Origin of the sequence: Gaetbulibacter sp. PBL-D1, from assembly GCF_050509525.1 — a bacterium.
GTDB lineage: Bacteria > Bacteroidota > Bacteroidia > Flavobacteriales > Flavobacteriaceae > Gaetbulibacter_B > Gaetbulibacter_B jejuensis.
The window spans coordinates 57,672-115,342 of the sequence record NZ_JBNWKB010000009.1; the positions used below are offsets into that span (position 1 = coordinate 57,672).

A 57,671-nucleotide genomic window follows, 5' to 3' on the forward strand; every position below is an offset into this window, starting at 1 on the left:
TTTTATTTATCGCTATTATTTTTTCTGCTGGAATTGGTGCTTTTTTGGGCTTAAAATTTGCTCAATTAAAAAGCAAAGGAAATACTAGCACGCTTGAAGAACGCAATGCCAACTTAAGCAAACAGCTTGAAGATTTAAAATTAAATACCGAATCTGAAAACCAAAAACAAAACGCACTTTTTAATCAGCAATTACAAGATTTAAAAGACACTATTTCTAAAATTGAAACAGAACGCGAAACCATTAGAAAAGAAAAAGACCTTTTAAACACCGAACTTTCCAGAAGAAATACAGAGCTTGAAAACCTTCAAGAACAAAACCTTAAACGCGACGAAGAGCTTGCTAAACAACAAGAGCAACTGCGTAAAGATTTTGAGTTAATGGCAAGTAAAATTCTTGATGAAAAAAGTGAAAAATTCACCATTCAGAATAAAGAAAACATTAAACAAATTCTAAATCCGCTTCAAGAAAAAATCCAGACGTTTGAAAAGAAAGTTGAAGATTCTCAAAAGGAAAGTATCAGCATGCATTCGGCTTTAAAAGAGCAACTTTTAGGTCTTAAAGATCTTAATCAAAAAATGACCATAGAAGCCAATAACCTAACCAAAGCTTTAAAAGGCGACAGCAAAATGCAAGGTAATTGGGGCGAATTGGTTTTAGAGCGTGTTTTAGAAAAATCTGGACTGGAAAAAGACCGCGAATATTTTGTTCAACAAAACTTTAATCGTGAAGATGGTTCGCGTGTTATGCCTGATGTTGTCCTACATTTACCAGATGGCAAGCGCATGATTATAGATAGTAAAGTATCACTTACCGATTACGAACGTTTTGCAAATGCTGAAGATGACGAAAAAGCAATGCATTTAAAAGCGCACGTTAACTCTATAAACAAACACGTTAATCAGCTTTCAGAAAAGAAATACGAGGATTTATACGATATGGAATCGCCAGATTTTGTATTGATGTTTATTCCTATTGAACCTGCTTTTGCCATTGCTATAAACGAAGACAATACGCTTTATAACAAAGCCTTTGAGAAGAATATTGTAATCGTTACGCCTTCTACCCTTTTAGCAACATTGCGCACTGTTGACACGATGTGGAGCAACGAAAAGCAACAACGTAATGCCTTGGAAATCGCAAAACAAGCAGGTGCACTTTATGATAAATTTGAAGGTTTAGTTTCTGATTTAACAGGTGTTGGCAAAAAAATAGATGCTGCCAAAAGTGATTATTCAGCAGCGATGAATAAACTGGTTGAAGGTAAAGGAAACATTATTGGTCGTGTAGAAAAACTTAAAAAAATGGGTGCCAAAGCAAAAAAATCACTACCAGAACCAATTTTAAAACGCGCTATAAACGATGACGATGAGTAAACATAATTTCAAACCCGTTGATTCTTCTAGAGTTTCTATCTCACAACTCATGCAACCTTCGCACTCTAATTTTGGTGGAAAAATTCATGGTGGTTATATTTTAAGTTTAATGGATCAAATTGCTTTTGCTTGTGCCTCAAAGCATTCTGAAGCTTATTGTGTAACAGCATCGGTTGATACGGTTGATTTTTTAAACCCTATTGAAATTGGTGAGTTAGTTACCATGAAAGCCTCGGTAAATTATGTTGGTCGCACATCCATGGTTGTTGGTATTAGTGTGGAATCTGAAAACATTCAAACCGGAACTGTAAAGCATTGTAATTCATCTTACTTTACTATGGTTGCTAAAGATGATAATGGAAAAACTGTTGATGTTCCTGGTTTAATTTTAAACGATAAAACCGAAGTAAAACGGTTTTTAAAAGCCATAAAACGTAAAGACACTAAAATACATCGTCAACAAGAGTTTAGTAGTGATTCCTTTGCACTTGACAATTATATTGAAGACTTAAAAGGCTACAAGATTAAGATAGAATTACCTGAAAGCTAATAGTATTACTGCTTTACAAATCGTCTGGTTTGTGTAAAGTTATTAGCAGATACTTTTACTAAATAAACACCTGTATTCCATTTAGAAACATCAATTGAAGCTGTTAGTGAGTTAAGTTCCTTAGAATACACCCTTTTTCCTAGCACATCATACACATTTACAACAGCATTTTGTTGTCCTTGTGGTAAACGAATATTTAACTTAGTCGTAGCAGGATTAGGTGAGATTGTGAATTCTTGATTTGCTTGAGAAACCTCTTCATCCCCTAATGTGAACGATTGCATAGTAACACCTTTATTTTCTCCATGATAGCCTATAGTATAACTAAACCCAAAAGACCAAACTAATTCAATTGAAGTATCAGATGTAGAAAACACATAATCATTTGTTTCTCCTGTATCTAAAGCTCTAGTAGCTACTATTGTTCTTTGCTCTCCATCTAATGTGTTGGATGTTATTGTCCAATTTTGATTGGCATCAACAGAAGGTTCAATTCCAATAGCATCAGAACCATCTGGTTGCCCTGGAAAACCAAAATATCTATCAGAAATAGAGGTTCCGTCATATATAATAACATCATCACCTGCAATCATACTTGATGTTCCAAATCCTAAACCTAAAAACCGATTATCTGGACCATCTAATGTTAAAGTTACTAAGGTTGAAGTGACATCAATTTGCGCAGAGTAATACAACTCTCCATCATCTAATAATACAATCTCTCCTGTAGAATAAGTTTGACAGAAAGCGAATGATGTCATTAAAAATGCAACTAAAAAAAGCGTAATTTTTTTCATAAATAGGTTTATTTACAGCTAATATAATAAATTATGTGATTGATAGATAAGTTTTTATTTAATCAAAAAAGCCATTGACTAAAATCAATGGCTTAAATTTATTTAACTGACTATCAACCTACTGCTTCACAAAGCGCTTAGTAGAGATATTATTTTTTGTAGCTAACCTCACTAAATACACACCACTATTCCATTTTGAAATATCAATAGTAGTCGATAATTGATTAAGCTCTTTAGTGTATATTTTTTTACCTAATACATCAAACACTTCCATTTTTACAACACCATCCATTCTAGGCACAGATATATTAAATCTTGATTTAGCTGGATTTGGAGCTATTGAAAACTCTGTTGCAACAACCTCTTCATTACTTAAAGTAAAAGATTGCATTGTGATTCCTCTATTAGAAAATCCATGATAGTCTAAAACAAAACTTGATTCAAACCCTCTTGCCCAAACCAAATTTATAGATGACGCAGATGTTGTAAACACATAATCATTAACATTTCCGGTATCTCTATCTCTTGTTGCAACTAATGTTCTTACTCCTGAAGTAACATTATTAGACATAATTGTCCAATCTTGTCTTTCATCTAAAGTTGGCGTAAAACCTATTGCAGGTTCATCATTAGGCTGACCAGGATACCCAAAATGTCTATCAGTAAGGTCAGTACCATCAAAAATAACAACATCTCTACCAGAAGTCATACTTACTGCATCAAAGCCTAAACCTAACCATCTATCACTTGGTCCAATTAACGTTAATGTTACTTCATCGGTTGTAACATCAATCTGCGCTGAATATTCTAATCCTGGTGTGGTAGACAATTCCATCATACCTGTAGAATAGGTTTGGCTAAAAGCACATAATGTTAAACTTAAAAAAGCTATTAAAGCCAAAGTAATTTTTTTCATATTTATATTATTTTACAATAAGATTAATAATTTCCACATCTTGAGTCATATTTGCATAATCTATTGCTGTATTTCCTCTATTATCTTTAGTACTCGTGTCAGCATTCGCCTCAACCAATTGTTTAATTATGGTTTTGTTTCTCATTATAATAGCATAATGCAAAGGAGATGTTCCATTAGCATCTGCTAAATTTGGGTCTGCACCATGTTCTAAAAGTACTTTAACAACTGCTTCTCTGTTTTTATAAACTGCAGCCATTAATGGTGTTCCGTATTTACTTTCGCCATCAATATCCTCAACTTTTGATGCTAAAAATATAGCGACCTCATCATTTCCTCTGTAACATGCCAATGTTAATGGAGAATATCCTGAAGCATCGACCACATTAATAGTATCTGGGTTTTTAGCAATTAATTCTTTTACATCATCAATTGTACCAAAACGTGCTGCATCAAAAATATTTTGCTGGGAAAAAGCAAAACCTGATACTAGTACACTAACTATTAACAAAAAGCCTTTTAGCTTCATTCTATACTACTTGAGTTACACAAGGCTAAAGTAGTAATTTTTAGGAGATTGTATTAACCGTTTATCGATTTTTACTGCTATTTGCTCAAATACATTTTACGTCTTGAGTACAAGTTGTAAAATTCATCGTCTTTTAGACTATCAATAAACAAGATGCTTTCTCCTGTACTCTTCATTTCTGGTCCTAACTTTTTATTTACGTTTGGAAACTTATTAAATGAGAATACTGGTTGCTTTATAGCATAACCTTCAAGCTTAGGATTAAAGTCAAAATCGGTTACTTTTTTATCGCCTAACATGATTTTAGTAGCATAGTTTACATAAGGTTCGCCATACGCTTTTGCTATAAAAGGTACAGTACGTGACGCTCTAGGGTTAGCTTCTATTATGTAAACTTTATCATCTTTAATAGCAAACTGGATATTGATTAACCCAACAGTATTTAAAGCTAATGCAATCTTTTTGGTGTGATCTTTTATTTGTTCTAATACTAGATCTCCAAGGTTAAAAGGAGGTAATGTTGCATTACTATCACCTGAGTGGATTCCGCAAGGTTCAATATGCTCCATTATACCAATAATGTACACGTTTTCTCCATCACAAATAGCATCTGCTTCTGCTTCAATAGCACCATCTAAATAATGGTCTAATAAGAGTTTGTTATTTGGTATTTTACGAAGTAAGTCAACGACATGCTCTTCTAGTTCCTTCTTGTTAATTACAATTTTCATGCCTTGACCTCCTAATACATAAGATGGTCTTACCAAGATTGGGAAATCTAACTTATCAGCTACAGCTAAGGCTTCATCAGCAGTTTCGGCAGTATCAAATTCTGGATAAGGAATGTTATTCTCTTTAAGTAAGGTAGAGAAGCTTCCTCTATCTTCAGCTAAATCTAAAGATTGGTAAGTAGTTCCGATTATTTTTATTCCGTAACGGTCTAATTTTTCAGCAAGTTTAAGTGCTGTTTGACCACCAAGTTGAACGATGACACCTTCTGGCTTTTCATGACGAATGATATCGTAAATATGTTCCCAGAATACTGGTTCAAAGTACAGTTTATCAGCGATGTCAAAATCCGTTGAAACGGTTTCAGGGTTACAGTTAATCATTATAGTTTCGTAACCACATTCAGCACTCGCCAATACTCCATGCACACAGCAATAATCAAATTCAATTCCTTGCCCAATTCTGTTTGGTCCAGAACCTAAAACAATTATTTTTTTCTTATCTGAAACTACACTTTCATTAGCTGAATATAGTTTGCCATCAGCTGTTTCTAATTCGTTTTCAAATGTAGAATAGTAATATGGTGTTTGTGCTTTAAACTCAGCAGCACATGTATCTACAAGTTTATAAACACGATTAATTTTTAACTCATCACGCTTGTTATAGACTTCACTTTCTAAACAGTTTAGCATGTGCGCAATTTGACGATCTCCATACCCTTTTTGTTTAGCTTCTAGCAACAAGTCTCTGTCTATAGTATCTATCGTGAATGTTGAAATTTCTTTTTCCAACATATACAATTCTTCGTATTGCTTTAAGAACCACATATCAATTTTTGTGATTTCATGAATTCTGCTTAATGGAATTCCCATTTGAATAGCATCATAAATCACAAATACACGATCCCAACTTGCATAAGTAAGTTTCTCAATTATTTGGTCATAATCTTTATACCCTTTACCATCTGCACCAAGACCATTTCGCTTTATTTCTAATGATTGTGTTGCTTTGTGAAGTGCTTCTTGGAATGAACGACCAATTGCCATCACCTCTCCAACAGCTTTCATTTGAAGTCCTAATGTTCTATCAGAACCTTCAAACTTATCAAAGTTCCAACGAGGTATTTTTACGATTACGTAGTCTAAAGTTGGCTCAAACAATGCCGAAGTAGACTTGGTAATTTGATTTTCTAATTCATCTAAATGATACCCAATAGCCAACTTAGCAGCAATTTTTGCAATAGGATAACCTGTTGCTTTACTCGCTAATGCTGAAGAACGCGATACACGAGGATTAATTTCAATAGCGATAATTTCTTCTTCCTCATCTGGACTTACCGCAAACTGTACGTTACATCCTCCTGCAAAATCACCTATACTACGCATCATAAGTATAGCCATATCACGCATTTTCTGGAATGTACTATCTGAAAGTGTCATTGCAGGCGCCACAGTAATAGAGTCTCCTGTATGAATTCCCATTGGATCCATATTTTCAATAGTACAAATAATTACTACGTTATCATTCTTATCGCGTAATAACTCCAACTCATACTCTTTCCAACCCATCATCGCTTTATCAATCATCACCTCATGAATTGGTGAGATTTCTAAACCTCTGGTTAAGGCTTCATCAAACTCTTCTTCATTGTAAACAATTGAAGCTCCTGCTCCACCTAAGGTAAACGATGCTCTAATACATAATGGAAAACCAAACTCTTGAGCTATTTCTTTACCTTTTAAAAACGAAGTTGCTGTGGCTTGTGGTGCCATTCCAACTCCAATTTTTAACATTAACTCTCTAAACTTTTCTCTGTCTTCGGTAATGTTAATTGCATCAATATTTACACCAATAATTTTTACACCAAAGTCTTCCCAAATCCCTTTTTCATCTGCTTCAATACAAAGGTTTAAAGCAGTTTGTCCTCCCATTGTTGGTAAAACAGCATCGATTTGCGGATGCTCTTTTAATATTTTAACAATAGATTTTGTAGTAAGCGGCAACAAATACACATGATCTGCCATTTTTGGGTCAGTCATGATTGTTGCAGGATTAGAATTAATTAAAATGGTTTCGATTCCTTCTTCTCTTAACGATCGTAGTGCTTGAGATCCTGAGTAGTCAAACTCGCATGCTTGACCAATAATGATAGGTCCTGATCCAATAATTAATACAGAGCTTATGTTTTTATTCTTTGGCATTGTGTTGTGTTTTTTTGGTTTACAAAAATAGGTATCTATTGGGTACAAAAAAAGGTGCTACACCTAAGTAACACCTCAAAATATTAACAATTGTTAATCATTATTTCTTATGTCTTGATTCTGAAGACACAGACAATTTCTTTCTTCCCTTAGCTCTTCTACGAGCAAGTACTTTTCTACCGTTAGCAGTAGCCATTCTTTCTCTAAAACCGTGTTTGTTTCTTCTCTTTCTTTTTGACGGTTGAAACGTTCTTTTACTCATTGTCTTATATCTTTAAAAAAATAATCTTAGTTTCCGTTAATTACTTTTGAAGTTTGTTTCAAAATTGGCTGCAAATATACAAAGACTTTTTACTTTGACAAATCAAAAGTTAAAAATATTTCCAATTGTTTTTACTAACTTTGCACACTCAAAAATTTAATAGAAAATATGTACAATAAAAATATAAAGTTAGTAATTGCTGTTTTAATTATTGGTTATGCCGTTTATCAATTTACCGAAGGCTACATTGGTAATGGTATTATGTTGATTTTACTTTCACTTATTTTTGTATTCCTTTATTTTAAAAACGAATTTATTCTTCTAGCCTTTTTAAAACTTCGTAAGCAAGATTTTGATGGTGCAAAAAAATGGCTTAATAAAATTAAAAACCCTTCAGCTGCTTTAGTGAAAAAACAAGAAGGCTACTACAACTACTTACATGGTATTATGGTTTCTCAAACTAATATGAACGAAGCTGAAAAATACTTTAAAAAAGCGGTTAGCCTAGGTTTATCTATGGATCATGATTTGGCAATGGCTAAATTAAACTTAGCAGGAATTGCTTTTTCTAAACGCAGAAAACAAGAGGCTCAAATGTTATTAAAAGAGGCTGAAACTCTTGATAAAAGAGGAATGTTGACCGACCAAATTAAAATGTTTAAGCAACAAATGAAAAAAACTGCTATTCCTAAACAGCAGTATGGTCAACCTACTTCGGCTAGACAAAACAGACGTAGCAGAAGATAACTTTTACAATAAAGGAGCCCAAAGCCTACAAAAAGATTCTTTAAGCCTACTTAATCTAGGTCTTTTTTGCCAGCTTTGTAAAGTTAATTGCTCGCTATCTTTAATATCATCATTAAAAAACTTTTTAAGCGCCTTACTTTGTGTTTCGTCATAGATTAAAGCATTTATTTCAAAATTGATATTAAAGCTTCTATAATCCATATTAGAAGTTCCTACAGTACAAAAAATGTCATCAACAACTAATGTTTTAGCATGAACAAATCCTTTTTTGTATCGATAAATTTCCACTCCTGCTTCTAATAATGACTCCAAATAAGAGTTTGTAGCGTGTTCAGCAGTCCAAGAGTCAGAATGTTTTGGAATTAATAATTTTACCTCTACACCGCTTTTTGCAGCTACTTGCATTGCAGTAATAACTTCATCATTAGGAATAAAATAAGGCGTGGTTATGTACACATATTTTTGCGCAGTAACTATAGCTGTAAAAATAGTCTCCATAATATTTGCCCAATCAGTATCTGGACCACTAGCTGCAATCTGTACTGGCACTTCTTCAGTAACTTCTATTTCAGGAAAAAAGGTTTTAGAAATTGACAAATCAATATTAGATACAAAATTCCAAGTGGTTAAAAAGTTTATCTGCAACGGTTTTACTGCTTCACCTTCAATTCTCAGGTGTGTATCTCTCCAATATGAGTTATCAGTTTCATGGTTTACATAAGTATCAGAAATGTTTATACCTCCTAAATAACCAATACGTCCATCAATAACCACAATTTTTCTATGGTTTCTGTAGTTCATCTTTCCTGTGAATTTTGGAAACAACACAGGCATAAAAGGCGCAAACTCTACTCCACTTTCTTTAAGTTTCTTTTTTATTGCTTTTGAAAGCTTGCTTCCAACATCGTCAAAAGTTAATCTTACGTTCACTCCTTCTATCGCTTTCTCACACAATATATCCAAAACTTGTGTTCCTATTTTATCATCCTTTAGGATATAGTATTCCATGTGGATGTGAGATTGGGCTTGCTCTAAGTCTTTAAGTAATAGTTTAAATTTTTCTTCTCCGTTTTTAATCAGTTTAACTTTGTTATTAAGTGTTAAAGGCGACTGTTCGCTATTGTAAAGCAACTTTACAAGCTTTACTTTTTCGTCAAGAGTTTGCTTAATTTCTCTCTTTTCTTTGTTATTAAGCTGTAACTCTTTATTGATGTTTTTTACAACTCTTTTATTTAGAATATGTTTGCGGTTGAATATTTTGTTCTTTCGATATTCTTGCCCAAAGAAATAGTAAACTAACAACCCTAAAAAAGGAAAAAAAACCAAAACCATTATATAAGAAATGGTTTTGGTTGGGTTAATGTTTTTTAGAAGAATAGTTATTGCAGCAGAAATTGCCACAACATAATTAAGAACAATTAAAATGTTCCAAAAATTGTGCTTAACAAAATCAATCATTAAGGCGTTGTAGGATAATATCCTTCTTTAGGTATTTCAATAAAATACTGCTTTCTAGAAGCGTTGTTAAGATGATCTTCACGCAACCAAGGATTATGGATTTTCAATATTTTGTAATTGATACCAAATTGTTTTGCAAATCTTGAAAAATCAGTCACCACAGTATCTACTGACACTTTATAGGTTGGTATATTTTTATACAAATCGTTTTCTTTAAAATTGAATCCGTATTTTTTAGGATTGCTTAAAATTTCTTTAAGCGCCACAATTCTAAACAGGTAACGTCCTGTTTCTTCACCTAAAAGTAAATCGTAGTAATCCGTTACATCTTGTTCTTTTAATCTTCTAGAAACGCCAGCGTTTCCTGCATTGTAAGCAGCAGCAGCCAATGTCCAAGATCCTAATCGTTCTTTAGAGTCTAAAAGGTATTTACAAGCTACTTCAGTAGCTTTTTCTAAATTATAACGTTCATCAACATTATTATTTACCTCAAGTCCATTCTCTCTTCCTGTTGCTTTCATAATTTGCCATACACCTCTTGCTCCAGCAGGAGATACAGCATTTGTTAATCCGCTTTCAATAACTGCTAAATATTTAAAATCGTCTGGAACACCATGTTTTTTCAAAATAGGCTCAATTACAGGAAAATACTTTTCAGCTCTCTTAAACATTAACAATCCGTTAGATTGCCAATACGTATTTACTAAAAGCTCTCTATCCATACGCTCTAAAACATCTGGATCTTCTAAAGGAACAGCTTCACCTGCAAACTCCAGATGATCTGGAACTGCTAAAGCATACACATTATAATCGTTGATTAATTTTTTCTGTTCTTCTTGTATTGTATTATCAGAAGGTGATTTTTGGGCTGCAAAAATAAAAAGCCCAGACAACGCAATTAAACCTACAGCAGCTAATATATTTTTTAAAGTTTTCATAAGTAACACTTATTTGTTTGACGTTTTTATGGTGGAAAGTTCATTTTTTTCAGCATTTACAACGCTTCGACACAATGAATATTTCACAAATTTGTTTTTATAAATGTAGAGAAATCTACAATGCTTTCAAAATTAGTTTAATATAAGATTTGGTAAATTTTCGTTAAACCATTTATACTTATTTATAATCATGATATGCGTTCCTCCTTCAATAACTATACAGTCTCCAGAGCACGAATGGTTAAAAACCATGTCTTTATTTCCATGAATATAAATAGCGTTTGGATGTGGTTTTTCTTGTTTCCAGGTAATCACTTGCTCAATTGCCCAATCCAAGTACTTTTTATCATTTACTGAAAGGTATTTTTTATACAGTTCCACTCTTTTCTTTACTGTATTACCAAGAGCGTATTTTGCTAACAGCTCTACATTACTCATTAGTTGTGTAGGCAACAATTTATAAGCCTTAGTAAACTTTGCCACCTTCATACGTTTTGGCAACTCGTGTTTTGACTTTACACTTGAAACTACTATTACTTTTTTGCAGTCTATAAATTTGCTCATTTCCTGAACCAAAATACCACCAAAAGACACTCCAAGAAGCACTATGTTTTCATGTTCAATCTTTTTTACCATACGTTTCGCATAGCCTTCCAAAGTTTCATTATCTAGAGGTAACACCCACTCTAACCAGTGCATTTCAAATTGGTCTTCAGGAAGCTTAATATACTCAAAAATTGATGGGTTAGCTGCCATACCAGGCATAAAGTAAACATGTATGATATCTTGTTTCATTTTAGAGCTATTGTAGTTTTAAAAATCTTAATAGTTTATTCCATAAGCATTTAACCATCACTATACTTTAATATGTGCGATATTTTTTATAAATTTGCATTGCAAAACTATACAAATTGTAGTTTTTATCCTTACCGACCTTAGATTAAAATTAATTTATTATGATTGATGCAGCTGAACTAATAGACAATGACTTTTTACGTCAATTTGAGCTAAAAATTGATGACCAATTAGCAAAAATTGAATATTCACTCCAAGATCGAAAGATTTTTTTAACAAAACTAATAATTCCAGAATGTATTAACTCTGAAGGGTTTGAAGAGGATTTTTTAAAACTTGTTTTTGAAAACATACAAGAAAGAAATATAAGCGTAGTTCCTACAAGTCCTGAAATTGCAAAATTTATCAGAAGAAATAGACGCTACAAAAAAATGCTACCAGTTGGCATTAGAATATAACTCACAAAAAAACCGAAGCTTTACTTCGGTTTTTTTATTATACGATTTTAAGCTTCTAAAAAGTCACATCAAAATTACCACTCTCTACAGTAATCGTTTCGTAACCGACTCCTTCTATATACTTTGACAAAACACCAGATAATGTTCCTTTGAATGTATTTGAAGTATTAATTTCAATATCACTTGAAATTGTCGCAGGATTATCGACTGTATATTTATCATAACGATAAGTACCATCAACAGTAAGATAGCTAACACTTGCAACAGCTTCATTTCCTACTTCATCTCTCTCTAATGTTATAATAAAATATTTAGAATCATCAGATGAATTTGAAAATGACATTACACGAAAAGATTGTATGTTTTGTACTGCAACATCAAAATCCATTAAAGTATTATCAATTGATATACTAGCATTTTCAATGTTAATACTTCCATCATCATCACTTGAGCATGATGTTAAGGTCAGTACTCCTAAAGTCAAAATACATAAAATAATTTTTTTCATAATCTATAGTTTTTAATTTCACTTGAAATATAGAACACGAAAATCAGCAAAACAATTTGATTAACACACTTTTAATATTAATACTATAAAAAAACCGAAGCAAAGCTTCGGTTTTTTTATATTTCTCAAGTTGTTACTTAGTGTAAACTTTTATTAAATCTTTGGTTTCAATCACTTCTGTGAAGTCTTCGTTATAAACTTTAACTGCATTTGCATAAACTAAGGTTAGCTGGTTACCTTCAATATACGATTCGTACTCGGTAAACTCTTCTTCAGTAAGCACATTAATAGAACTTATATAACCATCTCTACATTCAACATTTACTAAATAGGAATCATCAACCTTAGATACTTTTACTTCATGATGAAAAGAATCGCTAGAAGTCATAGATTTATTAGTTTCAAACTCTAGTGTTTCATTAACACTACAAACTATTTCATTTAAAATATTTTTGTGTTCTACTCCATCTTTATCCACATCAGTAGAAACACCAATATCATAGTTAGTTAATTTCCATATACCAACAAGATTTGAATCGTTATTGCTGTCTTTAGAACAAGAAAATAGTGTAGTAAACGAAATGCAAAGTACTGCAAGTGAGAGTAGGCTTTTCATATGGGACCAATTAATTTGCAGTAAATATATAACCTCTAACAAGTTAGCTGTTATAATTTAGATGAAACGCTAAAAATATAAGATTAACAGTATTTAAACCGCTTCCTGATTTATCAAATCAAAACGTACAATACCATCGTCATCAATTTTGGTAAGCTCCACATCGTGAATCGTATTTACTAAATGTGGATTCCAAGGCGATTTTACTTTTACGTAGTTTTCGGTAAACCCATGAATGTAACCTTCTTTATTTTCGCTTTCAAATAACACTTGTCGTTGTGTTCCAATTTGGCTTTCATAAAATGCTCTACGCTTTTTTACCGATAAACCTCGTAACATTTTACTACGTTTTGACCTTACATTTTTAGGAACAACGCCATCCATTTTTGAAGCTTCGGTATTATCTCTTTCAGAATATGTAAACACATGAAGATAAGAGATATCTAAATCGGACAGAAAATTATACGTTTCTAAAAAACGCTCATCAGTTTCACCAGGAAAACCAACAATAACATCAACACCTATACAAGCATTGGGCATTATTTCTCGTATTTTGGCAACTCTATCCACATAAAGTTCTCGCATATAGCGACGCTTCATTTTTTTAAGAATATCGTTACTTCCACTTTGTAATGGAATATGAAAATGAGGCACAAAAGCTCTAGACTGCGAAACCAACTCAATAGTTTCATTCTTTAAAAGATTAGGCTCTATTGAAGAAATACGTAAACGCTCAATACCTTCTACCTTATCGAGTTCGGTTACTAAATCTAAAAACGTATGTTCATGACGCTTGTTACCAAATTCACCCTTACCATAATCGCCAATATTAACACCAGTAAGTACAATTTCTTTAATGTCTTTTTCAGAGATTTCTTTAGCATTTTTAATAACATTATCCATGGTATCGCTCCGCGAAATACCTCTAGCTAATGGTATTGTACAGTAAGTACATTTATAGTCGCAGCCATCTTGTACTTTTAAAAATGCTCTTGTTCTATCTCCTATAGAATAGGAACCAACATAAAAATCGGCATCGTCAATATCGCAAGAATGCACTTCTCCAAAGTCATTTTTGCTCAGGTCATTAATGTAGTCGGTAATTTTGAATTTTTCGGTAGCACCTAGCACAAGATCAACACCATCAACATCTGCCAACTCCTGAGGTTTTAATTGCGCATAACAACCTACTGCTGCAACAAAAGCTTCTGGATTAGATTTTTGAGCTTGTTTAACTATAGTTTTAAATCGTTTATCAGCATTTTCGGTAACAGAACATGTATTGATAACATATATATCTGCTGTTTCAGAAAAATCAACACGATCAAAGCCTTCATCCTTAAAACCTCTTGCTATAGTAGAAGTTTCAGAAAAATTAAGCTTACAACCCAAAGTGTAAAATGCTACTTTTTTTCTTCCGTTCATTCTTGTACTTTTACCAAGTTGCAAATTTACAACTAATAAATAAAATGGTAAAACGCTTTTTTCTTAGTAGCTCAAAACTACCACACTACATATCAATATGTTGTGCAATTTTTATTCTAATCTCATGTGAAAGCAACAATCAAAGCAATTCAAATTCAGTTTTTAGATACAATGAACATAAAAACATTGGTTCATTAGATCCTGCGTTTTCAAAAGACAATGCCGATATTTGGGCAACCAACCAATTGTTTAACGGTTTAGTACAAATGGATGACAGCCTTAACGTAATACCTTGTATTGCTAAAAACTGGACTGTTACAGACAGCGCAACAACTTACACGTTTAACTTACGAAATGACGTTTATTTTCACAAGCACAAGTTGTTTGGAAAAGACTCTACAAGAACTGTTACTGCTCAAGATTTTGAGTACAGTTTAAACCGATTACAAGACAAACAAGTTGCCTCTCCAGGAAGTTGGGTATTAAACAAAGTTGCCAATTTTAAAGCGGTTAACGATACTATCTTCCGAATACAGTTAAAACAACCTTTTCCTGCTTTTTTAGGATTGCTTACTATGAAATATTGTTCGGTTGTTCCTAAAGAAATTGTAGCGCATTACGGTTCTGATTTTAGAAGTAATCCTATTGGAACAGGCCCTTTTAAATTTAAACGTTGGGAAGAGAATATTAAACTCGTATTCAGGAAAAATAATTTGTATTTTGAAATGGATACAAACGGAAATCAACTTCCGTATTTAGAAGCAGTTGCTATTACATTTTTACCAGACAAACAAAGTGAATTTTTACAATTTGCTCAAGGAAATATTGATTATGTATCTGGTTTAGATGCTTCTTATAAAGATGAAATTTTAACCTCAAAAGGAGAACTTAGAGATCAATACAAAACAGACGTTGACATCATTAGAGGTCCTTATCTTAATACTGAATATTTAGCGTTTTATTTAGATTCTGAAGTTAGCGAAATTCAATCCAAACTATTACGACAAGCAGTAAATTATGGGTTCGATAGACATAAAATGATGACTTACTTGCGAAATGGTATTGGTATTCCTGCCAATGGTGGATTTATCCCAAAGGGATTACCTGGTTACAACGAACAGACAGGTTACAGTTATCAACCTGAAAAAGCCAAACAACTTATTGATGATTTTAAAGCTGAAACAGGAATTACCCAACCAAGCATTACCATTACAACAACTAGTAATTATTTGAGTTTTTGCGAATATATACAACGTGAACTTCAAAAAGTTGGCCTACAAGTAAATGTAGATGTTATTCCTGCTGCTACTTTAAAAGACGCTAAGGCAAATGGTAAATTAGATATGTTTCGTGCAAGTTGGGTTGCCGATTATCCTGATGCTGAAAACTACCTATCTCTTTACTACAGCAAAAATTTTGCTCCTAATGGTCCAAACTACACACATTTTAAAAATGAATTATTTGACACTTGGTACGAACAAGCTTTTACTGAAACCAATACTAAAACACGTGAAGCACTTTACACCAAAATGGATAGTTTAATCATGCAAGACGCTCCTGTTGTGGTTATGTTTTACGATGAAGTCGTTCGTTTTACAAGAAAAAATGTAAACGGACTAGGGATTAACCCTATTAATTTATTGGAATTAAAAAAGGTGAGAAAAACTACTCTTCAATAGATTTTCCTATAGTTTCAATCTCATCAACTGGTTTGATGGTAGTTTTTTCCCAATGTCGCTTTAACAAAAAGTGAAACAAATACACCATTGCCACTCCAAATGGTAAAGCCAAAAGACCAAGTATTAAGCTATTGTCCCAATCCATTCCAATGTTGAAAATTCCATCTAGAACACCTAAAATTATTCCACCAACAAAGGTCCCAACATAATAACTTAAAACACCAATAATGGCAAACAACCATTTGTTTTTATTGTATTCTTCGGCTAACCTATAAAAGTAACGACCTATAAAGTAGATGAGTACTATTCCTAACATATATATTTAATTTATTTAGTTCTATATTTTTGGGTGATTTCAAACACATGCTCTAAAATATCGGCATCTTGTTGTGTAAATTCAATTGACCTACGTTGCATAACTACCTTTGCAACCTCAAATGCTTTTTTAGTTAAATACGTTGTAAATCCGCTATTTCCTCCCCAACTAAAACTTGGCACAAAATTTCTTGGAAATCCACTACCAAAAATATTTGAACTTACACCAACTACTGTTCCTGTATTAAACATAGTGTTAATACCACATTTGCTATGATCTCCCATCATTAAGCCACAAAACTGCAAGCCTGTTCTTGCAAAACCTTCGGTTTCATAACTCCACAGTCTTACTTCAGCATAATTATTTTTAAGGTTGGAATTATTGGTGTCTGCACCAAGATTACACCATTCTCCTAAAACTGAATTCCCTAAAAACCCATCGTGTCCTTTGTTTGAATATCCAAAAATCACCGAGTTATTTACCTCTCCTCCAACCTTACTATGTGGACCAACCGTTGTAGGACCATAAATTTTGGCTCCTAATTTTACAGTAGCATAATCACATAACGCAAAAGGGCCTCTTATAATACTACCTTCCATTATTTCGGCATCTTTACCTATGTAAATTGGACCATTGGTAGCATTTAAAGTTACAAAATCAAGTTTTGCGCCTTCTTCTATAAAAATATTGCTTGCTTCAATGGTATTGTTACTTGCAGGTATTGGTTGCGATTTTCGACCTTTTGTTAAAAGCTCAAAATCTTCAGCTATAGCATTACCGTTTTTTGAGAAAATATCCCAAGTGTGTTCAATCTTTATAACTTCAGCATTAAACTCAATCGCTTCGTAGGTGTCAAAATCCACATCATCTTGTGTGTCTTTAGCAAAAAATGCGATAACGTCTTCATCCTTAAAAATCGCCTGATTTTCCTCAAGGCTTTTCACCATTTCTGCAAGCTCAAAGTTTGGCACATACGATGCATTAATCATTACATTCTCATCCATTTCAACCATTGGGTATTTATTGGATAAGTAATCTTCGGTTAAAGTTGTGGTAGTATAACCAAGGTACATTTCCCATTTTTCTCTAATGGTTAAAATCCCTACACGTATATCGGCTACTGGTCTTGTATAGGTAAATGGCAACAAACTGTTACGACAAGGACCATCAAAAAGAATATAATTCATAATAAAAGTTTAAAGTTTAAAGTTTAGAGTTGTCTTTTAAAACCTAAACTTTCATTTATCCAAAAGTAACTTAATTGCCTAAAATAAAAAAGCCTTTCAATAGTTGAAAGGCTTTAATAAATATATTTTCGAGAAATTTATTTCTTGAATTTCGCGTATTTGTTTTTAAACTTGTCAATACGTCCTGCTGTATCAACTAATTTAGATTTACCAGTGTAGTATGGGTGAGATGTTCTAGAAATCTCTAATTTTACTAACGGATACTCTACACCATCTACTTCTAAAGTTTCTGTAGTATCTGCAGTTGACTTCGTTAAAAATACATCATCATTAGACATATCTTTGAATGCTACAAGTCTATAATTTTCTGGATGTATACCTTTTTTCATCTCTAATGCTTTATTATCGTTTCGTTTTTTTCGAGGTGCAAATTTAAGCAAATTTTATTATTGTACAATCTTTTTATTGTTTTTTATTTTTAAATTTATTGTAACAAATTTCAATACGAATATACTAATTAGAATATATTAACTAACAAAAACAATCATTTTATGGATATTCAAAAACCTTCGATTAAACCAATTGCCTACACTTACGGTCTATACCTAGCACTTTTATCTATTCTAGGTCTAGTAATTCTTTATGTTCTAAACATAGAAAAAAGCTGGATAATGAGTGGAATTTCATTTGTTCTCACAATAATTATCTATGTTTATGGCATTGGAACATTTAAAAAGCAAAATGGAAATTCACTTTCTATTAAAGATGCTTTAAAGGTAGGTTTAGCCATGGCTGTTGTAAGCGGAATAATCGCTGCTATTTATACAGTTATTCATTACGAATTCATTCAACCAGAATTTATTGAAAACATAAGAGAAAACGCCTATTTGGAAATGACTAAACAAAATCCAAATATGACGGAAGATCAATTAGCAACTGCAACAAAAATGACAAATATGTTTACTTCTAAATTTTTCATGGCAACAATGTACTTGGTAGCTAGTTTGTTTTTTGGATTTTTAATCTCATTAGTTGCTGGAGCTATAATGAAAAAAGAATAATACTCAGCTTAAATAATTTCTTTATTTTTGAACGATAGAATTTAGAAATCATTTACATGAACATATCAGTAGTCATACCACTACTTAACGAGAGCGACTCTTTAACAGAATTACATGATTGGATTGCAAATGTTATGCAATCCAATCATTTTTCTTATGAAATTCTATTTATTGACGATGGTAGTACTGATGGCTCTTGGGAGACCATTACATCGTTATCTAATAAAAATCCAAACGTAAAAGGCATTAGGTTTCTTAAAAACTTTGGAAAATCGCAAGCACTACACGCTGGTTTTGAAAAAGCAAAAGGTGACGTAGTAATTACTATGGATGCCGATTTACAAGACAATCCTGACGAAATCCCTGAGCTTTACAATATGATTGTTAAAGAGGGTTACGATTTGGTTTCTGGCTGGAAAAAGAAACGTTTCGACTCCGTAATTTCTAAAAATCTACCTTCCAAACTTTTTAATTGGGCTGCACGAAAAACATCAGGCGTAAAATTGCACGATTTTAATTGCGGTTTAAAATCATACAATAATAAAGTAGTAAAAAACATTGATGTTAATGGTGAAATGCACAGATACATTCCTGTGCTTGCCAAAAATGCTGGTTTTACTAAAATTGGTGAAAAAGTGGTGCAACATCAAGCCAGAAAATATGGCGAAACCAAATTTGGAATGGAACGTTTTATTAATGGTTTTCTAGACCTTATCACCATTTGGTTTTTATCGCGTTTTGGTAAACGTCCTATGCATCTTTTTGGCGCTCTTGGAGTGATTATGTTTGCCATTGGTTTTGGGTTTGCGCTATACTTAGGAATAGATAAACTCTTTTTAAACCCAACAGGTCGACTCATAACCCAACGACCACAATTTTACATCTCACTAGCCACAATGATTATTGGAACACAGTTTTTTGTTGCTGGGTTTTTAGGTGAGATTATTTTAAGAAGTAAGCAGGACAAAAAACGCTATTTGGTTAAGGATGAACTAAATTTATAATCCTTTTCTTATAAATTAACGCCTAATTAAACTTTAACATTTACCTAATTGTTTATTTTTGTTATATACAATTTCAGATAACTTATGATTTATATTGAACCAGAATTATTAGAGAGAGTGAACACTTGGTTAACACCAACTTTTGACGATAACACTCAAGAACAGATAAAACATTTAATTGCAACCAACCCAAAAGAGCTTAAAGAATGCTTTTACAAGGACCTTGAGTTTGGTACTGGAGGAATGAGAGGTATTATGGGACTTGGCACTAACCGAATTAACAAATACACGCTAGGAAAAAACACACAAGGACTAAGCAATTACTTAAAACAAGTATTTTCTGGAGAAACTATAAAAGTTGCCATTGCTTATGATTGTAGACACAACAGTAACTCTTTTGGTAAAGTTGTAGCAGATGTATTTTCGGCAAACGGAATTCAAGTGTATTTATTTGAAGATTTAAGAGCTACTCCTGAACTTTCATTTACGCTAAAACATTTAGGTTGTCACTGCGGAATTGTACTTACTGCTTCACACAATCCACCAGAATACAATGGATACAAAGTATATTGGCAAGATGGCGGACAATTAGTACCACCACAAGATGCTGAAATTATTGCTGAAATAAACAAGTTGGATTATTCTGAAATTAAATTTGAAGCAAATACAGATTTAATCGAATACATAGGTGAAGCTATTGATAATGTGTTTATTGATAACTCAGTAAAAAACGGAAGTTTTAACACCTCAGCAGAAGCTAGAGAAAACTTAAATATTGTATTTACCTCTTTACACGGAACCTCAATTACTGCTGTTCCTGAAACTCTAAAAAGAGCTGGCTATACCAATGTAAATATAGTAGAAGAACAGCGTCAACCTAATGGCGATTTCCCTACTGTGGCATCACCAAATCCTGAAGAACCCGAAGCTTTAAAAATGGCTATGGAACTTGCTGAAAAAGTAAATGGAGATATTGTAATTGGCACTGATCCTGATTGTGACCGCTTGGGTGTTGCTGTAAGAAACCTAGATAATGAATTGGTGATTTTAAATGGTAATCAAACCATGATTTTAATGACTGATTTCTTATTAAAACAATGGAAAAACTCTGGTAAAATCAATGGTAATCAATTTGTAGGCTCTACAATTGTATCTACACCTATGATGTCGGTTTTAGCAAATGCTTATGATGTAGAATGCAAAATTGGTTTAACTGGTTTTAAATGGATTGCTAAAATGATTAAAGACTTCCCTAATATGGATTTTATTGGTGGTGGTGAAGAAAGTTTTGGATTTATGGTTGGTGATTTCGTAAGAGACAAAGATGCTGTAACCTCTACCCTTTTAGCTTGTGAAATTGCTGCTCAAGCAAAAGCTGAAGGTAAAACACTATATGAAGCATTAATTGATTTATACGCTGAACATGGATTGTATAAAGAGCGTTTAATATCATTAACCAAAAAAGGAATTGAAGGCGCTCAAGAAATTAAGCAAATGATGATTGATGCTAGAGAAAATCCGTTAAAAGAAGTTAATGGCTCAAAAGTAGTTAGAATTGAAGACTACCAATTATCTATTGCAAAAGATGTAAAAAACAATACTGAAGAAGCCATTGATATTCCAAAATCTAACGTATTGATTTACTATACCGAAGATGGTAGTAAAATAGCACTTAGACCAAGTGGTACCGAACCAAAAATTAAGTTTTACATCAGCGTAAATACTACATTAGACAATGTGTCAGACTTTAAAACAGTGGAACAAAAATTGGAATCGAAAATTGACGCCATTGTTGACGACATGAAAATAAATTAATGAATTACTTTAAGCAAATACTTCGCTTTGCGAAACCTTATAAAAGTTATGCTGTACTTAATATAATAAGCAATGTTTTTTATGCATTGTTTGGTACTTTAGCTATGGTTTCACTATTTCCAATGCTTAATGTGTTATTTGACAAAACCAAACAAATAAACACTAAGCCAACTTGGGAAGGCATTTCTAAAATTAAAGATTATTTAGAAAGCTATTTAAATTACTTTGTTACTCAAAAAGCTAATGAAGGACATGACGATGTCCTTATTTTTATGGTAGTTTTGGTAGTAAGTATGTTTTTACTAAAAAACCTATTTAGCTATTTAGCAATGTACTTTATCACCTTTTTAAGAAACGGTGTTTTAAAAGACATAAGAAATGAATTGTATGACAAAGTGGTAGATTTACCTATCGCTTACTTTTCTGAAAAACGAAAAGGAGATACTATTGCTAGAATAACAACCGATGTTCAAGAAATACAAACTTCATTCTTGTCGATACTAGAGCTTATTGTTAGAGAACCGTTAATGATACTGTTTACAATCGTTACCATGTTTCTCATTAGTGCTAAACTCACGTTGTTTGTTTTTATTTTTATTCCTGTTTCTGGTTTTATTATTTCCAGAATTGGAAAAAGTTTAAAAAAGCGCTCTGATAGAGTTCAAAGTGAGCAAGGTCAACTACTATCTATCATTGAAGAAACTCTTGGTGGACTTAAAGTGATTAAAGGTTTTAACTCTCAAAAAATATTTGGCGAAAAGTTTAAAGAATCTACAACACGATTCAACAAGTTTTCAAACAACCTACTTAACCGTCAAAATTTAGCATCGCCAACTAGTGAGTTTTTAGGTATTTTGGTTATTTCCATTCTACTGTGGTATGGAGGTCAAATGGTTTTAATTGATGGTAGCTTAGAGGCTGGTTTATTTATTGTTTATATGGGGTTAGCATACAATATCTTAACACCTGCAAAGGCAATAAGCAAAGCAAGCTATAGTGTAAAAAAAGGAAATGCTGCTGCCGAACGAGTACTGGAAATTCTAAACACACCTTCTCCACTTGAAGATAAACCTAACGCCAAAAACAAATCGGATTTTAATTCTGAAATAGCGATAAACGATGTGTCTTTTAAATATGAAGACGATCTAGTACTTAAAAACTTTTCCATTAAAGTACCTAAAGGTAAAACTATTGCTTTAGTTGGGCAATCAGGTAGCGGAAAATCTACAATTGCTAATCTTGTAACTCGTTTTTATGACGTTACTAAAGGTAGCATTGAAATTGATGGTGAAAACATTAAAGACCTTACTAAAAAATCGTTGAGAAACCTTATGGGATTGGTTACTCAAGATTCAATATTATTCAACGAGTCTGTAAAAAACAATATTCTTCTTGGTAAAAAAGACGCTACTGATGAAGAAATTATTGAAGCCTTAAAGGTAGCCAATGCTTGGGAGTTTGTTAAAGATTTACCTAACGGAATAGACACCAACATTGGCGACTCTGGAGGAAAATTATCTGGTGGTCAAAAACAACGTTTAAGCATTGCAAGAGCAGTCTTAAAAAATCCACCTATCATGATTTTAGACGAAGCAACTTCTGCCCTTGATACAGAAAGCGAACGCTTAGTACAAGTTGCACTAGAAAACATGATGAAAAACAGAACGTCAATTGTTATAGCGCATAGGCTGTCTACCATTCAAAATGCCGATGAAATTATAGTAATGCAAAAAGGTGAAATTGCCGAACAAGGCAAACACAACGAACTTATTGCTTTAAATGGTGTTTACAAAAAACTTGTAGACATGCAAAGTTTTGAATAAGCTACTATTTCACTTAAAATAAATAAGTAAATATAAAAGGGATACATCCTAAATAGGATGTATCCCTTTCTTTATATTACCAGATTTGGGGACACTGGCAATAAGCTAGTAGGTTAGGTGATGTAAACATAAAACAAAAATTCTTACAAAGCAAGAAAAAAATGCATTTCGTCGTAATAAAACTACACTTAATCGATAAAAATTACATTAACATATTGTAAATCAGTATTTTAAATTTTAAAATAAAAATCCACTTTTTTTAATTAAACTTTTCATATTTTCAAAAGTCTAAATAATAAACTTATAAGTGACTGACGAAAAAGAGCTATTACTTAGATTAAGAACCGAAAACACCAAAGAACAAGCCTTTAAAGAATTACTATCGCTTTACAAGGAACGCTTATATTGGCATATTCGAAAAATTGTGATTTCACACGATGATGCTGATGATGTACTTCAAAATACATTTATAAAAGTATATAAGAACATTCATAATTTTAAAGGAGATAGTAAATTGTTTTCATGGATGTATCGTATCGCTACCAACGAATCTATAACTCATTTAAACAAAAACGCGAAACACCTTCAAATTAGTAATGAAGAGCTTCAGCAAAACTCAATTTCCAATTTAAAAGCTGATGTGTATTTTGAAGGCGATGACATACAATTAAAATTACAACAAGCCATTGCAACGTTACCTCAAAAACAACAACTTGTATTCAACATGAAATATTTTGATGATATAAAATACAAAGACATGGCTGAAATATTGGACACAAGCGAAGGAGCATTAAAAGCATCCTACCATATCGCAGTAAAAAAAATAGAAGACTACCTAACCTCGAATTAAACCTTTTGAGTATATTTTAGTCAAATAAACAAATGAAAAACAAAAAATTAGAACATATTAAAACAACTGGCTTTAAAACTCCAAAAAACTATTTTGAAGGTTTAGACGATTCTATACTAAACCAAGCTAAGCTATCTTCAAAAATAGATACTAATGGATTTAAAGCACCTGAGTCTTATTTTGAAAATTTAGATGTAAAAGTGTTAGATGCTGTGAAAACGCAACCAGAAACCAAAGTTATAAAGTTGTTTAATTGGAAAAAAACAGCGTCAGTTGCAGCAATTGCAGCATGTATGGTTTTAGCTTTTAATTTGTTTTTTGGTTCTGAAGACCAAATAAGTTTTGATGACCTAGAGCTAACATCTATTGAAAGCTACATTAGTGAAGAAGATTTTACCAACGAGGACTTTGCTTCTTTAGTTACCAATGATGATATTAGCATTTACGACTTTTCGGAACTATCAATAACCGAAAACACCCTTGAAAATTATATTATTGAAAACACAACTGTTGAAGATTTAATTACTGATTAATAATGAAAAAGTTAATAGTATCCCTTTGTTTTATTTGCCTTTTTGCAACTGCTTTTTCTCAATCTCATGAAGAAAAAAAAGAACGCATTAACGCACTAAAAATAGCATTTATAACAGAACACTTAAACCTTACCGAAAGTGAAGCACAAAAGTTTTGGCCTATATATAATGCTTATGAAGAAAAAGACGACCAATTGAAAAAAACTTCAGCTAATACTCGAAAAAGAATCTCATTAGAGTTTGACTCTCTGTCAAATAAAGAAGCTGAATCATTATTAAATGATGTTATTGAAAATGCCAATACTCGTCACAAATTACATGTTAATTATATCAACAGTTTACGTGAAGTTTTTTCTGCAAAAAAAATAATTCTTTTAAAACAAATCGAAGATGATTTTAAACGAAAAATGTTTGAAGAGTTTAAAAAACGTCGACAAGAACGAAAAAACAAACCCTAAATAATTAAAGAGCCTTTTCAGGCTCTTTTTTTTAGTTCTTAAAAGTAAGCTTAGAAATTCGTCCTTTACCTGCTGCATAAGCTACTGAATCGTTTAAAAACCTTATGGTATAAAACCCTTCATCACTAAGATGTTTCCATGAATCTCCTGCATTATTAGTGTAGTCAATTCCTTTAAAACCTACAGCAACTAATTCTTTGGCATTACTATTTGGTACATATTGCACACAACTTCTATAACCTGGTCCTTTTCCGTTAGCAACCACACTCCATGTTTTTCCTCCATCTTCTGTTCGTATTTTATTGTCTATAGTATCATTAGGTTGGGTATAATCTCCTCCTATTGCAAAACCATGTTGTGCATCATAAAAATCCAAAGAGTACATTCCTGTAGTTTCTTTTCCTTGAATAATTGGTGTATCATAAACTTCCCAAGTTGCCCCTTTATCTGGTGAATATAAAATTCTGCTTGCTTTTCCTCCTGTAGCAACCCAAGTATGGTTGTCAACTATAGCGATATTAGTATCGCTTGCTGCAAAAGCTGCTTCGCCATTTATAGTTTTCGGTAAATCTTCACAAGGCAATTTAGTCCATGTTTCTCCACCATCTCTGGTAATTATTACACTCATACAATCATCAGTTGGATCACCAATAGCAATACCTTCTTGGTTGTTCCAAAAATCCATAGAATCGTAAAATGCTTTTGGATGGATTTCTTGGTAAACAAGTTTAATTTCATTGTCTTCAAATTTATATAACATGGCTGGTGAAGCTATTGATAACACAAATAATGCATCTTCAATCTTATCTATTGATCTAATAGCTAGCGCTGAAGTATCTGATTTAAAAAGTCTTGACCAATAGGACAATCTTTCACCAAAATCTGAAGAACCAAATACATTTGAATTCTCTTTATTCATTTCATCAATTGATTCAAAACCAAAATTACCATTAGAACCAGCAAACCAAACTTTGCCATTCGCAATTTTTATTGCTCTAACATCTAATAATGAATCTTCTGTAATAATAGTTTCAATTTCAACACTTGTAAAACTATTGCTTCTTTTAGCTTCCTTATCATTACACGAACATAACATAACTAGCAATACAGCAACAACTAATATTCTCATTTCAAATATATTTTGCTTAAAAATAGAAATATAACACAACTTTAAAATAAATCAACATATTAACCGTATCTTTGCATGCTGAATTTTTTACAATGCGATTACATAGAAATTTATGTTTTGCCGTTATTGACGGCTTACACAAGATATTTAACGAAGGGGAATATGCCGACAAGGTAATTCAATCTCTTTTAAAGCGTGATAAACGTTGGGGAAGCAGAGACAGATCGTTTGTTGCCGAAACCACTTACGACATTGTACGTTGGAAACGTTTATATGCTGAAATAGCTGAAGTTAAAGCACCTTACGACAGAGACAACCTTTGGCGAATGTTTGCTGTTTGGGCAACCTTAAAAGGTATTCGTTTACCTGATTGGAAGTATTTTGTAAATACGCCAACACGTAAAATTAAAGGTCGCTTTGATGAATTATCAAAAATTAGAAAATTCCGCGAGTCCATTCCTGATTGGATTGATGAAGTTGGAATTGCAGAATTAGGTGAAGATACATGGACTAAGGAAATTGCTATGCAAAATGAGCAAGCCGAAGTTATCTTACGTGTAAACACCTTAAAAACCAACAAAAAAGACTTACAGTTAAAACTTCAGTCTGAAGATATTGAAACCGAGTTTTTAAATAACTATCCTTACGCTCTAAAATTAAAAGAACGCGCTAATGTATTTAAAACCGAAGCCTTTAAAGATGGTTGGTTCGAAGTACAAGATGCATCGTCTCAATTAGTAGCCGACTTTTTAGATGTGCAACCAGGAATGAAAGTTGTAGACACTTGTGCTGGAGCTGGTGGTAAAACATTACACATCGCTGCTTTGATGCAAAACAAAGGTCAGGTGATTGCAATGGATATTTATGAAAGTAAGTTAAAAAAGCTAAAAACCAGAGCCAAGCGTAATGGTGTTCATAATTTTGACATGCGTGTTATTGACTCTACAAAACCTATCAAAAAACTTTATGACAAAGCCGATAGAGTTTTAATTGACGCTCCTTGTTCGGGATTAGGTGTTTTACGTAGAAATCCTGATGCAAAATGGAAATTAGAACCTGAATTTCTAGACAGCATAAGAGTAACACAACAAGAGGTATTACAACAATACTCTAAAATGGTAAAACCTGGTGGCAAACTAGTGTATGCTACATGTTCGGTTTTACCTTCTGAAAACCAAAAACAAGTTGACAAATTTTTAACATCGGAATCTGGAAAAGACTTTACCTTTGTAAAAGACAAAAAGATTTTAGCCCATAAATCAGGTTTTGATGGGTTTTACATGGCATTACTTGAAAAGAAAAAATAAACTAAATAGATGAAACAATTCTACACTTTAATAGCTACTTTAATTTTTTCAACTGTAGCTTTTGCACAAATTCCAGCAGGCTATTACGATAGTGCCACAGGAACTGGCTACACTTTAAAAACGCAACTACACAACATTATAGACAACCATAACGATCAAGGTTATAATGCTATGGATGGTTTTATTGCTTCTTATGATTTAGATAATTATTATGAAACAGGAAGTAACACCATTTTAGATCCTTATTCAGAAAACCCAACAGGATCAGACCCTTACACCTTCTCTCCTGTTAGTGACGAGTGTGGAAATTACAGTGGAGAAGGCGATTGCTATAACAAAGAACACGTTATCCCTCAATCTGTTTTCAGCCAAAACACACCAATGCGAAGCGATGCGCACCATCTCTTACCTACAGATGGTAGAGTTAATGGTTTTAGAAACAATTATCCATTTGGAGTAGTTGATAATAGTCAATTAGTAAATCAAGATGGTATTTCTAATCCAACGCAAAATGGTTCTAAACTTGGAGGCAACCTCAATAGTGGTTACTCTGCTGGTTATACCAATACAGTTTTTGAACCTATTGATGAATTTAAAGGAGACATTGCTCGTATCTACTTCTATTTTGTAACACGATACGAAGATCAAATCAGTAGTTGGGGAAGCTATGCTATGTTTGACGGAAGTTCAGACAAAGTATTAGACGATCCTTTTTTAAGTATACTTCTAACATGGCACCAAATGGACCCTGTTTCTCAAAAAGAAATAGATCGAAATAACAATATCTATTACAACCATCAGAGTAACAGAAACCCTTTTGTTGACCATCCTGAGTACGTTGAAATGATTTGGAACATAACTCCTGACACCGAAGCTCCTTCTACTCCAACCAATCTTATGGTTACTAACGAAGGTTCAACTACAATTTCTTTAGATTGGACTGCTTCAACTGACAACATAGGTGTTACTGCTTATGATGTTTATGTAGATGGTGTATATAATATGACGGTTACTACAAATTCAGCAACTGTAGTTAATTTAACTCCAGAAACCACATATTCGTTTTATGTAATTGCAAAAGATGCTGCAGGAAACGAATCTTCTCAAAGTAACTCAGTAAATGGTACCACAACAGAAGCTGGAGCCATTGGTGATGAGTGTGCCTCAGAAGATTTTGAAAACATGCCAGCAAACAGCTCTCAATATAATGCTAGAACTTGGACTGGAGATAGTGGTACTTGGAACGCTACCGAAGCTAGAACAGATGAAACTATAGAAGGCAGCAGAGCTATATTAATAGATTATAGAGGTACTACTGATGGTGCATCTTTAACCTCACCTACTCTTAGTGGTGGTATTGGAAGTTTTACGATTACTACTCAACGTATCTTTTCTGGTTCTGATGGAACCTTAAATGTAATGGTAAATGGAAATCTTGCAGGCACAATCCCTTATAGCGATACTGTACAAACTACAACTATTACTGATATTAATGTTGATGGAAATGTAACTGTGGTAATTGAGGATAATAACTCAGGAGATGCCAGAGTAGGAATGGATAATTTATCTTGGACATGCTATTCAAGTTTAAGTTTACCTGAAAATAGTATAGAAGCTATTTCAATTTATCCAAACCCAGTAAAAAATAGCTTAAACATTAAACTTAACAGTCAAACCGAAACTCAAATTGACATATTTAATGTTTTAGGTAAGCATGTTTTATCAAAAGTAATTACCAATTCTAGTACAATAAATACAGAACAACTTTCAACAGGAGTTTATATTTTAAGAATTAAACAAGGTAATTATACCTTAAGCAAAAAGCTCATAAAAAACTAAACTTAAAAAAGCGACTTGTAAGAGTCGCTTTTTTTTGTTCAAAACCTCGTGAATAAATCCTACAATCAATAATTGAAATAATCATCATTACACGAAAAAAAGTGTATTTTTGCACTTTCAAAACACAACTATAACATACGCATAATGATTCATTTCTTCGGAAACCAAAACAGCAAAGTATTTGCTGTTCAAGCCACAAAAGAATTATCAACAGAAACCATTTCTAAATTAGTATGGTTATTTGGCGACCAGCCAAAAATAGAACAAGCATCTCTCGATGCTTTTTTTGTTGGTCCAAGAGCAGCAATGATAACGCCTTGGAGTACAAATGCTGTAGAAATTACTCAAAACATGGGAATTTCTGGCATCATTAGAATTGAAGAATTCATTTCTACATCTGAAGATTTTAAAGGGTACGACCCAATGATTTCTGAAAAGTTTTCAAGCTTAAATCAAGACATCTTTACCATAAATATTCAACCTGAAGCGATTCAGAATATTGAAGATATTTCGGCATATAACCAACAAGAAGGTTTAGCGCTTAGCGACGAAGAAATTGAATATCTTGAAGGTGTTTCAAAAAAGATTGGTCGTCCATTAACAGACTCTGAAGTATTCGGGTTCTCACAAGTGAACTCAGAACACTGTCGTCATAAAATTTTCAACGGAACATTTGTTATTGATGGAGAAGAGAAACCGACATCGTTATTCAAAATGATTAAGGAAACTTCGAAACAAAATCCAAACGATATTGTTTCTGCATACAAGGATAACGTAGCGTTTATAAAGGGACCTGTTGTAGAACAGTTTGCGCCAAAGCGTGCTGATGTTCCTGAATATTACCAAACTAAAGATTTTGAATCTGTAATTTCATTAAAAGCAGAAACACACAATTTCCCAACAACTGTAGAGCCTTTTAATGGAGCTGCAACAGGTTCTGGTGGAGAAATTAGAGATAGACTTGCTGGTGGTAAAGGTTCTATTCCTTTAGCCGGAACAGCTGTTTATATGACATCTTATTCGCGTTTAGAAGAAGAGCGTCCTTGGGAAAAGGCGTTTCCTGAGCGCAAATGGTTGTACCAAACTCCAATGGATATTCTAATTAAAGCCTCTAATGGAGCTTCTGATTTTGGAAATAAATTTGGGCAACCTCTTATTTGTGGTTCTGTTTTAACTTTTGAACACCAAGAAGGCAGCGATAAAATCGGTTATGACAAAGTGATTATGCAAGCTGGTGGTATTGGTTACGGAAAAGCAGATCAAGCCATAAAAGACACACCTAAAGAAGGTGACAAAATCGTAATTTTAGGTGGTGATAATTACCGAATTGGTATGGGAGGTGCTGCTGTATCGTCTGCTGATACAGGTGAATTTGACAGTGGTATTGAGCTAAATGCCGTACAACGTTCTAACCCAGAAATGCAAAAACGTGCTGCTAATGCGGTTCGTGGTATGGTAGAAAGTGATGAAAATTCAATTGTTTCTATTCACGATCATGGTGCTGGTGGACATCTTAACTGTTTATCTGAATTGGTTGAAGACACAGGTGGGTACATTGATTTAGATAAATTACCAGTGGGTGATCCTACCCTTTCTGCTAAAGAAATTATTGGTAACGAGTCTCAAGAGCGTATGGGATTAGTCATTTCAGAAAAGCACTTAGACACTTTACATAAAATTGCAGACAGAGAACGTTCACCTATCTACGATGTTGGTGAGGTTACTGGCAAGCATCGTTTTACTTTTGAGTCTAAAACCAATGGTGATAAACCAATGGATTTGGCTTTAGAAGACATGTTTGGTAGCTCTCCAAAAACTATAATGACAGATCATACGGTTGACAAAAACTACAGTGATCTATCCTATAATTCAGATAACTTTTACGATTACTTAGACCAACTATTACAACTCGAAGCTGTAGCTTGTAAAGATTGGTTAACTAACAAAGTAGACCGTTGTGTTGGTGGTAAAGTGGCCAAACAACAGTGTGCTGGTCCATTACAACTTCCATTAAATAATGTAGGTGTAATGGCTTTAGATTATAAAGGAAAAGAAGGTATTGCCACAAGTATTGGCCACTCACCTATTTCAGGATTAATAAATCCTGTGGCTGGTAGTCGCAATTCTATTACCGAAGCCTTAACAAATATTATTTGGGCACCATTAAAAGATGGTTTGCAGAGTGTTTCGCTTTCTGCAAACTGGATGTGGCCTTGTAAAAATGAAGGTGAAGATGCTCGACTATATGAAGCAGTAAAAGCTGTTTCAGATTTTGCAATAGACTTAGGCATCAATGTACCTACAGGAAAGGATTCTTTATCCATGAAACAAAAATATCCTGATGGTGATGTTATTTCTCCTGGTACAGTTATCATTTCTGCTGCTGCAAATTGTAACGATATTTCTAAGGTTGTAGAACCTGTTTTCAAGAAGGATAAAGGAAATATTTATTATATCAATATATCTCAAGACGACTTTAAACTTGGTGGTAGCTCGTTTGCACAAATCAATAATAAAGTAGGAAACAGTACACCAAATGTAAAAAGTGCAGCTTATACTAAAACTGTGTTTAACACGATTCAGCAATTAATAAAAGATAATAAAATTGTTGCTGGTCATGATGTGGCTTCTGGTGGATTGATTACAACTTTACTTGAATTGTGTTTTGCAGATAACAATCTTGGTGCAGAATTAGATATTACTGAATTGGCTGAAAAAGATTCATTCAAAGTTTTATTTGCTGAAAACGCTGGTATCGTTATTCAATCTACAGATAATAGTGTAGAAAACACATTGTCTGAAGCAGGAATTACCTTCCATAACATTGGAAAAGTAACTGATGCTGATGTATTAAGCATCATCAACGGAAGCGACGTATTTACCATGACGGTTTCGAGATTACGAGATATGTGGTACAAAACCTCTTTCCTACTCGACCAGAAACAAACCGCAAATGGTTTAGCTGAAGCTCGTTACAACAACTACAAACAACAACCACTTCAATATACATTCCCAAATCATTTTACAGGTAAACTGCCTAGTATTGACGGTAGCAAACCAAGACCTAAAGCTGCTATCTTACGTGAAAAAGGAAGTAACTCTGAACGCGAAATGGCAAATGCTATGTACTTAGCAGGTTTTGATGTTAAAGATGTACACATGACCGATTTAATTTCTGGTCGTGAGACTTTAGAAGACATTCAGTTTCTTGGTGCTGTTGGTGGTTTCTCAAACTCTGATGTTTTAGGCTCTGCTAAAGGTTGGGCTGGTGCTATTAAATACAATGACAAAGCCAACGAAGTCATTAAAAATTTCTTTGAAAGAGAAGACACGCTTTCGGTTGGTATTTGTAACGGTTGCCAGTTAATGATGGAACTAGATCTTATTAATCCAGAGCATGAGCAGCATGGTAAAATGGTACATAATGATTCTCATAAACACGAGAGCTCATTTACCTCTGTAAAAATTCAAGAGAATAACTCTATTATGCTTTCAACGCTAGCAGGTAGTACATTAGGTGTTTGGATTTCTCATGGTGAAGGAAAATTCAACCTTCCTTATGCTGAAGATCAGTACAATATTGTAGCAAAATATGGTTATGCTGAATATCCTCATAACCCAAATGGTTCAGATTTTAATACAGCTATGATGACAGATAAAACTGGAAGGCATTTGGTGACTATGCCACACATTGAGCGTTCTACATTTCAATGGAACTGGGCAAACTATCCTGATGGACGACAAGATGAAGTTTCGCCTTGGTTAGAAGCTTTTGTAAATGCTAGAAAGTGGATTGAGAACAACTAATTATTTTTTTTAATTAATTTAGTAGAGAAATTACCCCAAATGAAACAACTTTCACTCGTATTTTCTCTACTATTTTTTTTATCTGTAAATGCTCAAGATTCAGATTTAAAACCACTCGTAGATCAACTAAAAACTGAAATACAATCTGAAAAGGACGATGCCAAAAAGTTATTTCTTTTAGATAGCCTAACATCGGTTGTTAGAGATAAATCTAGTTTTCCATACGACTCTATTGCACGTACTACTATAGATCTCGCTATAAAACTAGACTCTTTTAATATTGCGGCTTACAACACTACAAACCTTATTAATTATCACAATAATTTTTTAGGAAAACCTAAAACAGGTATTGCTATTTTCAATACTTATTTTAAAGCCTTAAAAAATAATATTAGTGCTAGAAATTTAGCAGGTTTATATATAGACTCTGGCGATAGTTATTACTTTACTAAACAAGTAGACTCTGCAATGTCTCACTACGACAAAGCTATTACTTATGCCGAAAAAGCTAATGATAATCGGGTTAAAGGATTTGCTATTCTGTATAAAGGTTATGCCTATTCTGATGAAGGAAAATTTGCGCTGGCTTCGCAAACTCTAAAACAAGCTTCAGAAATTTTTATTCAAGAAAAAGACACTTTCAATATTATAGCTGCTAAAAACTCCTTAGCCATATTGTATAGTGCTAATGGTTTTATAGAAGAAGCTCAAAAAGAACGCAAAGAAACTATAAAATTAGCCACCGAAACTAAAAGTTACGGACAGCTTATCTCACTGTATGTTAACGAAGCAAACGATTTAAAAAAGCTAGGTTTAGAAACCCAACGTATTGAGAATCTTCACAAAGCTATGGTGGTTTGTAAAAAATCGAATCATTTCAATTACTTCAACCCTATTTTATTGAATGCGCTCACTATTGCTTATGCCGAAAATGATAGTTTAGAAAAGGCGAAATTCTATTTAAAAGAAGTTGAAAAAGACCAACAAAACACAGAAGGCATCCATAAAGCTAGATATTATAAAGCCTTAAAAAAACTAGCTTTTGCTGAAAAAGACTACGAAAAGGCAAAGACACTTGGTATAGAGCACTTAAACATTGTCTCTACAAGTAACGACATTAAAGACAAGAGAAAGGCTCAGAAATTCTTATCTGAAGTCTACGAAAAATTAAACAGACCTGATGAAGCACTTTCGTTTTATAAAGCTTCAAAAAAAATTGAAGACTCTATACAGTCGATACAAAAAACCAAAGCACTAGCCTATTACCAAACGCTTTATGAAACTGCAAAACGAGACAAAAAGATAGAAGAACAAAATAGTGAAATTGCACTTCTAGATGAACAAAACAAACGCAAAAAACAAACCTTATGGTTTAGCATTTTAGCATTAATAGCACTGTTTAGTATTATCGTTTTATGGCGTTCTCGAAGATTTTCACAAAAAAAAGCACAACTACAAAAAACCTTTGCACAAGATTTAATTAGAAATGTAGAAACCGAACGTAAACGCATTTCTAGCGAACTTCACGATAGTGTGGGCCAAAGTCTGTTACTCATAAAAAACAAAGTTTTGCTCAACGATACACAAAACCAAGACACCAAAATTATAGACGACACTATTGATGAAGTGAGACATATATCTCAAAGTCTTCATCCTTTTCAGTTTGAAAAATTGGGTTTATTAGCTTCAATTAAAAATACGGTTGAGAATTTTCAGAAAAACTCTGACATCTTCTATTCAGAAGTTATTGAAATCGAAAAGTTAGAAATTTCTAAAGACAAAGAAATTTTTGTTTTTAGAATGCTGCAAGAATGCTTAAACAATGTTGAAAAACACTCTAAAGCAAAAGCTTGTAACATCATGGTTGAAAACCTAAACGATTCTGTATTATTTCAAATAAAAGATAATGGTATTGGGTTTGATGTGTCTGAAAACAGTCAAATTATAGATAGCCTTGGATTAAAAACTCTAAAAGAGCGTGCCCAAATAATCGGTGCTCAGTTAAGTATTGATTCTGTTAAAGGAAAAGGCACAACGATACAAATAAAAGTTCCTAAACGTTAAACAATGCCAACAACTATTATTCTTGCAGATGACCATCCATTACTACTTAATGGAACAAAAGAATTTTTAGAAAAAAAATGGTTTAAAGTTATTGATACTGCAACCGACGGTAATACTGCGTACAACAAAATTTCAAAACAAGTTCCTGATATTGCTATACTGGATTTTGACATGCCTAAACTAAATGGGCTCGAAGTCGCACAAGAAATACAACGCAATCAGATAAATACTAAAGTTATTATTTTAACACTTCATAAGCAAGAATCGTTACTAAACGAAGTGGGAAAAACTATACATGGATACATTACAAAAGATAGTGCTTTAGAAGAGTTAGAGCTATGCTTAGATAGTATTAACAATAACAACACGTACATAGGAAAGAAACTAAAAAACACAGTTCATTTTGATAGCAGCACTAATACATCTATTGAAACTTTAACTGCTACCGAATTAAAAATATTAAAATACTTAGAAAAAAACCTCAACAGCACACAGATTGCCGAAGAGCTATTTATCTCTAAACGTACTGTTGAAAAACACCGAAGTAACATTATAAAAAAGCTAGAGATAGATACCACCAACCAAAATGCACTTTTTGTCTGGTTAAAACAAAACCCAGACCTTTTTAATACGTAAGCCTACGTATTTTACTACCAAACAACATGTTATAATTTTGAAACTTATAAAATTGTAACATCCTATTATCACTAAGCACAAATATTATTTACCTATTAATTATTGGGTTGTAGATATCTTTTATGTAAGCATAAGCAATAAAGACTATCATCTATTACAACCCGATGGATATAGTTACATTTTATATTCTGAAGAAAACAACACAACCTATCACAAGCCACTTGCAACCCCTTTACAATTAAAACATTCTCAATTTGTAGTTAAATGCAGACCAACATATGTAGATCATCTTACTCAGAATAATATAACTATAGAGGCTACCAATTCTGATGAATTTTTAGTGCAACTAAATACACCTAAACTTAAGGATCTTACACCTTCAATATTAGATAGTATTATTTTTCACCTTCACTTTTTAAACGAAAACACATCACTAAAACAACTTTCTAAACGCTATCAATGCGATACCAAAAACATTGAAAACCTGTTTAAACGTAGCGTTGGACTTTCTTTTATTCAGTATCAAAACATCCTAATTACACTACGTAGACCTACGTATTGAATAGAGCTCTACACTAATATAATTTAGCATATAGAATCAATAACCTATATAGTTATGAAAAAACTTATTTTAATAGTTATAGTCTTGCTTTTTAATACAAAAATAGTTGCACAAACTACTACAGTAAGCAGTGGTAACACAGCAAATAGCTCTCAAGGTAGCGTAAGTTATACTATAGGACAGATTGCCTACACCAGTAGCACGTCTTCAAGCGGAAGTATTGAGCAAGGTGTACAACAATCGTATTCAATTTCAGAAACATTAGGAACACAAGAAAGTGCTATATCATTAAAAATAGTTGCTTTTCCAAATCCTACAACCAATACATTACAACTTAAGTTAGAAAATGATAATCCTGATTTATCTTATAGACTTATCAACCTCATAGGTGAAACAATAAACATAGAGAAAATAGTCTCTAATAGCACAATTATTAATATGAAGCAGAAACCTTCGGCCACCTACTTTTTAAACATATATCATCAATCTAATCTTATAAAAACATTCAAAATCATTAAAAACTAATATTATGAGAAAACTATACCTTATCGCATGTGTGTTTTGCTATTTTTTGTCATATGCTCAAAGCCCTGAAAAAATGAGCTATCAAGCAGTTATAAGAAATGCATCTAACGAACTTGTTAGCAATGCTAGCGTTGGTATGCAAATAAGCATTTTGCAAGGAAACTCTACAGGTACAACGGTTTATACAGAAACACATGCACCAGTAACAAACCAAAACGGATTGATAAGCATAGAAATAGGTAGTGGATCAGTAGTATCTGGAGACTTAAGTACTATTGATTGGTCATCTAACACTTATTTTATTAAAACCGAAACAGATCCCGATGGAGGCACAAACTATACTATTATTGCTACAAGTCAGTTATTAAGTGTACCATATGCGCTACATGCTAAGACAGCATCTACAGTAACCAATCCTGTCCTAATGGAACCTTATATTTTAGGTAGAAGCTACCCATCTGATGATGGAAAGTTTAGTTACAATGGTAAAACTGGTTGGCAAGCAGCAAATGAAATGTGCAAGGATAGCTATCCTGAAGAACCATATGCAAGAGCATTTACTGCCGAACAAATAACACAAGCTATTGTTATTGGTAATTATTCATCTAATTCAAATTATGACAACGTTCCTTTTTGGGTTATCACCTCTTCTGTTACTAAAGGAGATTCTTTTAATGATTCTGGTTTTAATAATTCACAAAACTTTTCAGAAAACGCTGCAGATGAATCTAGAGGAGTTAGAGGCACCATTACTTTTAACTACACAAGTATAGGAAACGGTGGAGGTTTAACAATACCTCGATTCTTTAATGTAGAACAAGAAGTTATAAATGGGCTAAACTACCCTTGCCTTTGTGGTACTTATAAGCCTGCAGAACAAAATTAAACTAAGCTATTAATCAATCCTTTGAGAGGTCAAAATTTAAAACGTTTGGCCTCTTTCTTTTTAATTCAAATTACACTACGTAGACCTACGTATTGAATAGAGTTCTACACTCGTATAATTTAGCATATCGAATCAACAACCTATATAGTTATGAAAAAACTACTACAATTACTATTTCTATTCTTTTCATTAACACCTATAGCTCAAAACACTATTTATGTTAATGTTAATGTTTCTGGTGGAAACAACGATGGCACATCTTGGGCAAATGCATATCAACACTTAACAGACGCTTTAAATGCAGCCAGTAGTTATGATGAAATACATGTTGCTCAAGGAAATTATTATCCAGATTTAGGAGCTTCCCAAACCGACAACGATCGTTCTAGTTATTTTTTGTTAAACAAAAACTACATTACTCTTTTAGGTGGTTATAACGCAAGTAATAACTCTAGAAACCCAGAACTCTACCCAACAATTCTAAATGGTGATATACAACAAAACAATAATGACCAAAACTTTGTCTATACCATTTTTAGAACATCTGGCGACTACAATGTTATAGACGGTTTTACAATTACAAATAGCAATGCAGATAATTCAGGTGGTTATGGAAGTAATGAGGGCGGAGGCATGTTTGCACGAGGTGCAAACGCTACCGTTATTTCAAATTGCAAGTTCATAAACAATAAAGCAATAAACACTACTTCTTACAACGCCAAAGGTGGCGCTATATATATTGTAGAAATTGAACCAGGAAGCTTAATAATAAGAGACTGTACTTTTGAAACAAACATGGCAAACGAAGGTGGTGCAATTTATAACAACACCTTAAACTGGGACTATGGAGGTCCTATTATTGATAATTGTACGTTTTCATCAAATACAGCAAGTAGAGGTGGCGCTTTTTATATGGGGACAACGGAAGGCACAGTTATTAAAAATTCAATTTTTGATGGCAACTCCTCAGGTTCAGGTGGTGGAGCTATTTATACTAGTGGAAGTAGTAGTTTACCACCTGTTATAGAAAATTGCTCTTTTACTAACAATTCACATACAGCAAATAATGGTATAAGTGGTTCTGCTATTTATTTCAATGGTACAGACGCAACAATATCAAAAAGTACTTTTTCTGGTAATTCATCTGTACACAGTTTAGGTTCTGTAATTAATCCATATGGTAACATCCTTATTGACAAGTGTCAATTCTCTAACAATAGCATACCTTATATTATAAATTTAAACGATAATAAAACACTAACAATAACAAACACTCTTTTTAACGACAATGCTTCTATTGCTTTAAGTAATGGAAATGGAATAATTAACATTTCCAATTCTTCATTTTCAAACAATAGCACTGCCTTACGCTTAAATGCTACCAATGGAAATACTTTATACAATTCTATTATCTGGAATAACACAACCAATATTCAAAGCTTTAATGGTATTGCAGACACAAATATTATACAAGGTGGTTATAGTAACGGAACAAATATTTTAGATTCTAATCCGCTTTTTGAGGATGCTCCTAATCAAGATTACAGATTACAAAATACATCTCCCGCAATTGGAGCAGGAAATAACTCTTACAATAACAGTTTAAGGGATTTAGACAATAATTTAAGATTAAATGGTAGTAACATAGATTTAGGACCATATGAAAATGGCTCGTCTGAATGTCCAACATTCAACAATAATGTAATATATGTCAACGCAAACAATACAAGTACTTATCAAGATGGCAGCTCTTGGGCTTATGCATTTTCGTCATTACAAAACGCTTTGGATATGTACAATTCAAGTTGTGGAATTACATTACAAGAAGTTTGGGTAGCTCAAGGAACCTACTATCCAGATGATGGTAACAACCAAATAGCAGGTAATCGCGATGAATCATTTCATCTTCCTGAAGACATAATAATACTTGGCGGCTTTAGCGGTACTGAAACCAACTCTAATCAAAGAGATTGGGAAAATAATATAACTGTTTTAAGTGGAGACATTAACGCTCCAAATCAAATTAATGACAACAGTTATAATATCATTAAAACAACAAACGTAGGCAACAATATGCTATTAGATGGGTTTACCATTGAAAAAGGAAATGCTGTAAAAATAGAAACATATGGCCAAAGAGGTGGTGCTTGGTTAAACAGAACCACATCAGGTAGTGATACCTCTACTCCAACTGTAAAAAACTGTATATTTAAAAACAACCAATCTTTAACCTCGGCTGGAGCATTGTTTTTAGATGGTGTTACAGGAAGCACTGTAGGTATAAACCTTGAATACTGCACATTTAAAGACAACATCTCAACAGGCACTTCTAGTGGCAATAATGGTAGTGGCGGAGCGATAACTATAAATACATTCTCTGGTGAAGCCACTTTAAATGTAAATATTGAAAACTGCATCTTTAATGACAACTCAGCAAATCTAAATGGAGGTGCTATTTGGTCAAGACAAAACGCTAATGACGATGGTGTTGTAAACATCACAAATAGTTTATTTTATGGTAATGTAGGAACAGGTGGCGGAATAAGCATATTAGATAATGGTGTAACAACCTATAATATTGTTAACTGCACATTAACAGAAAATGATGGCGATTCTGAAGCTGGAGCTGGCATTAGAGTTTGGAACGGAACTACAGCAACTGTAAACATTCACAATTCAATTCTTTGGGACAACACAAGAGCAAATGACCCAAACAACACACAAATTAACACTCAAATTTACGCTCCTAATTCAAACATAACCCATTGTATTATAAACAACATTTACAATACCAACTCAAATTCATCTAACGACCCTTTGTTTGTTGATGCTTTAAATAAAAACTTTAGAGTTTCGGAAACCTCAAGTGCAATAGATTCGGGCCTTTCAACACATAACAATTCAACATTTGATTTAGATGGTAATGAGCGTATCATTGGCTCTAATATTGACAGAGGAGCTTATGAGTTTGATTCTTGTATTGGCTCACCTAATGTTCTTTATGTAAATGCTAGTGCAACTGGCGCAAATGATGGAAGCAATTGGAGCAACGCATTCACGAGCCTACAAGATGCTATCAACAATGCCATATGCGCTAATGAAATATGGGTAGCATCTGGCACATACAAACCAGGTTTACTTGAAACCGACAGTTTTATCATTCCTAATAATATAACCATTCTTGGAGGTTTTAATGGCACCGAAACTACAGCAAGTGAACGTAACTGGTCAGAAAATCTAACTATTCTTTCAGGAGATTTAAACAATGACAACACGTCAAATTCTGGAGATTCACATACTATTATAACCTTAAACGAAAACAATGTTACACTAGATGGGTTTATTATTGAAAATGGTTATGCCGATGATGATTCTGATAACTCGCAAGTAGCCATTGGTCGTGCTGGAGCTGGTATTTATATTAGAAATGCTGAAAACATAAACATAAACAACTGCATCTTTAAAAACAATACCGCCTACGGAAACGGAATTAATAATGGTGTTGGTGGTGCTATAATAAACTTTGGTAACAGTTCAACTACAACTACTATTTCCAATAGCTTGTTCTTTGACAACATTGCAACTGCTGGTGGTGGCGCAATTTCAGCCGAAAGTGGAAGTCTTGCAACAATAAATTGTACTATAGCAAACAATATTGCCTCTCACGGTGGAGGTATTCATATATTTGCTGGTAACGTTACGGCTACAAATAGTATATTCACTAATAACAGTGGTAGCAACGGAAATATAAATAATGGAGGAGCAAACTCACCTATTGTATCACATTGTTTATTCTTTAATATTACTTCTGGAAACAATGGTAGCATTCCTCCAAATGTAAATGATGGAGGAAATAACATAGAAAACACAGACCCAATATATGTTGATGGTTACAAATTAACCGATAGCTCTCCTGCCATAGATGCTGGCGACAATAATTTTATAGACTTAACTGAAGATTTAGATGGAAACCCAAGAATATACAATTCAACTGTAGATTTAGGAGCTTATGAATTTTTCATAGCTTGCGAAAATTCTGTTATGGTTACATCTACTGCAGATAGTGGTCCAGGGTCTTTACGTCATGTTATTGAAAATGCTTGCGATGGCACAACAATCTCTTTTGATCCAGCACTTAATGGAAGTAGCATTATTTTAACTTCAGGTGAAATATTTATAGACAAACCACTTACATTCTTTGGAAACGGTATAGAAAACACAATAATTAGTAGCAATAATAATTCTAGAATCTTCAATATTCAAAGTTTAGGTACTATTATAGATGGCATTCATTTTCAAAACGGAAATGTTCCAACAACTGGTGGTCTTGAACAAACATCTGGTGGTGCTATATATGCTTCTGAAGCAAACATGATTATTTCTAATTGTAAATTTACTAGTAACACAGCTAGTATTGGAGGAGCTATTGCATTCCACGGAGTACAACCTCAATCAGGCGAAGTACTAGCAGATATCACAATGAGTGAATTAGTAATTTTTAACACAACGTTTCAAAACAATTCTGCTGCAACAGGTGGCGCTCTTGAAACTCGCTATGCAAACACAACTATAGAAAACGTACTATTCTCTGGTAACAAAGCAACAAGTCAAGGTGGCGGCATGTACTTATTTACATCAACCACTACTGTTACAAACATTACTGTTTCAGGAAATTATGCAGACAATTACAATGGTGGAATTTTTGCTTACGTGCCTAGTAGTGGAAATATAGGAGAGTCCTTTACTATGACAAATTCAGTAGTAAGTGGAAATGATGCTGGGTTTGCTTTTCCTAATATGGGACAATGTACAAGCTGCGATATAAGTTACTCATTAAACGGAGACTTTAACAATACTGGAGTTGGAAACTTGATGATGACTACAAATCCAGCATTTGTTAATCCTATACTAGCCAACACTGCTCCTAATTTAAACGGTGATTACGCATTAACAACATCTTCTCCTCTAGTTAACGCAGGAACAAATGCCACTATACCAGATATTAATCTAGATTTAGCTGGTAATCCAAGACTATTTGACGGCACTATAGATATTGGCGCTTATGAACTTCAATCGACTTTAACTATTAGTGATGTTTCAACTACAGATTTTAAAATCTACCCTAACCCAGTAAGTAATATACTAAACATAAAAACAGAGAGTCAGCAGTTTGACTACAGTATATACAATGTACAAGGACAAGAAGTTCTAAAATCAAGTAGCGTTAAAACATCAATTATAGATGTAACATCATTACCAACAGGAATATATATACTAAAGCTAGCAAGCAATAATAAAACTGAAAGCTTTAAAATTATTAAGCAGTAAAAATTAAACGATGCTATTAATCAACTTAAAAAAGGTCAAGACTATAAATTGTTTTGGCCTTTTTTAAATCTTTTAATTTTAATACATTTACTATATCATCAAGCACCAGTGTATTAATTACATACATTAAAAACTGCATCAACTTTGCCTAAATTATCTCTATCCAAAGAAATTAAAAACCATCCTTTGTTTTCAAATATGGTTAAACTTGAATACGAGCAAGACTTTGAAACCATTATTACTTCAACAGGCTATAGTTATTTAGTATTGGTTTATGGTGATATTTCAATTAACAACAAAAAAGAAAACTATACTCTTCCTAAGGTTTTTATCAATTCAATAATGCCTAATTTCAATATTGTTGCGAAAAAAAACAGCTGGTTTGTTGTTATTAGGATGAATACTGATCGATTCTATCAAATCTCTAAAACCAACGTAAATACTCAAGGTGCTATTTCTAAAATGAGTCATATCGTTTCTCAAAAAGTAGTTGATGACTTACATCGTGAAATTGAAACAGCAGCGCACAACGATTACATTTTAATAATTGACAAGCATTTAAAACCTTTTTATGCTGAGTGGGTTAAAAAAAGTAAAATTTCAGATATTATCGACTACATCTTCATCAATAATGGTTTGCTTAATGTAACTAATATAATTGATGAATTTCATATTTCACACTCATCGTTAAATCGTTATTTTAAAACCGCAACAGGTGTGACTGCCAATAAATTTTTAAGACTAATTAGGTTCAATTACATTGTTAGACATTTAGAAGCAAATAATATAGATATGCTTAGCGCTATTGAAGAATTTAAATATTATGATTACTCCCATTTCTCAAGAGATGTAAAGCAGTTTAGCGGCAAAACACCTAAACAACTTTTTGGTACTAAACACCCAATACTCAGGGACATGCTCTACAAGAAGATAAGATATTAAACTTTCATTTTGACGATTTTTTACATAAAACCTTAGCTCTAAACAAGTAATTTTGAAGTTTAAAGTTAATTATTTAGGGAATAATATAGCTATTAATCATGCATTAGGTCAAGATTTTAAACTTGGCCTTTTTTCTTTTTCTAAACTAGCACTCTTAATATATCCTTAATTTATAAGACTATAAAACATCAAAATCTTAAAATAACACCCTTTTTTTTAACAACATATTTGAAAATCATTTGTAATTTCATAATTTGCGAGTCTTCAATAGTACTGAAACCCAATGACAGAAATTACTAGACTCTTCGACTTTCCATACTATCAATTGGAAAACAATAGCCTTGAAAAAGCTTTGGTGACAAAATATGATGGTGAATGGATTGCAACATCTACTCAAGAATATATTGACAAAGCCAATGCACTAAGTAGAGCACTTTTAAAACTTGGTATACAAAAAAACGATAAAATAGCTGTAATATCTTCAACCAACCGAACGGAATGGAACATTGTTGATATTGGGGTGCTACAATTAGGTGCGCAAAATATTCCTATTTACCCAACAATTTCTGCTGAGGATTATGAATATGTATTAAACCATAGCGAATCAATTTATTGTTTTGTATCAGACGAAGAAGTTCTAGAAAAAGTAAATAAAGTAATAGGAAACACTAAGCTAAAAGGCGTATATTCTTTTAATCACATTAAAGGCTGCAAGCATTATTCTGAATTATTAGAGCTAGGTAAAGACACAAGTAATCAAGAAGAAGTTGAAGCCAGAAAAAACTCAGTAAAACCTGAAGACTTAGCAACTATTATATACACCTCTGGTACTACAGGAAGACCTAAAGGAGTTATGCTGTCTCATTGGAATATTACTAGTAATGCATTAGACTCCTCTAAAAGATTACCCATCATAAAAGGAGAAACTAGAATTTTAAGTTTCCTACCTATTTGCCATATTTTTGAGCGCGTACTCATATACATTTATCAATATGCAGGAACCTCCATTTACTTTGCCGAAGGTTTAGATAAAATTGGTGATAATGCTAAAGAAATAAAACCACACCTTATGAGTGTTGTTCCGCGTTTACTTGAAAAAGTATACGATAAAATTATGGCTAAAGCCGAAGATCTTTCAGGTATCAAGCAAAAACTATTTTATTGGGCTGTTGAACTAGGCGAGCAATGGAAACCTTATAAACAAAATGGCTTTTGGTATGAATTCAAATTAAGTATTGCTCGTAAATTAATTTTCAGCAAATGGCAAGAAGCTCTTGGCGGAACTTTAAGCACAATGGTGTCCGGTAGTGCTCCACTTCAACCTAGATTAACAAGAATTTTTTGTGCCGCAGGAATGCAAGTCATGGAAGGTTACGGACTTACTGAAACTTCGCCAGTTGTGTCGGTTGGTAAATACGCAGATAATATGTTTAAAGTTGGTAGTGTAGGCATACCAATAGATAACGTTGAAGTTAAAATTGCTGATGATGGAGAAGTTTTAATAAAAGGCCCTAACGTTATGATGGGTTACTATAAAGATCCAGAAAAAACAGCTAGTGTAATGACTGACGACTATTTTCATACTGGAGACAAAGGTGAAATAGACCCTGAAGGTTTCCTTAAAATTACTGGTCGCAAAAAAGAAATGTTTAAAACCTCAGGTGGTAAATATATTATTCCACCACTTTTAGAAGGGTACTTAAAACAATCCCGCTTTATTGAACAAGCAATGGTTATAGGTGAAGGCGAAAAAATGCCAGCTGCATTTATTCAACCTAACTTTGAGTTTGTTTCTGAATGGATAGAACGTAAAAAGAAAAACATTGAAAATTCTCCCGAAGCTATTTGTGCTTCAGAAGAAGTTATAAATAGAATTCAAAAAGAAGTTGACAATTGCAACAAACACTTTGGTAAATGGGAACAAATAAAACGTTTCGAATTAACACCAGTTATTTGGTCAATTGATAGTGGTCATCTCACTCCTACTATGAAAATGAAACGAGATGTCATCAAAAACATTCATAAGGATCTTTACGATAAAATCTACAATTAATAAGCTTTAAAATTACAAACACCTTAATACAAGGTGTTTTTTTATGTTAAATTATCATTATTTATTATGCATGCATAATAAATTTTATTATATTTGAAAAGTTTAAAATTTTTGAATGAAAGATAAGACCATAGATTACGTATTGCGAACCACATGGTTAGCAGTAAACAAAATGTATAACGAAGAAGCCTCTAAATTTGAAAGCACAATGGCTACAGGTTTTACCTTATTAAGTATTGATCCTGAAAAAGGAACACCTTCAACCTCATTAGGTCCAAAAATGGGAATGGAAGCTACTTCATTATCCAGAATATTAAAAACTATGGAAACTCGTGGTTTAATTGAGCGCAAACCAAACCCAGAAGATGGTCGTGGTGTATTAATTCACCTCACAGAGTTTGGTAGAGAAAAAAGAGCCTACTCTCGCGAAAAGGTACTAACCTTTAACGAAGCTGTTAGAGAAAATATCACACAAGAAAAAATCAATCACTTTTATGAAGTTGCTGAATTGATTAACGACATGATTTTAAACAAAAAAATATACAAACAAGACAAATAACAATTTATAAATAATGAGTAAACGAATTATTAATAAAGTAGCAGTTATCGGATCCGGAATAATGGGTAGTGGTATTGCTTGCCACTTTGCCAATATTGGTGTGGAAGTACTACTGCTAGACATCGTTCCTAGAGAACTTACCGATACCGAAAAAGCTAAAGGTTTAACCCTAGAAGACAAAGTGGTTAGAAACCGTTTGGTTAACACCTCGTTACAAACTGCTTTAAAATCAAAACCCTCTCCTATTTATCATCAAAATTTTGCAAGCAGAATTACTACTGGTAATTTAGAAGATGACATTGCAAAAGTTGCTGATGTAGATTGGATTATTGAGGTGGTTGTAGAGCGCTTAGATATTAAAAAGAAAGTGTTTGAAACGCTTGACAAACATCGTAAACCAGGAACTTTGATTACTTCCAACACGTCTGGTATTCCTATTAAGTTTATGAGTGAAGGCAGAAGCGATGATTTTCAAGCACATTTCTGCGGAACACACTTTTTTAATCCAGCACGTTACTTAAAATTATTCGAAATCATTCCAGGACCAAAAACATCGCAAGATGTTCTTGATTTCTTAAATGGTTATGGCGAACAATACTTAGGTAAAACTTCAGTGGTAGCGAAAGATACACCTGCTTTTATTGGAAACCGTATTGGTATTTTTGGTATACAATCGTTATTCCATCAAGTAAAAGATTTGGGTTTAACTATTGAAGAAGTTGATAAATTAACTGGTCCTGTTATTGGAAGACCAAAATCGGCTACTTTCCGTACTGTTGATGTGGTTGGATTAGATACTTTGGTACATGTTGCAAACGGTATTTATGACAATTGTCCTAATGATGAAGCTCATGAACTGTTTAAATTACCAGATTTCATCAGCACCATGATGGAAAACAAATGGTTAGGAAGCAAAACAGGTCAAGGATTTTATAAAAAAGTAAAAGACGATAATGGTAAAAGCGAAATTTTATCATTAGATCTTGATACACTTGAATACAGATCGAAAAAATCGGCAAAATTTGCCACTTTAGAACTTACCAAAACAGTAGATAAAGTTATAGACCGCTTTCCAATTCTAGTTGGCGGGAAAGATAAAGCAGGCGATTTTTATCGTAAAAATTTCGCTGCTATGTTTGCCTACGTTTCTAATAGAATTCCAGAAATTACCGATGAACTCTACAAGATTGATGATGCTATGAAAGCTGGTTTTGGTTGGGAACATGGTCCATTTCAAATTTGGGATGCTATTGGTGTAGAAAAAGGTTTGGAAATTATGAAGGCTGAAGGTTTAGAACCAGCTTCATGGGTAAACGACATGTTGGCTTCTGGTAGTAAATCGTTCTATACAGTAAAAGATGGAGCTTCGTATTTCTATGATATTCCTTCAAAAACACAAACCAAAATACCTGGTCAAGATGCATTTATCATTTTAGATAATATCAGAAAATCTAAAGAAGTATTTAAAAATACTGGTGTTGTTATTGAAGATTTAGGAGATGGCATATTAAACTGCGAATTCCAAAGCAAAATGAACACTATTGGAGGTGATGTACTTGCAGGATTGAACAAAGCAGTTGATTTAGCTGAAAAAGATTTCCAAGGATTAGTTATTGGTAATCAAGCTGCGAATTTCTCCGTTGGTGCCAATATTGGTATGATTTTCATGATGGCTGTAGAACAAGAATATGACGAGTTGAACATGGCTATCAAATACTTCCAAGATACGATGATGCGTATGCGCTACTCGGCTATTCCAACCGTTGCTGCACCTCATGGCATGACACTTGGTGGTGGTTGCGAATTATCGCTTCATGCTGATAAAGTTGTGGCTGCTGCCGAAACTTACATCGGACTTGTAGAATTTGGTGTTGGTGTAATTCCTGGTGGTGGAGGCTCTAAAGAAATGGCTTTAAGAGCATCAGATTTATTCCACAAAGGCGATGTAAAACTTAACGTACTTCAAGAATATTTCTTAACCATAGGTATGGCAAAAGTATCAACTTCTGCTTACGAAGCTTTTGATTTAGGCATACTTCAAAAAGGAAAAGATGTTGTTGTAGTGAATAAAGATCGACAAATAGCAACTGCAAAAGCCTATGCTAAATTAATGGCAGAACAAGGTTACACGCAACCAATAAAACGTAAAGACGTTAAGGTGTTAGGTAAACAAGCGCTAGGTATGTTCTTAGTAGGTACTGACTCTATGGAGGCAAGTAACTATATAAGTGAACACGACCAAAAAATCGCTAATAAATTGGCTTACGTAATGGCTGGTGGTGATTTAAGTGAACCTACAGCTGTAAGCGAGCAGTATTTATTAGACCTAGAACGTGAAGCATTTTTAAGTCTTTGTACCGAACGTAAAACACTTGAGCGTATTCAGCACATGCTAAAAACAGGGAAACCTTTAAGAAACTAAGAAACATGAAAACAGCATATATAGTAAAAGCATATAGAACAGCAGTTGGCAAGGCACCAAAAGGATTGTTCCGCTTTAAAAGAACTGATGAACTGGCAGCAGAAACCATCAAATACATGATGAAAGAACTGCCTAACCTTGACCCAAAACGTATTGACGATGTTATCGTTGGTAACGCTATGCCTGAAGGTGCACAAGGACTAAACATGGCACGTTTAATTTCATTAATGGGATTAGATATTGTAGATGTTCCTGGTGTTACCGTAAACCGTTTTTGTTCTTCAGGAATAGAAACCATTGGTATGGCTACTGCCAAAATACAAGCAGGAATGGCCGATTGTATTATTGCAGGTGGAGCTGAAAGTATGAGTGCAGTACCTATGACAGGTTTCAAACCAGAATTAAATTACGATACCGTAAAAGCGGGTCATGAAGATTATTATTGGGGAATGGGAAATACTGCAGAGGCTGTTGCAAACCAGTTTAAAGTCTCTCGTGAAGATCAAGATGAGTTTGCATACAATTCTCACATGAAAGCCTTAAAAGCGCAAGCTGAAGACCGTTTTCAAGATCAAATTGTTCCTATTAATGTAGAGCAAACATACATTGACGAAAACGGTAAAAAGGCTACAAAAACTTATACAGTAAATAAAGACGAAGGTCCTAGAAAAGGTACAAACCTAGAGGCTTTAGCTAAACTTCGTCCTGTTTTCGCTCAAGGCGGAAGCGTAACTGCAGGAAATTCATCGCAAATGAGTGATGGTGCTGCTTTTGTAATGGTAATGAGCGAAGACATGGTTAACGAATTAGGTTTAAAGCCTATTGCACGATTAGTAAGTTATGCTGCTGCTGGTGTTGAACCTCGTATTATGGGAATTGGTCCAGTAAAAGCTATTCCAAAGGCATTAGCTCAAGCAAATTTGAAACAAAACGATTTAGAACTTATTGAGCTTAACGAAGCTTTCGCATCACAGTCTATTGCTGTAATTCGTGAACTTGGGTTAAACCCAGACCTTGTTAATGTTAATGGTGGTGCTATTGCTCTTGGTCATCCATTAGGTTGTACTGGAACTAAACTTTCAGTTCAACTGTTTGACGAAATGCGTAAACGCAATATGGCAGGTAAATATGGAGCTGTAACAATGTGTGTTGGTACAGGACAAGGTGCTTGCGGAATTTTTGAATTTTTAAACTAAACTTATTTAACAATATACTGTAATGGAAGCAACAGAAAAAGATATTTTACGAGGTGGTCAATTCTTAGTTAAAGAAACTAGCTGCGACGACATTTTTACTCCTGAAGATTTTTCAGAAGAACAACAAATGATGAAGGAATCGGTAATTGAATTCAACGACCGAGAAATTATCCCTAACAAAGCTCGATTTGAAGCAAAAGACTATGCTTTAACTGAAGAATGTATGAGAAAAGCTGGTGAAATGGGATTTTTAAGCGTTGCTGTTCCTGAAGAATATGGCGGAATGGGAATGGGATTTGTTTCTACTATGCTTGTATGCGATTACATTTCTAGTGGTACAGGATCTTTTAGTACTGCTTTTGGTGCGCATACTGGAATTGGAACCATGCCTATTACACTTTATGGAACTGAAGAACAAAAACAAAAATATGTGCCAAAGTTGGCTTCTGGTGAATGGTTCGGAGCATACTGCTTAACCGAACCAGGTGCCGGAAGTGATGCAAACTCTGGTAAAACTACCGCTAAATTGTCCGATGATGGTAAACATTATATCATCAATGGTCAAAAAATGTGGATTTCAAATGCTGGATTCTGTAACCTTTTCATTGTGTTTGCTCGTATTGAGGACGATAAATACATTACAGGATTTATTGTTGAAAACAACCCTGAAAATGGTATCACTCTAGGTGAAGAAGAGCATAAGCTTGGTATTCGTGCTAGTTCTACTCGTCAAGTATTTTTTAACGACACAAAAGTACCAGTAGAAAATATGCTGTCAGAGCGTGGTAACGGTTTTAAAATTGCTATGAATGCCTTAAACGTAGGTCGTATTAAATTAGCTGCTGCTTGTTTAGATTCACAACGACGTATTACCACAACTGGTGTGCAATATGCAACTGAACGTAAGCAATTTAAAACACCTATTGCTGAATTTGGAGCCATAAAATCTAAATTAGCTGAAATGGCGACTAACGCCTATGCTGGAGAATCTGCGTGTTACAGAGCTGCAAAAAATATTGAAGACCGTATAGCTATAAGAATGGCTCAAGGCAATAGTCATCAAGAAGCAGAACTTAAAGGTGTTGAGGAATATGCTATTGAGTGTTCTATCTTAAAAGTTGCTGTTTCTGAAGACGTACAAAGTTGTGCCGATGAAGGTATCCAAATTTTTGGTGGTATGGGATTCTCTGAAGAAACGCCTATGGAAGCTGCTTGGAGAGATGCTCGTATTGCTCGTATTTACGAAGGTACAAACGAAATTAACCGTATGCTTTCAGTAGGAATGTTAGTTAAAAAAGCTATGAAAGGTCATGTCGACTTATTAGGTCCTGCAATGGCTGTAAAAGATGAATTAATGGGTATTCCTTCTTTTGATATGCCAGATTATTCTGTGTTATTTTCAGAAGAAAAAGAAATGATCACTAAACTTAAAAAAGTATTCTTAATGGTTGCTGGTGCTGCAGTTCAAAAATATGGACCAGACTTAGAAAAGCATCAACAATTAATGATGGCTGCTTCTAATATTTTAATTGAAATATATATGGCTGAGTCAACAATTTTAAGAACTGAGAAAAACGTTAAACGTTTTGGTGAAGACAAGCAAAAAGAACAAATAGCAATGGCTAAATTGTATTTGTTCAATGCTGTTGAACTTGTTAAGAAAAATGGTTTAGAAGGTATTGTGTCCTTTGCTGACGGTGACGAGCAAAAAGCAATGCTTATGGGCTTAAAACGTTTTACAAAATACGCAAACTACCCTAATGTAGTTGAGCTAAGAAATACAATTGCTGAAAAAGTAAAAGCAGAAAATAAATATTGTTTTTAAAACAATAGGCTAGTTCAAATGTTGAAAAGTCGGCTAATTATAGCCGACTTTTTTATTACCTTTAAAAATCAATTACTGAATCCATGAAAAAAATTGTCTTATTAAGTGTTACTTTTTTGCTATCTGCTTTTGCTTTTTCTCAACAAGACACCGAAATATTTTTATTCAACATTGAATCTCCAAGTTCTAATATTAGTGTAACATCAGGAAAAAACATTTCTAATAATGAAGGTTATGACAACCAACCTTCTTTTATGAACAATGACTATATTTTATTTTCTTCAAACAGAAATGGTCAAACAGATATCATAAAATACCATACAAACTATGGTTCAAAAACGTGGTTGAACTTTACAGAAAGTGGAGAATACACACCTTTAAAAATTCCAAATAAAGATGCAGTTTCAGCAGTAAGATTAGATCCTGATGGCAAACAGCGTTTATATGCGTACAGTTTAAAAACTTCAGAATCTACTGAAATAATCAAAGACCTTGTAGTTGCTTACTACACTTGGTACGATGAAAACACAATTGTATCTGCTGTTATTGAAGACACCGAATTAAACCTTTATATCACTGACGTTAATAAAGGTATTTCAAAAAAATACGCAACAAATGTTGGTCGTTCGTTTCATAAAATTCCAAATTCAAACTTAGTAAGCTTTATTTCAAAAGAGGATGAAACCCAATGGAAAATTAAGTCTTTAAACCCAAAAACAGGAGCTATAAAAACCATTGCAAACACCATTGAAGGTGTTGAGGACATTTGTTGGCTTAATCATATAACTATTCTTTCTGGTAAAGGAAGTAGTTTACAAAAATTCACATTAAACAAAGACAACAATTGGAAGACCGTAACTGATTTATCTTCCTACGGAATTACAACTATTACAAGATTAACAACCAATCCTGAAGCTACCAAATTATTAATTGCTGCTGAAACTACTCAAGCAGAAATTCCTGTAAACACTGAAACCAAGCTCGAACCAAAATTAGAAAATTGTGCTTGGATAGCTGGCAATTGGAAAGGTGAAGCATTTGGTGGAATTACAGAAGAAAACTGGAGCAAACCATCAGGTGGCTCAATGATGGCGACGTTTAAATTAATTAACGACAACAAAGTTTCGTTTTACGAAATTGAAATTATTAGAGAGGTTGATAACAGTTTAATTCTTCAGCTTAAACATTTTGACAGTCAACTACGAGGTTGGGAAACCAAGGATGAAACTGTAGATTTCCCTCTAAAAGAGATCACACCAAACAAAGTGATTTTTGAAGGTATGACCTTTGAACGCATCTCTGACAATGAAATGAATGTTTATGTTGACATTCACCAAAAAGATGGTTCAATAGAAGTCGTAAAATTCAACTATAAAAAGTAATCTTTATTTAAGTATTGTATCCATAACACGTTCCTGCTCTGTTGTGTTAGATAGATTAATTGCTGTTTCAATTAACGCTAAATGCGAATACGCTTGTGGAAAATTACCTAAAAGTCGTTTGGTTTTAAAGTCTATATCTTCGCTAAACAACCCAAGATGATTACTATAAGACAATAGTTTATCAAATAGTTTTTTGGCTTTTTGTACCTCTCCTATTTTGTATAAACTATTTATAAACCAAAACGTACATATTGTAAATGACGACGATGGCAACCCAAAATCGTCTTTGTTTTTATAGCGATACAATAAACCATCATTACTTAATTCTCTTTCAATAGCATTTACTGTACTTACATATTTAGGATCTCTAGCATCAATAAACCCATAAGGTTCCATTAGTAATACAGATGCGTCTAAATCTGACGAACCATAAGATTGCGTAAAGGCTTTTACATCGTTGTTCCAAGCGTTTTGCATTATATCTTCTCGTATTTCAGATTCTATAAGCTTCCACTTCATAATTTTATTAGTCTTGTTGAGTAACTCAGCAACTTTAATTGCTTTATCAACTGCTACCCAACACAGTACTTTTGAAAATGTGAAATGTCTATCTTCTGCTCTAAATTCCCAAATACCTTTATCAGCTTCTCGCCAGTGCTTGTTAACAACCCAAACAATACCTTTAGTAATTGTCCATAACTCTTCGGTATTTTCAATATCCATTGAAAAGTTTACAAACTGTTGGTGAATTACATCCATCAAAATACCATAAATATCATTCTGTTTTTGTTTATAAGCTGCATTACCAACCCTTACAGGACTTGAGTTTTTATAACCGCTTAAATGGTCTAATGAAAATTCGGTAAGTTTTTTCTCTTTATTAATACCATACATAATCTGAAGTTTTTCATCTTTATCAGGTATTAAATCTATTATGAATTTTAAGTAGCGTTTAGCTATATTTTTATGTCCTAATTTTGAAACCACTTTAATTACCATTGATGCATCTCGAATCCAGCAAAAACGGTAATCCCAATTTCTAACTTCTCCAATAGTTTCAGGTAATGAGGTTGTAGCTGCCGCTAAAACTGCTCCAGTTTTATCATATGTAAGCAACTTTAAGGTCATAGCGCTTCTAGCTATTTGCTTTTGGTATAGCTTGTAGGTTGGTGTTCTATCCATCCAGTTTAACCAATACACCTTAGTACGTTGGTGCTCCAAAAAGATACTATCCACAGTAGTCTCAAACACTTTTTCGTTATAACCTAAGAGAAAATATCCATCAACAGTTAATTCAATTTCATTACCATTAACCACTTTTTGCTTATCAAAATTGGTATATAAAAATAAAGTATCAAATTTTTCACCATAGGTTAGGCTTACTATAAAATGGTCTTTCACATATATTTCGGTCTTTCCTTTAGCATACTCTAGTTTAGGGTTATAATTAACCTTAAATGTTGGTTTCCCTGAAATATGCTTAAAATACCTGATAATTTCTGGTGGAGATTGGTAATCACCATTAGGCTTGTAGTATCGAGGCATAAAATCGTGCACCTCAAAAGTGTCAATTCCGTTACTGAATTTAGTAACTAAAATAGTAGTGTTTTCAATATAATCCTGAGTTATAGAGAAACTCTCATCTACTAAAATATCAAAGCTTCCTCCTATTTTTTCATCCAGAATTTTTGCAAAAACCGAAGACGAATCAAACTCTGGCAAACAACACCATTCTATAGCTCCTGTTTTTGAAATTAATGCTGCACTTCTACAATTTCCAATAATACCGTAATCTAAATTATCCATTAAATACTGCTTTAGGTATGGTTAACACTTAATTTTTCATTAAATTAACAAAATACACTTTAAAACCTATTATCTTAACCATAATTATGAGTAAAACAATAATTGTTTCCAATAGATTACCACTTCAAATTAAACTTGAAAACGACAATTCTTTAAAAATCACACCTAGTGTTGGCGGATTAGCCACAGGAATGAAATCGGTACATGCTGAAGGCAATGGAATTTGGGTTGGCTGGTCTGGACTCACTGAAGAAGAGATAGATAGCTCCACTAAAAAAAAGGTTGACGAAGCTGTAAAAAAAGAAAAATGCGTCGCTGTTTCATTAAACGAACAAGATGTAGAAAACTTCTATTTTGGGTTTAGTAACAAAACACTTTGGCCTTTGTTTCATTATTTTATGGAATACACCGAATTTGAAAAAGACCAATGGGAATCTTACCAAGAGGTGAATCAAAAATTTGCTGACGTAGTTTTAGAGCATATTGAAGATGGTGACAATGTTTGGGTGCATGATTATCAACTTTTACTATTACCAAAACTTATTAAAGACAAAAAACCCAATACGACTATAGGTTTCTTTTTACACATACCTTACCCTTCGTATGAAATTTTTAGAACCTTCCCTTGGAGAGAACAATTGCTTGAAGGCATGTTAGGTGCGGATTTGCTTGGATTCCATACTTATGACTATGAACGTCATTTTTTAAGTTCGGTAAAACGAATATTAAGGCTAGATGTAAAGTTCAATAAAATAAATTATCATGACAGAGTTGTAACAGTAGATTCGTTTCCTATGGGAATTGATTACAACAAATTTCATGATGCTGCATTAACACACACCAATCAAAATCCTAAAGAAAAATCGGAATTACAACGAAGACTAGACGACCACATTCAGTCTACTTCTAATGCTAAAATGGTACTTTCAATTGATAGGTTGGATTACACCAAAGGTATCCCTAACAGGCTAAGAGCTTTTGAGTACTTTTTAAACAAATACCCTCAATTTAAAGAAAAAGTACGCCTTATTATGCTTGCAGTTCCTTCGCGTTCAAACGTTCCTCAATACCAAAAACTAAAACGTGATACTGATGAACTTGTTGGTAGAATTAATGGTGAATTTGCCACAGTAAGCTGGACTCCTATTTGGTATTTTTACCGCTCAATGCCTTTTGAAAACCTTATAGATCTTTACACTTCTTCGGATATTGCATTAATAACTCCTGTAAGAGATGGGATGAATTTAGTAGCTAAAGAGTATGTTGCTACAAGAACAAATGAAGATGGTGTGCTTATTTTAAGTGAAATGGCTGGAGCTTCAAAAGAAATGAATGAGGCTTTACTTATCAATCCTAATAATTTTGAAGAAATAGCTGACACTTTAAAGCAAGCTATTGAAATGCCTACTGAAGAACAAAGTAAGCGTATGAAAATTCTACAAAAGCGATTAAAACGTTATACAGTTGAAAAATGGGCAGATGAGTTTATGAAATCATTAAACGCTACAAAAATTAAGGACACAGTAATGGTTTCTACACGACTGGACGATACGCTTCAAAAGAAAATGTTATCTGATTACAGTTCCGCTTCTAGCAAACTACTACTCTTAGATTACGATGGTACATTAGCTGGTTTTAAAAACGACCCAAAAGATGCTAAACCTGATGCAGAACTTTTTGAACTCTTAGATACCATCGATCAACAAGAAAATACTGATGTAGTAATTATTAGCGGTAGAGATCAAGATACATTTAACGAATGGTTCAGTAAAAAAAGTTATACATTAATTACCGACCATGGTGTTTGGTTAAAAAAACAACATACCAATTGGGAAGCGCTCGAGCATTTAAAGAATGATTGGATGGCAAATATTCAACCTATTTTAGAAACTTTTGTCGATAGAACTCCAGGTACATTTATTGAAAAGAAAAAATACTCTCTTGCATGGCATTATCGTAAAGCAGATCCTGAATTAGCTCAAATAAGAACTATAGAGTTAAATACTGTGTTAACCAGTTTAATTTCCAACGATAACTTAACAGTTCTCAAAGGCAATAAGGTTATTGAAATAAAAAGCAGTAACGTTAACAAAGGTAGAGCAGCACTAAGATTGCTTAACGAGAAGTCTTATGATTTTATATTTTCAATAGGTGATGACTGGACAGACGAATACATGTTTGAAGAACTTCCAGAATCAGCATATACTGTAAAAGTAGGTTTCAAAAAAACCAAAGCCAGATATTATGTTAAAGATACTGATGAAGTAAGAACTTTGTTGCGTAAATTCACAAAATTATAACAACACTTAAATTTAAAAACCAATTAAAGAAATAGAAGAACATTATTTCAAAACCGATAGCGAATGGAGAAC

General features: G+C 33.3%; 45 protein-coding genes (2 of these 45 cut by a window edge). 29 read left to right on the forward strand and 16 right to left on the reverse strand.

The features are described from left to right. On the forward strand, positions 1-1,376 hold the 3' portion of the coding sequence (rmuC, locus tag ACQ0RB_RS09235) for a DNA recombination protein RmuC (RefSeq protein WP_430498027.1). The gene continues 16 nt to the left of window position 1, outside the view; only the last 1,376 of its 1,392 coding nucleotides appear in the window; its start codon lies off the left edge, out of view; its stop codon occupies positions 1,374-1,376. Continuing rightward, a complete protein-coding gene (locus ACQ0RB_RS09240; protein ID WP_430498029.1) occupies positions 1,363-1,926 on the forward strand; it encodes an acyl-CoA thioesterase in 564 nt (187 codons plus the stop codon). The genes rmuC and ACQ0RB_RS09240 overlap by 14 nt, the downstream gene beginning before the upstream one ends. Before the next feature lie 5 nt (positions 1,927-1,931). Here ACQ0RB_RS09240 and ACQ0RB_RS09245 read toward each other — a convergent pair whose 3' ends face one another. From ACQ0RB_RS09245 to rpmH, 5 genes are all read right to left on the reverse strand, one after another. After that, positions 1,932-2,723: a T9SS type A sorting domain-containing protein gene (locus ACQ0RB_RS09245; RefSeq protein ID WP_335976515.1), complete on the reverse strand. Its 792-nt coding sequence runs from the start codon at positions 2,721-2,723 to the stop codon at positions 1,932-1,934. Positions 2,724-2,841: 118 nt separating this feature from the next. Next, the gene (locus ACQ0RB_RS09250) at positions 2,842-3,639 is read right to left on the reverse strand and encodes a T9SS type A sorting domain-containing protein (RefSeq protein WP_430498031.1); all 798 of its coding nucleotides are present in this window, start codon (positions 3,637-3,639) and stop codon (positions 2,842-2,844) included. A gap of 7 nt (positions 3,640-3,646) precedes the next feature. Further along, positions 3,647-4,168, reverse strand: a complete 522-nt coding sequence (locus tag ACQ0RB_RS09255; RefSeq protein WP_430498032.1) for an ankyrin repeat domain-containing protein — start codon at positions 4,166-4,168, stop codon at positions 3,647-3,649. A 77-nt stretch (positions 4,169-4,245) separates the two neighbouring features. After that, positions 4,246-7,098 carry a carbamoyl-phosphate synthase large subunit gene (carB, locus tag ACQ0RB_RS09260; protein WP_262733038.1) on the reverse strand — a complete coding sequence of 951 codons (2,853 nt, stop codon included), beginning with the start codon at positions 7,096-7,098 and terminating at the stop codon, positions 4,246-4,248. 100 nt (positions 7,099-7,198) lie between these two features. Next, a complete protein-coding gene (gene rpmH / locus ACQ0RB_RS09265) occupies positions 7,199-7,360 on the reverse strand; it encodes a 50S ribosomal protein L34 (RefSeq protein ID WP_129761309.1) in 162 nt (53 codons plus the stop codon). A 168-nt stretch (positions 7,361-7,528) separates the two neighbouring features. Between rpmH and ACQ0RB_RS09270 the strand changes: the two genes are divergently transcribed. After that, the gene (locus ACQ0RB_RS09270) at positions 7,529-8,107 is read left to right on the forward strand and encodes a DUF2892 domain-containing protein (protein ID WP_131508440.1); all 579 of its coding nucleotides are present in this window, start codon (positions 7,529-7,531) and stop codon (positions 8,105-8,107) included. 3 nt (positions 8,108-8,110) lie between these two features. Here ACQ0RB_RS09270 and cls read toward each other — a convergent pair whose 3' ends face one another. The 3 genes from cls to ACQ0RB_RS09285 all read right to left on the reverse strand — a co-directional run bounded on the left by cls (position 8,111) and on the right by ACQ0RB_RS09285 (position 11,298). Continuing rightward, a complete protein-coding gene (cls, locus tag ACQ0RB_RS09275; protein WP_430498035.1) occupies positions 8,111-9,565 on the reverse strand; it encodes a cardiolipin synthase in 1,455 nt (484 codons plus the stop codon). Continuing rightward, positions 9,565-10,503, reverse strand: coding sequence for a transglycosylase SLT domain-containing protein (locus ACQ0RB_RS09280; RefSeq protein ID WP_430498037.1), 939 nt, complete (start codon positions 10,501-10,503; stop codon positions 9,565-9,567). The genes cls and ACQ0RB_RS09280 overlap by 1 nt, the downstream gene beginning before the upstream one ends. Before the next feature lie 132 nt (positions 10,504-10,635). Further along, entirely contained in the window at positions 10,636-11,298 is a 663-nt protein-coding gene (locus ACQ0RB_RS09285) for an alpha/beta hydrolase (protein WP_430498039.1), read from the reverse strand. A 161-nt stretch (positions 11,299-11,459) separates the two neighbouring features. Between ACQ0RB_RS09285 and ACQ0RB_RS09290 the strand changes: the two genes are divergently transcribed. After that, entirely contained in the window at positions 11,460-11,756 is a 297-nt protein-coding gene (locus ACQ0RB_RS09290; RefSeq protein ID WP_187347861.1) for an N-acetyltransferase, read from the forward strand. 55 nt (positions 11,757-11,811) lie between these two features. Here the strand turns inward: ACQ0RB_RS09290 and ACQ0RB_RS09295 are convergent, their stop codons facing one another. The 3 genes from ACQ0RB_RS09295 to mtaB all read right to left on the reverse strand — a co-directional run bounded on the left by ACQ0RB_RS09295 (position 11,812) and on the right by mtaB (position 14,305). Then, entirely contained in the window at positions 11,812-12,264 is a 453-nt protein-coding gene (locus ACQ0RB_RS09295) for a hypothetical protein (protein ID WP_430498041.1), read from the reverse strand. A gap of 133 nt (positions 12,265-12,397) precedes the next feature. Further along, positions 12,398-12,880 carry a hypothetical protein gene (locus ACQ0RB_RS09300; protein ID WP_262733042.1) on the reverse strand — a complete coding sequence of 161 codons (483 nt, stop codon included), beginning with the start codon at positions 12,878-12,880 and terminating at the stop codon, positions 12,398-12,400. Between the two features lie 93 nt (positions 12,881-12,973). After that, the gene (mtaB, locus tag ACQ0RB_RS09305; protein ID WP_129761303.1) at positions 12,974-14,305 is read right to left on the reverse strand and encodes a tRNA (N(6)-L-threonylcarbamoyladenosine(37)-C(2))-methylthiotransferase MtaB; all 1,332 of its coding nucleotides are present in this window, start codon (positions 14,303-14,305) and stop codon (positions 12,974-12,976) included. Between the two features lie 44 nt (positions 14,306-14,349). On the opposite strand from mtaB, the gene ACQ0RB_RS09310 reads away from it, so the two are divergent. Then, the gene (locus ACQ0RB_RS09310; RefSeq protein WP_430498044.1) at positions 14,350-15,984 is read left to right on the forward strand and encodes an ABC transporter substrate-binding protein; all 1,635 of its coding nucleotides are present in this window, start codon (positions 14,350-14,352) and stop codon (positions 15,982-15,984) included. On the opposite strand, the gene ACQ0RB_RS09315 is transcribed toward ACQ0RB_RS09310, so the two are convergent. From ACQ0RB_RS09315 to ACQ0RB_RS09325, 3 genes are all read right to left on the reverse strand, one after another. Then, entirely contained in the window at positions 15,971-16,300 is a 330-nt protein-coding gene (locus tag ACQ0RB_RS09315; RefSeq protein ID WP_343799043.1) for a hypothetical protein, read from the reverse strand. The two genes, ACQ0RB_RS09310 and ACQ0RB_RS09315, sit on opposite strands and share 14 nt — an antisense overlap. A gap of 11 nt (positions 16,301-16,311) precedes the next feature. Further along, a complete protein-coding gene (locus ACQ0RB_RS09320) occupies positions 16,312-17,487 on the reverse strand; it encodes a GlmU family protein (protein ID WP_430498047.1) in 1,176 nt (391 codons plus the stop codon). 137 nt (positions 17,488-17,624) lie between these two features. After that, positions 17,625-17,876 carry a type B 50S ribosomal protein L31 gene (locus ACQ0RB_RS09325; protein ID WP_129761299.1) on the reverse strand — a complete coding sequence of 84 codons (252 nt, stop codon included), beginning with the start codon at positions 17,874-17,876 and terminating at the stop codon, positions 17,625-17,627. Positions 17,877-18,038: 162 nt separating this feature from the next. Between ACQ0RB_RS09325 and ACQ0RB_RS09330 the strand changes: the two genes are divergently transcribed. The 7 genes from ACQ0RB_RS09330 (at position 18,039) to ACQ0RB_RS09360 (ending at position 25,031) form a co-directional block, all read left to right on the forward strand. Further along, complete coding sequence (locus ACQ0RB_RS09330; RefSeq protein WP_129761298.1) at positions 18,039-18,548, forward strand: DUF4199 domain-containing protein; 510 nt, start codon at positions 18,039-18,041, stop codon at positions 18,546-18,548. A 56-nt stretch (positions 18,549-18,604) separates the two neighbouring features. Continuing rightward, positions 18,605-19,552, forward strand: coding sequence for a glycosyltransferase family 2 protein (locus ACQ0RB_RS09335; protein WP_131508424.1), 948 nt, complete (start codon positions 18,605-18,607; stop codon positions 19,550-19,552). An 84-nt stretch (positions 19,553-19,636) separates the two neighbouring features. After that, on the forward strand, positions 19,637-21,367 hold the full coding sequence (locus ACQ0RB_RS09340) for a phospho-sugar mutase (protein ID WP_430498050.1): 1,731 nt from the start codon (positions 19,637-19,639) through the stop codon (positions 21,365-21,367). Then, the gene (locus ACQ0RB_RS09345) at positions 21,367-23,190 is read left to right on the forward strand and encodes an ABC transporter ATP-binding protein (protein WP_430498052.1); all 1,824 of its coding nucleotides are present in this window, start codon (positions 21,367-21,369) and stop codon (positions 23,188-23,190) included. The genes ACQ0RB_RS09340 and ACQ0RB_RS09345 overlap by 1 nt, the downstream gene beginning before the upstream one ends. A gap of 307 nt (positions 23,191-23,497) precedes the next feature. Beyond that, on the forward strand, positions 23,498-24,040 hold the full coding sequence (locus ACQ0RB_RS09350; RefSeq protein WP_129761295.1) for an RNA polymerase sigma factor: 543 nt from the start codon (positions 23,498-23,500) through the stop codon (positions 24,038-24,040). A gap of 32 nt (positions 24,041-24,072) precedes the next feature. After that, entirely contained in the window at positions 24,073-24,573 is a 501-nt protein-coding gene (locus tag ACQ0RB_RS09355; RefSeq protein WP_131508418.1) for a hypothetical protein, read from the forward strand. 2 nt (positions 24,574-24,575) lie between these two features. Beyond that, the gene (locus ACQ0RB_RS09360) at positions 24,576-25,031 is read left to right on the forward strand and encodes a sensor of ECF-type sigma factor (protein ID WP_430498055.1); all 456 of its coding nucleotides are present in this window, start codon (positions 24,576-24,578) and stop codon (positions 25,029-25,031) included. 31 nt (positions 25,032-25,062) lie between these two features. Here the strand turns inward: ACQ0RB_RS09360 and ACQ0RB_RS09365 are convergent, their stop codons facing one another. Further along, positions 25,063-26,160, reverse strand: coding sequence for a WD40/YVTN/BNR-like repeat-containing protein (locus ACQ0RB_RS09365; RefSeq protein ID WP_430498056.1), 1,098 nt, complete (start codon positions 26,158-26,160; stop codon positions 25,063-25,065). A 92-nt stretch (positions 26,161-26,252) separates the two neighbouring features. Between ACQ0RB_RS09365 and ACQ0RB_RS09370 the strand changes: the two genes are divergently transcribed. The 15 genes from ACQ0RB_RS09370 to ACQ0RB_RS09440 all read left to right on the forward strand — a co-directional run bounded on the left by ACQ0RB_RS09370 (position 26,253) and on the right by ACQ0RB_RS09440 (position 53,493). Then, the gene (locus ACQ0RB_RS09370; protein WP_129761291.1) at positions 26,253-27,467 is read left to right on the forward strand and encodes an RsmB/NOP family class I SAM-dependent RNA methyltransferase; all 1,215 of its coding nucleotides are present in this window, start codon (positions 26,253-26,255) and stop codon (positions 27,465-27,467) included. 9 nt (positions 27,468-27,476) lie between these two features. After that, positions 27,477-29,306 carry an endonuclease gene (locus ACQ0RB_RS09375; protein WP_430498059.1) on the forward strand — a complete coding sequence of 610 codons (1,830 nt, stop codon included), beginning with the start codon at positions 27,477-27,479 and terminating at the stop codon, positions 29,304-29,306. 144 nt (positions 29,307-29,450) lie between these two features. Continuing rightward, complete coding sequence (gene purL / locus ACQ0RB_RS09380; RefSeq protein WP_430498061.1) at positions 29,451-33,113, forward strand: phosphoribosylformylglycinamidine synthase; 3,663 nt, start codon at positions 29,451-29,453, stop codon at positions 33,111-33,113. Positions 33,114-33,152: 39 nt separating this feature from the next. Continuing rightward, positions 33,153-35,177: a tetratricopeptide repeat-containing sensor histidine kinase gene (locus ACQ0RB_RS09385; protein ID WP_430498063.1), complete on the forward strand. Its 2,025-nt coding sequence runs from the start codon at positions 33,153-33,155 to the stop codon at positions 35,175-35,177. A 3-nt stretch (positions 35,178-35,180) separates the two neighbouring features. After that, positions 35,181-35,813, forward strand: coding sequence for a response regulator (locus tag ACQ0RB_RS09390; RefSeq protein WP_430498065.1), 633 nt, complete (start codon positions 35,181-35,183; stop codon positions 35,811-35,813). A gap of 616 nt (positions 35,814-36,429) precedes the next feature. Beyond that, positions 36,430-36,900 (forward strand): T9SS type A sorting domain-containing protein, encoded by a 471-nt coding sequence (locus tag ACQ0RB_RS09395; protein WP_430498067.1) that lies wholly within the window; start codon positions 36,430-36,432, stop codon positions 36,898-36,900. Positions 36,901-36,904: 4 nt separating this feature from the next. After that, positions 36,905-37,786: a hypothetical protein gene (locus tag ACQ0RB_RS09400; protein ID WP_430498069.1), complete on the forward strand. Its 882-nt coding sequence runs from the start codon at positions 36,905-36,907 to the stop codon at positions 37,784-37,786. A 150-nt stretch (positions 37,787-37,936) separates the two neighbouring features. After that, positions 37,937-43,114 (forward strand): choice-of-anchor Q domain-containing protein, encoded by a 5,178-nt coding sequence (locus ACQ0RB_RS09405; RefSeq protein ID WP_430498070.1) that lies wholly within the window; start codon positions 37,937-37,939, stop codon positions 43,112-43,114. Between the two features lie 144 nt (positions 43,115-43,258). Further along, positions 43,259-44,056 (forward strand): helix-turn-helix domain-containing protein, encoded by a 798-nt coding sequence (locus ACQ0RB_RS09410; protein ID WP_430498071.1) that lies wholly within the window; start codon positions 43,259-43,261, stop codon positions 44,054-44,056. Positions 44,057-44,339: 283 nt separating this feature from the next. Next, positions 44,340-46,109: an AMP-dependent synthetase/ligase gene (locus ACQ0RB_RS09415; RefSeq protein ID WP_430498072.1), complete on the forward strand. Its 1,770-nt coding sequence runs from the start codon at positions 44,340-44,342 to the stop codon at positions 46,107-46,109. Positions 46,110-46,224: 115 nt separating this feature from the next. Next, positions 46,225-46,668 (forward strand): MarR family winged helix-turn-helix transcriptional regulator, encoded by a 444-nt coding sequence (locus tag ACQ0RB_RS09420; RefSeq protein WP_430498073.1) that lies wholly within the window; start codon positions 46,225-46,227, stop codon positions 46,666-46,668. A gap of 13 nt (positions 46,669-46,681) precedes the next feature. Next, entirely contained in the window at positions 46,682-49,090 is a 2,409-nt protein-coding gene (locus ACQ0RB_RS09425; protein WP_430498074.1) for a 3-hydroxyacyl-CoA dehydrogenase NAD-binding domain-containing protein, read from the forward strand. Positions 49,091-49,095: 5 nt separating this feature from the next. After that, the gene (locus ACQ0RB_RS09430) at positions 49,096-50,286 is read left to right on the forward strand and encodes an acetyl-CoA C-acyltransferase (RefSeq protein ID WP_129761281.1); all 1,191 of its coding nucleotides are present in this window, start codon (positions 49,096-49,098) and stop codon (positions 50,284-50,286) included. 22 nt (positions 50,287-50,308) lie between these two features. After that, positions 50,309-52,111 carry an acyl-CoA dehydrogenase family protein gene (locus tag ACQ0RB_RS09435; RefSeq protein ID WP_430498075.1) on the forward strand — a complete coding sequence of 601 codons (1,803 nt, stop codon included), beginning with the start codon at positions 50,309-50,311 and terminating at the stop codon, positions 52,109-52,111. An 83-nt stretch (positions 52,112-52,194) separates the two neighbouring features. Beyond that, positions 52,195-53,493 (forward strand): DUF6265 family protein, encoded by a 1,299-nt coding sequence (locus ACQ0RB_RS09440; protein ID WP_430498076.1) that lies wholly within the window; start codon positions 52,195-52,197, stop codon positions 53,491-53,493. A gap of 3 nt (positions 53,494-53,496) precedes the next feature. On the opposite strand, the gene ACQ0RB_RS09445 is transcribed toward ACQ0RB_RS09440, so the two are convergent. Beyond that, positions 53,497-55,299, reverse strand: a complete 1,803-nt coding sequence (locus tag ACQ0RB_RS09445) for a glycoside hydrolase family 15 protein (protein WP_430498077.1) — start codon at positions 55,297-55,299, stop codon at positions 53,497-53,499. An 86-nt stretch (positions 55,300-55,385) separates the two neighbouring features. Here ACQ0RB_RS09445 and ACQ0RB_RS09450 point away from each other — a divergent pair, with 86 nt between their 5' ends. Then, positions 55,386-57,599, forward strand: a complete 2,214-nt coding sequence (locus tag ACQ0RB_RS09450) for a bifunctional alpha,alpha-trehalose-phosphate synthase (UDP-forming)/trehalose-phosphatase (protein ID WP_430498078.1) — start codon at positions 55,386-55,388, stop codon at positions 57,597-57,599. A 22-nt stretch (positions 57,600-57,621) separates the two neighbouring features. Further along, on the forward strand, positions 57,622-57,671 hold the beginning of the coding sequence (locus ACQ0RB_RS09455) for a YdeI/OmpD-associated family protein (protein WP_430498130.1). Its footprint extends 526 nt past the window's final position; the window shows 50 of its 576 coding nt (coding positions 1-50); it begins with the start codon at positions 57,622-57,624; its stop codon lies off the right edge, out of view.

Excerpts from the sequence above, each read along its gene's own strand:
- ACQ0RB_RS09355 (WP_131508418.1), top strand. The coding sequence starts at position 24,073 with ATGAAAAACAAAAAATTAGAACATATTAAAACAACTGGCTTTAAAACT.
- ACQ0RB_RS09435 (WP_430498075.1), top strand. The coding sequence starts at position 50,309 with ATGGAAGCAACAGAAAAAGATATTTTACGAGGTGGTCAATTCTTAGTT.
- ACQ0RB_RS09325 (WP_129761299.1), bottom strand. The coding sequence starts at position 17,876 with ATGAAAAAAGGTATACATCCAGAAAATTATAGACTTGTAGCATTCAAA.
- ACQ0RB_RS09335 (WP_131508424.1), top strand. The coding sequence starts at position 18,605 with ATGAACATATCAGTAGTCATACCACTACTTAACGAGAGCGACTCTTTA.
- ACQ0RB_RS09400 (WP_430498069.1), top strand. The coding sequence starts at position 36,905 with ATGAGAAAACTATACCTTATCGCATGTGTGTTTTGCTATTTTTTGTCA.
- purL (WP_430498061.1), top strand. The coding sequence starts at position 29,451 with ATGATTCATTTCTTCGGAAACCAAAACAGCAAAGTATTTGCTGTTCAA.
- ACQ0RB_RS09255 (WP_430498032.1), bottom strand. The coding sequence starts at position 4,168 with ATGAAGCTAAAAGGCTTTTTGTTAATAGTTAGTGTACTAGTATCAGGT.
- ACQ0RB_RS09365 (WP_430498056.1), bottom strand. The coding sequence starts at position 26,160 with ATGAGAATATTAGTTGTTGCTGTATTGCTAGTTATGTTATGTTCGTGT.
- ACQ0RB_RS09290 (WP_187347861.1), top strand. The coding sequence starts at position 11,460 with ATGATTGATGCAGCTGAACTAATAGACAATGACTTTTTACGTCAATTT.
- ACQ0RB_RS09420 (WP_430498073.1), top strand. The coding sequence starts at position 46,225 with ATGAAAGATAAGACCATAGATTACGTATTGCGAACCACATGGTTAGCA.
- ACQ0RB_RS09360 (WP_430498055.1), top strand. The coding sequence starts at position 24,576 with ATGAAAAAGTTAATAGTATCCCTTTGTTTTATTTGCCTTTTTGCAACT.
- ACQ0RB_RS09280 (WP_430498037.1), bottom strand. The coding sequence starts at position 10,503 with ATGAAAACTTTAAAAAATATATTAGCTGCTGTAGGTTTAATTGCGTTG.
- ACQ0RB_RS09405 (WP_430498070.1), top strand. The coding sequence starts at position 37,937 with ATGAAAAAACTACTACAATTACTATTTCTATTCTTTTCATTAACACCT.
- ACQ0RB_RS09300 (WP_262733042.1), bottom strand. The coding sequence starts at position 12,880 with ATGAAAAGCCTACTCTCACTTGCAGTACTTTGCATTTCGTTTACTACA.
- ACQ0RB_RS09415 (WP_430498072.1), top strand. The coding sequence starts at position 44,340 with ATGACAGAAATTACTAGACTCTTCGACTTTCCATACTATCAATTGGAA.
- ACQ0RB_RS09320 (WP_430498047.1), bottom strand. The coding sequence starts at position 17,487 with ATGAATTATATTCTTTTTGATGGTCCTTGTCGTAACAGTTTGTTGCCA.
- ACQ0RB_RS09450 (WP_430498078.1), top strand. The coding sequence starts at position 55,386 with ATGAGTAAAACAATAATTGTTTCCAATAGATTACCACTTCAAATTAAA.
- ACQ0RB_RS09245 (WP_335976515.1), bottom strand. The coding sequence starts at position 2,723 with ATGAAAAAAATTACGCTTTTTTTAGTTGCATTTTTAATGACATCATTC.
- ACQ0RB_RS09330 (WP_129761298.1), top strand. The coding sequence starts at position 18,039 with ATGGATATTCAAAAACCTTCGATTAAACCAATTGCCTACACTTACGGT.
- ACQ0RB_RS09430 (WP_129761281.1), top strand. The coding sequence starts at position 49,096 with ATGAAAACAGCATATATAGTAAAAGCATATAGAACAGCAGTTGGCAAG.
- mtaB (WP_129761303.1), bottom strand. The coding sequence starts at position 14,305 with ATGAACGGAAGAAAAAAAGTAGCATTTTACACTTTGGGTTGTAAGCTT.
- carB (WP_262733038.1), bottom strand. The coding sequence starts at position 7,098 with ATGCCAAAGAATAAAAACATAAGCTCTGTATTAATTATTGGATCAGGA.
- ACQ0RB_RS09425 (WP_430498074.1), top strand. The coding sequence starts at position 46,682 with ATGAGTAAACGAATTATTAATAAAGTAGCAGTTATCGGATCCGGAATA.
- ACQ0RB_RS09395 (WP_430498067.1), top strand. The coding sequence starts at position 36,430 with ATGAAAAAACTTATTTTAATAGTTATAGTCTTGCTTTTTAATACAAAA.
- ACQ0RB_RS09240 (WP_430498029.1), top strand. The coding sequence starts at position 1,363 with ATGACGATGAGTAAACATAATTTCAAACCCGTTGATTCTTCTAGAGTT.
- cls (WP_430498035.1), bottom strand. The coding sequence starts at position 9,565 with ATGATTGATTTTGTTAAGCACAATTTTTGGAACATTTTAATTGTTCTT.
- ACQ0RB_RS09345 (WP_430498052.1), top strand. The coding sequence starts at position 21,367 with ATGAATTACTTTAAGCAAATACTTCGCTTTGCGAAACCTTATAAAAGT.
- ACQ0RB_RS09340 (WP_430498050.1), top strand. The coding sequence starts at position 19,637 with ATGATTTATATTGAACCAGAATTATTAGAGAGAGTGAACACTTGGTTA.
- ACQ0RB_RS09270 (WP_131508440.1), top strand. The coding sequence starts at position 7,529 with ATGTACAATAAAAATATAAAGTTAGTAATTGCTGTTTTAATTATTGGT.
- rpmH (WP_129761309.1), bottom strand. The coding sequence starts at position 7,360 with ATGAGTAAAAGAACGTTTCAACCGTCAAAAAGAAAGAGAAGAAACAAA.
- ACQ0RB_RS09250 (WP_430498031.1), bottom strand. The coding sequence starts at position 3,639 with ATGAAAAAAATTACTTTGGCTTTAATAGCTTTTTTAAGTTTAACATTA.
- ACQ0RB_RS09375 (WP_430498059.1), top strand. The coding sequence starts at position 27,477 with ATGAAACAATTCTACACTTTAATAGCTACTTTAATTTTTTCAACTGTA.
- ACQ0RB_RS09390 (WP_430498065.1), top strand. The coding sequence starts at position 35,181 with ATGCCAACAACTATTATTCTTGCAGATGACCATCCATTACTACTTAAT.
- ACQ0RB_RS09445 (WP_430498077.1), bottom strand. The coding sequence starts at position 55,299 with ATGGATAATTTAGATTACGGTATTATTGGAAATTGTAGAAGTGCAGCA.
- ACQ0RB_RS09370 (WP_129761291.1), top strand. The coding sequence starts at position 26,253 with ATGCGATTACATAGAAATTTATGTTTTGCCGTTATTGACGGCTTACAC.
- ACQ0RB_RS09315 (WP_343799043.1), bottom strand. The coding sequence starts at position 16,300 with ATGTTAGGAATAGTACTCATCTACTTTATAGGTCGTTACTTTTATAGG.
- ACQ0RB_RS09310 (WP_430498044.1), top strand. The coding sequence starts at position 14,350 with ATGGTAAAACGCTTTTTTCTTAGTAGCTCAAAACTACCACACTACATA.
- ACQ0RB_RS09295 (WP_430498041.1), bottom strand. The coding sequence starts at position 12,264 with ATGAAAAAAATTATTTTATGTATTTTGACTTTAGGAGTACTGACCTTA.
- ACQ0RB_RS09285 (WP_430498039.1), bottom strand. The coding sequence starts at position 11,298 with ATGAAACAAGATATCATACATGTTTACTTTATGCCTGGTATGGCAGCT.
- ACQ0RB_RS09385 (WP_430498063.1), top strand. The coding sequence starts at position 33,153 with ATGAAACAACTTTCACTCGTATTTTCTCTACTATTTTTTTTATCTGTA.
- ACQ0RB_RS09440 (WP_430498076.1), top strand. The coding sequence starts at position 52,195 with ATGAAAAAAATTGTCTTATTAAGTGTTACTTTTTTGCTATCTGCTTTT.